General features: G+C 70.7%; 43 protein-coding genes (1 of these 43 cut by a window edge). 28 read left to right on the top strand and 15 right to left on the bottom strand.

Translation table 11 applies throughout. The features are described from left to right. Positions 1-166: 166 nt before the first annotated feature. Positions 167-1,345, bottom strand: a complete 1,179-nt coding sequence (locus ACZ7M3_RS30690) for a PucR family transcriptional regulator (protein ID WP_472067302.1) — start codon at positions 1,343-1,345, stop codon at positions 167-169. 268 nt (positions 1,346-1,613) lie between these two features. Here ACZ7M3_RS30690 and ACZ7M3_RS30685 point away from each other — a divergent pair, with 268 nt between their 5' ends. The 3 genes from ACZ7M3_RS30685 (at position 1,614) to ACZ7M3_RS30675 (ending at position 5,268) form a co-directional block, all read left to right on the top strand. Next, entirely contained in the window at positions 1,614-2,540 is a 927-nt protein-coding gene (locus tag ACZ7M3_RS30685; RefSeq protein ID WP_355430418.1) for a proline dehydrogenase family protein, read from the top strand. A gap of 139 nt (positions 2,541-2,679) precedes the next feature. Beyond that, positions 2,680-4,311, top strand: coding sequence for an L-glutamate gamma-semialdehyde dehydrogenase (gene pruA / locus ACZ7M3_RS30680; protein ID WP_472067283.1), 1,632 nt, complete (start codon positions 2,680-2,682; stop codon positions 4,309-4,311). A 93-nt stretch (positions 4,312-4,404) separates the two neighbouring features. Beyond that, on the top strand, positions 4,405-5,268 hold the full coding sequence (locus tag ACZ7M3_RS30675; RefSeq protein ID WP_472067281.1) for an alpha/beta fold hydrolase: 864 nt from the start codon (positions 4,405-4,407) through the stop codon (positions 5,266-5,268). 31 nt (positions 5,269-5,299) lie between these two features. Here the strand turns inward: ACZ7M3_RS30675 and ACZ7M3_RS30670 are convergent, their stop codons facing one another. The 3 genes from ACZ7M3_RS30670 to ACZ7M3_RS30660 form a co-directional block, all read right to left on the bottom strand. Continuing rightward, complete coding sequence (locus tag ACZ7M3_RS30670; protein WP_054234564.1) at positions 5,300-5,506, bottom strand: DUF5988 family protein; 207 nt, start codon at positions 5,504-5,506, stop codon at positions 5,300-5,302. 157 nt (positions 5,507-5,663) lie between these two features. Next, entirely contained in the window at positions 5,664-7,598 is a 1,935-nt protein-coding gene (locus tag ACZ7M3_RS30665) for a glycoside hydrolase family 97 protein (protein WP_472067279.1), read from the bottom strand. A gap of 105 nt (positions 7,599-7,703) precedes the next feature. Then, positions 7,704-8,660 (bottom strand): LysR family transcriptional regulator, encoded by a 957-nt coding sequence (locus tag ACZ7M3_RS30660; RefSeq protein WP_472067277.1) that lies wholly within the window; start codon positions 8,658-8,660, stop codon positions 7,704-7,706. A 66-nt stretch (positions 8,661-8,726) separates the two neighbouring features. Here ACZ7M3_RS30660 and ACZ7M3_RS30655 point away from each other — a divergent pair, with 66 nt between their 5' ends. Then, positions 8,727-10,169, top strand: a complete 1,443-nt coding sequence (locus tag ACZ7M3_RS30655; protein ID WP_472067275.1) for a DHA2 family efflux MFS transporter permease subunit — start codon at positions 8,727-8,729, stop codon at positions 10,167-10,169. 206 nt (positions 10,170-10,375) lie between these two features. Beyond that, complete coding sequence (locus tag ACZ7M3_RS30650; RefSeq protein WP_095852449.1) at positions 10,376-10,504, top strand: hypothetical protein; 129 nt, start codon at positions 10,376-10,378, stop codon at positions 10,502-10,504. A gap of 108 nt (positions 10,505-10,612) precedes the next feature. On the opposite strand, the gene ACZ7M3_RS30645 is transcribed toward ACZ7M3_RS30650, so the two are convergent. Beyond that, positions 10,613-12,181: a purple acid phosphatase family protein gene (locus ACZ7M3_RS30645; RefSeq protein WP_472067273.1), complete on the bottom strand. Its 1,569-nt coding sequence runs from the start codon at positions 12,179-12,181 to the stop codon at positions 10,613-10,615. A 142-nt stretch (positions 12,182-12,323) separates the two neighbouring features. Between ACZ7M3_RS30645 and ACZ7M3_RS30640 the strand changes: the two genes are divergently transcribed. The 4 genes from ACZ7M3_RS30640 to ACZ7M3_RS30625 all read left to right on the top strand — a co-directional run bounded on the left by ACZ7M3_RS30640 (position 12,324) and on the right by ACZ7M3_RS30625 (position 17,407). Then, positions 12,324-13,367, top strand: a complete 1,044-nt coding sequence (locus ACZ7M3_RS30640) for a 3-isopropylmalate dehydrogenase (RefSeq protein ID WP_054234560.1) — start codon at positions 12,324-12,326, stop codon at positions 13,365-13,367. A gap of 297 nt (positions 13,368-13,664) precedes the next feature. Beyond that, entirely contained in the window at positions 13,665-14,753 is a 1,089-nt protein-coding gene (locus ACZ7M3_RS30635; RefSeq protein WP_472067271.1) for a branched-chain amino acid aminotransferase, read from the top strand. 186 nt (positions 14,754-14,939) lie between these two features. Next, a complete protein-coding gene (locus tag ACZ7M3_RS30630) occupies positions 14,940-16,010 on the top strand; it encodes a hypothetical protein (protein ID WP_472067269.1) in 1,071 nt (356 codons plus the stop codon). Positions 16,011-16,174: 164 nt separating this feature from the next. Beyond that, entirely contained in the window at positions 16,175-17,407 is a 1,233-nt protein-coding gene (locus ACZ7M3_RS30625) for a KamA family radical SAM protein (RefSeq protein WP_472067267.1), read from the top strand. Here ACZ7M3_RS30625 and ACZ7M3_RS30620 read toward each other — a convergent pair. After that, positions 17,354-18,787, bottom strand: coding sequence for a cytosine permease (locus ACZ7M3_RS30620; protein WP_472067265.1), 1,434 nt, complete (start codon positions 18,785-18,787; stop codon positions 17,354-17,356). The genes ACZ7M3_RS30625 and ACZ7M3_RS30620 overlap by 54 nt on opposite strands. A gap of 143 nt (positions 18,788-18,930) precedes the next feature. On the opposite strand from ACZ7M3_RS30620, the gene ureA reads away from it, so the two are divergent. The 6 genes from ureA (at position 18,931) to cimA (ending at position 26,388) form a co-directional block, all read left to right on the top strand. Then, entirely contained in the window at positions 18,931-19,695 is a 765-nt protein-coding gene (gene ureA / locus ACZ7M3_RS30615) for an urease subunit gamma (RefSeq protein ID WP_472067263.1), read from the top strand. Continuing rightward, positions 19,692-21,368: an urease subunit alpha gene (locus ACZ7M3_RS30610; protein ID WP_472067261.1), complete on the top strand. Its 1,677-nt coding sequence runs from the start codon at positions 19,692-19,694 to the stop codon at positions 21,366-21,368. Before ureA ends, ACZ7M3_RS30610 begins: the two co-directional genes overlap by 4 nt. Before the next feature lie 14 nt (positions 21,369-21,382). Next, positions 21,383-22,420: an agmatine deiminase family protein gene (locus ACZ7M3_RS30605; RefSeq protein WP_472067259.1), complete on the top strand. Its 1,038-nt coding sequence runs from the start codon at positions 21,383-21,385 to the stop codon at positions 22,418-22,420. An 80-nt stretch (positions 22,421-22,500) separates the two neighbouring features. Next, positions 22,501-23,037 carry a TetR/AcrR family transcriptional regulator gene (locus tag ACZ7M3_RS30600; protein ID WP_097227439.1) on the top strand — a complete coding sequence of 179 codons (537 nt, stop codon included), beginning with the start codon at positions 22,501-22,503 and terminating at the stop codon, positions 23,035-23,037. Positions 23,038-23,179: 142 nt separating this feature from the next. Further along, a complete protein-coding gene (locus ACZ7M3_RS30595; protein ID WP_472067257.1) occupies positions 23,180-24,499 on the top strand; it encodes an MFS transporter in 1,320 nt (439 codons plus the stop codon). 284 nt (positions 24,500-24,783) lie between these two features. Next, positions 24,784-26,388, top strand: coding sequence for a citramalate synthase (gene cimA, locus ACZ7M3_RS30590; RefSeq protein WP_472067255.1), 1,605 nt, complete (start codon positions 24,784-24,786; stop codon positions 26,386-26,388). A gap of 405 nt (positions 26,389-26,793) precedes the next feature. On the opposite strand, the gene ACZ7M3_RS30585 is transcribed toward cimA, so the two are convergent. Continuing rightward, a complete protein-coding gene (locus ACZ7M3_RS30585; protein ID WP_472067253.1) occupies positions 26,794-28,662 on the bottom strand; it encodes a ricin-type beta-trefoil lectin domain protein in 1,869 nt (622 codons plus the stop codon). 327 nt (positions 28,663-28,989) lie between these two features. Here ACZ7M3_RS30585 and ACZ7M3_RS30580 point away from each other — a divergent pair, with 327 nt between their 5' ends. Continuing rightward, positions 28,990-32,007 carry a glycoside hydrolase family 3 protein gene (locus tag ACZ7M3_RS30580; RefSeq protein ID WP_472067251.1) on the top strand — a complete coding sequence of 1,006 codons (3,018 nt, stop codon included), beginning with the start codon at positions 28,990-28,992 and terminating at the stop codon, positions 32,005-32,007. 185 nt (positions 32,008-32,192) lie between these two features. Further along, a complete protein-coding gene (locus ACZ7M3_RS30575; protein WP_472067249.1) occupies positions 32,193-33,539 on the top strand; it encodes a hypothetical protein in 1,347 nt (448 codons plus the stop codon). A 92-nt stretch (positions 33,540-33,631) separates the two neighbouring features. On the opposite strand, the gene ACZ7M3_RS30570 is transcribed toward ACZ7M3_RS30575, so the two are convergent. Beyond that, the gene (locus ACZ7M3_RS30570; RefSeq protein WP_217568403.1) at positions 33,632-34,087 is read right to left on the bottom strand and encodes a MarR family winged helix-turn-helix transcriptional regulator; all 456 of its coding nucleotides are present in this window, start codon (positions 34,085-34,087) and stop codon (positions 33,632-33,634) included. A 60-nt stretch (positions 34,088-34,147) separates the two neighbouring features. Here ACZ7M3_RS30570 and ACZ7M3_RS30565 point away from each other — a divergent pair, with 60 nt between their 5' ends. Then, a complete protein-coding gene (locus ACZ7M3_RS30565) occupies positions 34,148-35,194 on the top strand; it encodes an FUSC family protein (protein ID WP_472067247.1) in 1,047 nt (348 codons plus the stop codon). A 44-nt stretch (positions 35,195-35,238) separates the two neighbouring features. Here ACZ7M3_RS30565 and ACZ7M3_RS30560 read toward each other — a convergent pair whose 3' ends face one another. Next, positions 35,239-35,997 carry a response regulator gene (locus tag ACZ7M3_RS30560; RefSeq protein ID WP_472067245.1) on the bottom strand — a complete coding sequence of 253 codons (759 nt, stop codon included), beginning with the start codon at positions 35,995-35,997 and terminating at the stop codon, positions 35,239-35,241. After that, positions 35,994-37,184 (bottom strand): sensor histidine kinase, encoded by a 1,191-nt coding sequence (locus ACZ7M3_RS30555; RefSeq protein WP_472067243.1) that lies wholly within the window; start codon positions 37,182-37,184, stop codon positions 35,994-35,996. Before ACZ7M3_RS30555 ends, ACZ7M3_RS30560 begins: the two co-directional genes overlap by 4 nt. Positions 37,185-37,342: 158 nt before the next feature. Between ACZ7M3_RS30555 and ACZ7M3_RS30550 the strand changes: the two genes are divergently transcribed. Genes ACZ7M3_RS30550 through ACZ7M3_RS30535 form a run of 4 tightly spaced genes read left to right on the top strand, consistent with a single transcriptional unit; the run spans position 37,343 to position 41,128 of the window. After that, positions 37,343-38,287, top strand: a complete 945-nt coding sequence (locus tag ACZ7M3_RS30550) for an ABC transporter ATP-binding protein (RefSeq protein WP_452963038.1) — start codon at positions 37,343-37,345, stop codon at positions 38,285-38,287. Further along, the gene (locus ACZ7M3_RS30545; RefSeq protein ID WP_472067241.1) at positions 38,284-39,834 is read left to right on the top strand and encodes a DUF1349 domain-containing protein; all 1,551 of its coding nucleotides are present in this window, start codon (positions 38,284-38,286) and stop codon (positions 39,832-39,834) included. Before ACZ7M3_RS30550 ends, ACZ7M3_RS30545 begins: the two co-directional genes overlap by 4 nt. Then, positions 39,831-40,715 carry an ABC transporter permease gene (locus ACZ7M3_RS30540; protein ID WP_472067239.1) on the top strand — a complete coding sequence of 295 codons (885 nt, stop codon included), beginning with the start codon at positions 39,831-39,833 and terminating at the stop codon, positions 40,713-40,715. Before ACZ7M3_RS30545 ends, ACZ7M3_RS30540 begins: the two co-directional genes overlap by 4 nt. A 50-nt stretch (positions 40,716-40,765) precedes the next feature. After that, a complete protein-coding gene (locus ACZ7M3_RS30535) occupies positions 40,766-41,128 on the top strand; it encodes a DUF4180 domain-containing protein (protein ID WP_472067237.1) in 363 nt (120 codons plus the stop codon). Positions 41,129-41,225: 97 nt separating this feature from the next. Here the strand turns inward: ACZ7M3_RS30535 and ACZ7M3_RS30530 are convergent, their stop codons facing one another. Next, positions 41,226-41,882, bottom strand: coding sequence for a class I SAM-dependent methyltransferase (locus ACZ7M3_RS30530; RefSeq protein WP_472067235.1), 657 nt, complete (start codon positions 41,880-41,882; stop codon positions 41,226-41,228). A 214-nt stretch (positions 41,883-42,096) separates the two neighbouring features. Here ACZ7M3_RS30530 and ACZ7M3_RS30525 point away from each other — a divergent pair, with 214 nt between their 5' ends. The 4 genes from ACZ7M3_RS30525 to ACZ7M3_RS30510 all read left to right on the top strand — a co-directional run bounded on the left by ACZ7M3_RS30525 (position 42,097) and on the right by ACZ7M3_RS30510 (position 46,055). Beyond that, complete coding sequence (locus tag ACZ7M3_RS30525) at positions 42,097-43,026, top strand: ABC transporter ATP-binding protein (RefSeq protein ID WP_472067233.1); 930 nt, start codon at positions 42,097-42,099, stop codon at positions 43,024-43,026. Then, positions 43,023-43,871: an ABC transporter permease gene (locus ACZ7M3_RS30520; RefSeq protein WP_351304210.1), complete on the top strand. Its 849-nt coding sequence runs from the start codon at positions 43,023-43,025 to the stop codon at positions 43,869-43,871. Before ACZ7M3_RS30525 ends, ACZ7M3_RS30520 begins: the two co-directional genes overlap by 4 nt. A 97-nt stretch (positions 43,872-43,968) precedes the next feature. Then, positions 43,969-45,363 (top strand): sensor histidine kinase, encoded by a 1,395-nt coding sequence (locus tag ACZ7M3_RS30515; RefSeq protein ID WP_472067231.1) that lies wholly within the window; start codon positions 43,969-43,971, stop codon positions 45,361-45,363. Next, positions 45,360-46,055: a response regulator transcription factor gene (locus ACZ7M3_RS30510; RefSeq protein ID WP_351304217.1), complete on the top strand. Its 696-nt coding sequence runs from the start codon at positions 45,360-45,362 to the stop codon at positions 46,053-46,055. The genes ACZ7M3_RS30515 and ACZ7M3_RS30510 overlap by 4 nt, the downstream gene beginning before the upstream one ends. A 101-nt stretch (positions 46,056-46,156) precedes the next feature. Here ACZ7M3_RS30510 and ACZ7M3_RS30505 read toward each other — a convergent pair whose 3' ends face one another. Next, on the bottom strand, positions 46,157-46,759 hold the full coding sequence (locus tag ACZ7M3_RS30505) for a YceI family protein (RefSeq protein WP_472067229.1): 603 nt from the start codon (positions 46,757-46,759) through the stop codon (positions 46,157-46,159). A gap of 495 nt (positions 46,760-47,254) precedes the next feature. Between ACZ7M3_RS30505 and ACZ7M3_RS30500 the strand changes: the two genes are divergently transcribed. Both ACZ7M3_RS30500 and ACZ7M3_RS30495 read left to right on the top strand, forming a co-directional pair. Continuing rightward, positions 47,255-48,844: an acyl-CoA carboxylase subunit beta gene (locus ACZ7M3_RS30500; RefSeq protein WP_099920491.1), complete on the top strand. Its 1,590-nt coding sequence runs from the start codon at positions 47,255-47,257 to the stop codon at positions 48,842-48,844. 57 nt (positions 48,845-48,901) lie between these two features. After that, on the top strand, positions 48,902-49,096 hold the full coding sequence (locus tag ACZ7M3_RS30495; RefSeq protein WP_067370986.1) for an acyl-CoA carboxylase subunit epsilon: 195 nt from the start codon (positions 48,902-48,904) through the stop codon (positions 49,094-49,096). Positions 49,097-49,270: 174 nt separating this feature from the next. Here ACZ7M3_RS30495 and ACZ7M3_RS30490 read toward each other — a convergent pair whose 3' ends face one another. The 3 genes from ACZ7M3_RS30490 to ACZ7M3_RS30480 all read right to left on the bottom strand — a co-directional run. After that, the gene (locus tag ACZ7M3_RS30490; protein ID WP_026248371.1) at positions 49,271-49,852 is read right to left on the bottom strand and encodes a GTP-binding protein; all 582 of its coding nucleotides are present in this window, start codon (positions 49,850-49,852) and stop codon (positions 49,271-49,273) included. Continuing rightward, a complete protein-coding gene (locus ACZ7M3_RS30485) occupies positions 49,833-50,423 on the bottom strand; it encodes a DUF742 domain-containing protein (RefSeq protein ID WP_067370988.1) in 591 nt (196 codons plus the stop codon). The genes ACZ7M3_RS30490 and ACZ7M3_RS30485 overlap by 20 nt, the downstream gene beginning before the upstream one ends. 94 nt (positions 50,424-50,517) lie before the next feature. Continuing rightward, positions 50,518-50,533: the final stretch of a roadblock/LC7 domain-containing protein gene (locus tag ACZ7M3_RS30480; RefSeq protein ID WP_030948713.1), read on the bottom strand. Its footprint extends 398 nt past the window's final position; 16 of the gene's 414 nt are visible here — the last part of the coding sequence; its start codon lies beyond the right edge, outside the window; its stop codon occupies positions 50,518-50,520.

Raw genomic sequence — 50,533 nt, 5'->3', positions numbered from 1 at the left:
GACCAGGTACGACAAGCTCGCCGTCCGCTACGAGTCGACCGTCCAGCTCACCCTCATACGGCAGGCGCTGTGACCACATCTCAAACACGTCCTAGGACCACCGTCGTCCGAGCCCGCGACGAGCGTTTCGGCGGCACACCCTACGGCTGATCGCCGTGCGCGGGCATCACAGTCGCGCCCCCTTCAACGCCATGTGCAGCAGCAGGCGGTCCTCGCCGTCGTCCAGGTCGAGGCCGGTCAGCTGCTCGACGCGGGACAGCCGGTAGTAGAGGGTCTGCCGGTGGATGCCCAACTCCGCCGCCGTACGCCCCGCCTGGCCCGCGCAGTCCAGGAACACCTCGGCGGTGCGGGCGAGTTCGCGGTGCGCGGGGGAGAGGAGGGTGCGAACGGCGGGGTCGTGGGCCGCCTCCGGGGGGAGGGCCGTGAGGAGACGGAACGGGCCGATGGAGGCCCACTCGGCGACCGGGCCGAGGCGGGGTTCCGCGAGGACCGCACGGGCGGCGGCGGACGCCTCCTGCCAGGCCGCCCCCAGCTCGGCGAGGCCCACCCGGGCGCCGGCGACTCCGGCGGCCACGGTCGTCCCGGCACCCTTCGCCGTTCCCTGCCCGGCCCCGCGCTCCCCGTCCGCCTCCCGTACGAAGCGGGTCGCCGCCGTGCGTGCCGGAGTCAGTACGTCCGCCGAGCGCAGCCGTACGAGAAGGGCCAGGCTCTGGCCGGTGGCCCCCCACGGCACCGTGCACAGCGCGGTCGCGCCCGGCACCGTACGGACCGAAGGGGCGTCGTCCGGGTCGGCGGAGGGCCAGGGGGCGACGCACACCACCGCGTGCAGGCCGTCGCCGCGCGGGCCGAGGGCGGTGCGCAGCTCGGCCACCGCCATGTCCCGCTGCCAGCCGCGCTCGGCGGTGAGGACCGCCCGCAGCTCGCGAGTGAGGTCCGCGCCCGCCTGTGCCTCGTCCGCGAGCAGGTCGCCGATGCGGGCGGCGACCTCCATCGCCGCGGAGAGCTGTGCCCCGGACGGGCCGGGGTCGTCCTCCAGCAGCCAGACGTAGCCGAGGACGACACCCCGATGGCGTACCGGCAGACAGATCCGGCCCCGGTACACGCCCGCCTCCGGGGTGGGCGGGATGTGCACGGGGGCCGTCGCGCGCGTGATGCCGAAGCCCTCGAACCAGGTGCGGACCGCCGCCGTGGAGCGACGGGTGAGGATCGAGCGGGTCCGTACGGGGTCCAGGGCCGACGGGTCGAGCTCGCCCTCGCTGTCGTAGGCGCCGAAGGCGATCAGCTCGAAGTCCCGGTTCTCCAGCGTCGCGGGCACGCCGAGGAGCGCCGAGATCTCGTCGACCAGCTCCTGATAGCCGCGGTGGTCGCCACGGTGATCTCGGTGCTCCCGGTGTTCCCGGGGCTCTTTGTGATCCCTGTGTTCGTCGCTCACCCGGGCATTCTCCCGCAATTCCGCAGCCCTTCATACATCTGTCTGAGATCCAGGGCACGGATGCGTGACAGCTGTCGATGGCTCAGGATCGGAGGGATCCTTAGGTTTCACGGTGGTTCTCCGTGCCGTACCCGAATGGTCGGGATACGGCCTTCTGCTCGCCTTGTTGTGGAGGTGCCCCGTGCTGGGTCCCGTGATTCTCGCCGCGTCGCGCAGCGACCGGATGCGTCGCTTCGTGTCGGCGGCCCCCGGCACCAAGCAGGTCGTCGCCCGCTTCATCGCCGGTGAGAGCGTCGACCAGGTCGTTCCGGTCGTCCAGGACGCCGTCGCCAAGGGCCTGGAGGTCACCCTCGACGTCGTCGGCGAGGACATCACCACCCGCGAGCAGGCCTTCGCCGCCCGGGACGCGTACCTGGAGCTCATCGAGCATCTGAAGGTGCTGGACCTCGGCACCAAGGCCGAGATGTCGATCAAGCTGTCGATGTTCGGGCAGGCCCTGGAGGGCGGCCACGAGCTGGCCCTCGCCAACGTGCGCCCGGTCGTCGAGGCCGCCGCCGCCATCGGCACCACCGTCACCCTGGACGCCGAGGACCACACCACCCTCGACTCGATGTTCGCCATCCACGAGGAGCTGCGGAAGGACTTCCCGCAGACCGGCTGCGTCATCCAGGCCTACCTGTACCGCACCGAGGCCGACGCCCGCCGCCTCGCCGCGAGCGGCAGCCGCGTCCGCCTGGTGAAGGGCGCCTACAAGGAGCCCGCCGAGGTCGCGTACCAGGACAAGGCCGAGACCGACAAGGCGTACGTCCGCGTCCTGCGCGTCCTGATGGAGGGCGAGGGGTACCCGATGATCGGGTCCCACGACCCGCGCCTCATCTCCATCGCGCAGGAGCTGGCGCGCAAGGCCGGGCGCAAGCTGGACGAGTACGAGTTCCAGATGCTGTACGGCATCCGGAGCGAGGAGCACCTGCGGCTCGCCGCCGAAGGCCACCGCATGCGGGTGTACACCGCGTACGGCACCGACTGGTACGGCTACTTCATGCGCCGCCTCGCCGAGAAGCCGGCCAACCTGCTGTTTTTCGCCCGCAGCATTCTGACCCGAGGTTGAGAGATGGCTGTCACTGGCATTTTCTGCCGGGGGTCCGGGGGTTGTCCCCCGGGAAAGCACAGCGCCCGCTCGATTCTGACCAAGGGCTGATCCACGGGCCGAGCCCGAACCACCCGCTCATAAAGGAGTTACGGACACCATGGACGCTGTGACCCAGGTCCCCACCCCCGTCAACGAGCCGGTGCACGGCTACGCTCCCGGTTCGCCCGAGCGCGCCCGCCTGGAGGCCAAGCTCAAGGAGCTGGCGGAGAACCCGATCGAGCTGTCGATGACCATCGGCGGCGAGAAGCGGCTCGGCGGCGGTGAGCGCTTCGAGGTCGTGCAGCCGCACAACCACAGGGCCGTCATCGGCACCGGCACGCACGCCACCCAGCAGGACGCGCAGGACGCCATCGACGCGGCCCTCGCCGCCGCCCCCGCCTGGCGCGCGATGTCCTTCGACGACCGCGCCGCGATCATCCTGCGCGCCGCCGAGCTGCTGGCCGGCCCCTGGCGCGAGACGCTGGCCGCCTCCACCATGCTCGGCCAGTCGAAGACCGCCCAGCAGGCCGAGATCGACTGCCCCTGCGAGCTCGTCGACTTCTGGCGCTTCAACGTCCACTACGCCCGCCAGATCCTCGCCGAGCAGCCGCCGGCGAACTCCCCGGGCGTGTGGAACCGCATGGACCACCGTCCGCTGGAGGGCTTCGTCTACGCGATCACGCCCTTCAACTTCACGGCGATCGCGGGCAACCTGCCCACCGCTCCGGCGCTCATGGGCAACGTCGTCGTGTGGAAGCCGTCCCCGACGCAGACCCACGCCGCCGTGCTGCTGATGCAGCTCCTGGAGGAGGCCGGCCTGCCCAAGGGCGTCATCAACCTCGTCACCGGTGACGGCATCGAGGTCTCCAAGGTCGCCCTGGAGCACCGCGACCTCGCCGGCATCCACTTCACCGGCTCGACCAAGACCTTCCAGTACCTGTGGAAGACGGTCGGCAACAACATCGAGAAGTACCGCTCCTACCCGCGTCTGGTCGGCGAGACCGGCGGCAAGGACTTCGTGGTCGCCCACCCGTCGGCGGACCGCGCGGTCCTCAAGACCGCCCTGACCCGCGGTTCCTTCGAGTACCAGGGCCAGAAGTGCTCGGCGAGCTCCCGCGCCTACGTCCCGGCCTCCATCTGGAACTCCGGTTTCAAGGAGGAGTTCGCGGCCGAGGTCGACCACCTGACCATGGGTGACGTCACCGACCTGTCGAACTTCATCGGCGCGGTCATCGACGAGCGCTCGTTCGCCAAGAACAAGGCGGCCATCGACCGCGCGAAGGCCGACCCGACCTGCACGATCGTCGCGGGCGGCACGTACGACGACTCCGTCGGCTACTTCGTGCGCCCGACCGTCGTCGAGTGCTCGGACCCTTCGAGCGAGGTCTTCACGACCGAGTACTTCGGCCCCTTCCTCGCCGTCCACGTCTACGAGGACGACAAGTACGACGAGATGCTGACCCAGATGGAGTCGGCGTCCGACTACGCGCTCACCGGCGCGGTCATCTCCGGCGACCGCGCGGCGGCCGCGTACACGATGGAGAAGCTCCGCTACGCCGCGGGCAACTTCTACATCAACGACAAGTCGACCGGCGCCGTCGTCGGCCAGCAGCCCTTCGGCGGCGGCCGTGCCTCCGGCACCAACGACAAGGCGGGCGCCCCGCAGAACCTGATGCGCTGGACGCTGACCCGCGCCATCAAGGAGACCCTGGTCCCGCCGACCGACTACACGTACCCGCACATGGGCTGATCAGCCCTTTTGAACCCGGGCCGGGAAGCCCGACCTCCGAGCGGGCTTCCCGGCCCGTCTCCATGTCCGGGCGCCCGCGGGCAGAATTTCCCCATGGCCCGGACGCGGAGTGAGACGGTCGAGACCGACGACGGCGTACGTCTGTGGGCGCAGCGGTCGGGTGAAGGCCCCCCGCTCGTGCTGTGCCACGGCGGCCCCGGCCTGTGGGACATGTTCGAGGACGTGGCCGGATCACTGGCGGGCCGGGCCGCCGTGCACCGCTGGGACCAGCGCGGTTGCGGACGGTCGGGGCCGTGCGCCGGGCCTTGGACGAGCGAGCGGTTCGTCGCCGACCTGGAGGCCGTACGGCGGCACTTCGGGCTGGAGCGGATGACGCTGCTCGGCCATTCGTGGGGCGCGCAGCTGGCGCTGAGCCATGCGCTGGCCCATCCCGAGCGGGTGAACGCGCTGGTCTATGTGAGCGGTACGGGGATCGGACCCGACTCCGACTGGTTCGACGGCTTCAAGGCGAACCTCGTCGCCCGGCTCGGCGAGCGCCCCGAACGCCTGGCCCGCTGGCGCGAGTTGACGGACCGTCCGGTGCGCTCCGAGGCGGCGGAACGGGAGCGTGCGGTGCTGCAGTGGTCCGCCGAGTTCGTGGACCGCGAGCGGGACCTGGAGCAGGCCGGGCGGATGGCCGAGCGCTGGTTCGACATCAACACCGAGTGCAACAAGGCCTTCAACGCCGAGCGGAGAAGGTCCTGGGGCACCCCGGAGCTGTACGCCGCCTGCCAACAGCTCGACCTGCCCGTGGTCGTCGTCGACGGGGCGCTCGACATCCGGCCGCGCTCGGCGGTCGACTCACTGGAGAGGGCGCTGCCCCGGGTGCGCCGGGTGATCCTGCCGGAGGCCGGGCACCTGCCGTGGGTCGAGGACCCGAGGGGCTTTCGGGAGGCGGTGACGGCGGCGTTGCGGTGATCCGCCGTCCCTCGCCGTGGCGGAGGTGGCGTTACCCGGCGAACTCCGTCCGCTCCCACCACTCGTACACGGGCAGCCTGCCCTCCGGCGTGTCCGCCTGTCGTGGGGTCGCCCTGAAGTGTTCGTATCCACCGCGCAACTCGATCTTCACGTCCGTTCCAGGAGGCGGGACCGGGACGATCCGCTCGGGCAGATCGTCCGGGCCGCCCTCGAGCAGTGCTTTGGTCGTGTCGCTCATGACGTCACCGTTCCCCCTGCCGGAGCCCGATGTCGCATGCCGCGCGGAGGATCAGTCGTGTGGGCGATCCACTGCTCGGCCGTCGGCGGTCGCCGGGCACGGACGGCTCCCCCGACCCCGTTCGGGGCCAGGGGAGCGATGGGGCGCTTCGGGGGGGTCAGTTCTCGCAGGTCGTCCGGCCTTCGCGCGCGCGACAGGCGAGCGCCGCGAAGCCGCCGTCCGCCACGACGGGTACGGCCAGCGTGCCGCCGCCCCGGAGGAGGTGCGTCTCGCGCACCAGGCCCGACGGACCGTCCGTCAGGGTCTCCACCAGCCAGCGGCCCGCGCCCAGCCGCAGCGGTACGTCGACCGTGCGGGCCGTGCCCGTGAACGTGCCGCCGATGAACCACCGGCCGTCGGCGGCGCGCCGGGCGAGGACCGCCGAGCGGCCCGGATCGCCGGTCAGCAGCCGGGTCTCCTCCCAGCGGGCGGGAAGCTGCTCCAGATAGCGGCGGGCCTCGGGCCGCGCGTCGTACGACTCCGGGGTGCCGGAGAGGTTCTGGATCCCGGACTCGTACAGGACGCTCAGGCCCAGCTCACCCGCGTCCGAGGCGACGTTCGGGCGGTACGGGCGATGGAAGGCGCCCGGAGTGAAGTCCATGGAGCCGATGACATTGCGGGTGAAGGGGAGTGAGGCCAACTGCTCCGCCGTGTTGTTGCGCTTCTCCTCGCCGCCGACCCCCTCCATCGACATGACCTGCGGCCAGGTGCGCTGGATGCCCTTGGGGATCGTCGAGCCGTGGAAGTTCACCATGAGGTGGTGGCGGGCCGTGGACTCCAGCACGTCGTCGTACCAGCGCATCCGCTCCTGGGACTCGGAGTCCATGAAGTCGATCTTCACGCCCTTGACGCCCCAACGCGCCAGCGTGGAAAGCCACTTCTCGCGCTCGACGGGATCGGTCAGCAGGCTGTAGTGCAGCCAGACGTGGATGCCCACGCCCTTGGCCGCCGCGTGGCGCACCAGCTCAGGCATCCAGCTGTCCGTCTGCCACTGGGGATCGATCACGTCCCAGGCGTCCGCCTTGAAGTACCAGCCCGCGTCCACCACTTCGTAGGGCCAACCGCGCTCGGCCGCGTAGTCCACGTACTTCTCCTGTGCGGCCAGGCTCTGCCCCGCCTCCTTGCCGCCCGCCAGCCAGGTCCACAGCGCCGGGCCCGGCTTGATCCAGGACGTGTCGGGGACCCGGGACGCCGGGGCGAGGTCGTCCACGAAGGTCGACTCGGTGACGGTCGCGAGATCACCGGTGACGATCGCGCGCCAGGGGGTGGTGAGCGGGCCGGTCGTCAGGATCGGCTCGTCGTTCCAGAGGCTCAGCCCGTACGTCGACGAGTCCGCGGTGTGCGTCAGGTGGGCCCCCGCGTAGGTGCCGGTGACGTCCGACTCGGCGATCAGGGCGTAGTCGCCGTCGGCGGCGGCGCCGTTGCCCCCGTCCGTCCTGAACAGGCCCTGCATCATGTACGCGCCCGTCGGCGCCGCCGCCGCGGAGTCGTAGCGGGCGAAGCGGAGCTCGTTGTCGGCGCGGTAGCCGCCGAGGAGGGCGTTGGCACCGGTGGGGAGGGTGAAGGCGGAGGCCTCGCGCAGTATGTTGCCGTGGCTTCGCGGCAGGACGTAGCGGTAGGCGACGCCGTCACGGGCGACCCGTGTCACCAGGTCGAGCCGGGCGCCGTCGGCGGTGCGGAAGCGGAAGCGGGCCTCGGTCATGCGGGCCACGCGGTCGCGGGACTTGCCGGCCGGGCTCGTGTAGTGCTCGGTGACCGTGCGCTCGGAGCGTCCGGTGAGGGTCAACCCCCGGGAGAAGTCGGTCTGTTCGGTGACCAGGCCGAGGGGGGAGGGCTCCAGGACCGTTCTGCCCTCGCGTCTCACGGCGAGCGTGGGATGTCCGTCGGTCCGATCGAGCGCGACGACCACCGTGGGTGAGCCGTGCGGCCCCTTCACCTCCCAGGCGGCCCGCGCCGTTGCCTCGGCGCGGGCGGGGAGCGCCGCCACCGCCGTGGCGAGCAGGGTGGAACAGAGCGTCAACACGATGGTGCGGGCCCGTAACTGGACCGACATCAGGAACCCTCCTTCTCGCAGTCATCACCTGTAGTCATCCGATGATTGTGAGAGTGAAGGTGCGCAATGGGCCTGTCAAGGCGTCCGACCGCATCAGAGATAGGATCAATTTTCGACGGGGCCCCTGACCTCTTCCGCCACCCGCGCCAGCGCCCCCCGCAGCCACCGGTGCGCCGGATCCGTGTCCAGTCGTACGTGCCATGCCTGGCCCGACGAGAACCCCGGCAGGTCCAGCGGAACCTCCAGCACCGTCAGCGGCATCCAGCGCGCCGCCTCCCTCGCGACCTCCGCCGGGACGAGCGCCAGGGCGTCGGTGCGCAGGACGAAGAAGCAGGCCGCGCCGTAGGTGGGCGCCGTCGCCAGAACGTCGCGGCGCAGGCCGAGCCCGGCGAGGTGTTCGTCCACCACGCTGTGCGCCCGGCCGCGCCGGGTCACCGTGATGTGCGGCAGCGCGGCGAACCGCTCCGGCGCCAGCGGCTCGCCCGCGAACTCCGCGCCGGCCCGCGCCACCGCCACCATCCGGTGTTCCTGCAGCGTCGAGGCGCGCACGTCGTGCGGCAGCGGGTCCGGCAACTCGCCCACGTCCAGGTCGACATGGGTGCGCAGATCCGCCGGGTCCTCCTCGCCCTCGGGCAGCAGCCGCAGCCGTACGCCGGGTGCCTCCCGGGCCACCAGTTCCAGCAGCGGGGCGCCGAGGGACAGAGCGGCCCCGTCGTTGGTGCGAATTCTGAACTCCCTTCGCAGCGAGGAGAGTTCGACATCGGCCGGTGGTCGCAGCGCCGCCACCGCGCCCGCCAGCGCGGCCTGCACCCGAGGCTGCATCTCCCGCGCGCGGGGTGTCAGGGTCAGCCCCCGCCCCGACGGGACGAGGAGCGGGTCGCCGACCACCCGGCGCAGCCGGCCCAGGGTGCGGCTCATCGCCGAGGGGGAGACGCTCAGTTCGGCCGCCGCGCCCGCCACGCTGCCCGCGCGCAGCAGGGCGTCGAGGGCGGGCAGGAGGTTCATGTCGGGGAGGGGGGCGGTCAGCCCGGACCCGGACGACGCATGCGCTGAATGCTGCATGGGGCGCAAGGCTACGTGAAGCAATCGGACCTTGTGTGCAGCAATGGTCGCCCCGAACCTGGACCCATGACGGATTCTCACCCGCGCGGCACCGCCACCGCGCTCCTCGTCGCGGGCTGCTTCTTCATGGAGATGCTCGACGGCACGATCGTGTCGACCGCTGCTCCGCAGATAGCCCGGGACCTGCACACCGCCCCCACGTCCGTGGGCCTGGTCATCACCGCCTACCTCGTCACCCTCGCCGTGCTCATCCCCCTCTCCGGCTGGCTCACCGCCCGCTTCGGCCCACGCCGTGTCTTCCTCACCGCGATCACGGTCTTCACCCTCGCCTCCCTGGCCTGCGCGTTCGCCCCGAACCTCGGCGTGCTCGTCGGGACCCGTGTGCTGCAGGGCGTCGGCGGCGCCATGATGGTGCCGGTCGGCCGGCTGGTCGTCCTGACCGGCACCGCCAAGCGGGAACTGCCGCGCATGGTCGCGTACATCGTGTGGCCCGGCCTCGTCGCCCCGGTCCTCGCGCCCCTGCTCGGGGGCCTGATCACCACGTACGCCTCCTGGCACTGGATCTTCCTGCTGAACGTGCCCCTCGGCGTGGTCGCCCTGCTCGTCGCGCACCGCCTGATCGCACCGGCCCCGCGGGACGAGACGCCCCCGCTGGACCTCGTCGGCACCCTGCTCACCTGTACCGGTCTCGCCGCCCTGACCTGGACCGCGCACCTGCTCTCCGCCCCGATGGGAGGTGCTCCGGCGCGGACGGTGGCGGCCGGCGTGATCGCCGCCGTGGCGCTCACCGCGGCCGTACGGCATCTGCTGCGCACCCCGCACCCGCTGGTCAACCTGCGCACCCTGGACGTCCAGTCCTTCCGCGCGTCGGCGCTCGACGGCTCGCTCTACATGGCGGTCGTCGCCGCCCTGCCCTTCCTCCTCCCGCTGCTCTTCCAGGAGGTGTTCGGCTGGAGCGCGGTGAAGTCGGGCGCGGTGGTGCTGTTCGTCTTCGTCGGGAACATCGGGGTCAAGCCAGCGACCACGTATCTGATCAACCGCTTCGGCTTCCGTCCGCTGCTGATCGTCTCCACGCTCGGGCTCGCGGTCACCACCGCGGCCTGCGCGCTGTTCACGCGGGGGACGCCGGTCGCGGTGATCGCGGTCGTCGCGGTGCTCTCCGGCGTCGCCCGTTCGGTCGGCCTCAGCGGCTACGCGACCATCGCCTTCAGCGAGACCCCGCCGGAGCGGCTGCGCGACGCCAACGCCCTCTTCGCGACCTCCCACCAACTGGCCGCCGGGCTGGGCGTGGCCGTCACCGCCGTCGCGCTGCGCGGGGGCGCGGCGCTGACGGACGGGACGCGCTCGGCGTACGCCGTCGCGTTCGTGGTGCTCGGCGTGCTGTGTCTCGTTGCGACGGCGGGCGCCCTGCGGTTGCACCCGGCGGCGGGCGATGCCGCGCGCACTGTTGTCCCAGCTCAGGGCCGTGTGACCCAATCCACCGTCTCAGATAGTAGGAAGTCCGACTAACTGTGGAGACAGATGCCTCTTCCTCGCTTAGTTTTGTAGGAGCCGAACGTCTCGCTAGACCAAGCGAATGGCGGTCGTGAGCCGGAGCCCCTGGCAGGCAACCCCTGCGGCACCGCTCCCCGCCCCCGGCGTCTCGTATCCCTCCCTCATCGCACTTCCGGTGGTCCGTTCCGGGCCGCTTTCCGGAGGCAAGGAGTCGATTCATCATGGCCGAGACGACCGTCCGCCGAGTCCGCCACGTGTCCCGCAGCAGCGAGTCCGACCGCAAGAACGCGGCCGCCGCCCTCCAGCGCGCCCTCGACCGCAGGGACAACGGCGGCGAGACGGGTCACTGACCCGCCCGCACCACACCACCCTCATACCGGGAGCCGCACCCGCACGGGGTGCGGCGCGGGGTCCACGCCCCGCGCCGCACCTCGGAGTGCTCGGCCGCCGCCGTGTGCTCAGTGACCGCGCCGCACCTCGAAGTGGTCGATGCGCTTGCCGCTCTCCGCGAGCGCCGACACCTTGAGCCGGGGCGTCGTGCCCGCCTCCGCCTCCACCGAGAGGAAGGAGAAGCCGGTGTACCGCACCCGGGACCACTCCACCGTCTCCCGCTGCTGGTCCTGCGACTTGGTCCAGTGGAAGCTGCTCACGGACTCGTGGCGGCCGACGTGCCCCTCGTAGCTGTCCTTCACGCCCGACGGGAAGCCGTACAGATCCTTGCCGCCGCCGCCCGCGGTGACGTAGACGATCCCGTCCCGCGTCGGGTCCGTCGAGCCGCCCACCGGCACCGCACGGCCCACCGCACCCTTCTTGACGGCGTCCGTCCGCTCATACACGTGGTTGTGCCCGTTGATCACCAGGTCCACCTGGTGCTTGGCGAACAGCGGCAGCCACGCCGCGCGCACCCCGCCGTCGGAGGCGTGCGCGGACGTCGAATAGGCGCAGTGGTGGAAGAAGACCACGATGAAGTCCACCGCCGCCGAGGAGCGCAGCTCGGCCAGCTTCCTGTCCAGCCACTGCGTCTGCTTCCCGCCCGTGTAGCCCTGGTTGGCGGGAATCTCGTACGACACGTCGTTCGCGTCCAGTGCCACGACGCCGACGTTGCCGTAGGTGAAGGAGTAGACGCCCGGTGCCGTCCGCGGGTCGAAGCCGCTGTCCGGGAGGGAGAAGCGGGCCGCCTGGCCGCCGTAGCCGTCCGGCGAGTACCAGGCCTCCATGTCGTGGTTGCCGGTCGTCACCATCCACGGCACCGACTTCGCCACCGGCTCGGTCTGCTTGAGGAACAGGTCCCAGTACCCGGGGTCGAACCCGTCCGACTTCTTGCCGCGCCCGGTCCCGTCCGCGTAGCAGATGTCACCCGCGTGGAGGTGGAAGGCGGGCTTCTGGCGCAGCAGCACCTTGTCGTTGGCGAGCGCGGCCGAGCTGACGCCCTGGTCGCCGAAGGCGGTGAACACGAACTTCTCCGGGTTCGCGGGCGCCGTACGGAAGGAGCCGACGGTCGGCCTGTGCGCCGGTGAGGCCGGGTCGAAGCCGTCGTGGCCGACGCCGTAGTAGTACGTCGTGCCGGGCCGCAGACCGTCCAGGGCCGCGTGCACGTAGTACTGGTCCAGGGCCAGCCGCACGCCCGTGACCCCCGGCGTGTGCAGGGCGCGGACCTCGGCCCCGACCTTCCGGCTCAGCTGTCCGGGATGCGTGCCCACCCGCAGATACGGCTTCCGGACCGCGAGCGGCACCTGCCAGGAGACCCGCATCTGGGTCTTCGGGTCGGCGCCGAAGGCGAGGTGGCGGCCGAAGGGGGTGACGACGGAACCGTGCACCTGCCCGGTGACGCTCGTGCTCGGGGCGGAGCCGCGCGTCACCGTCCCCGACGGGGACGAGCAGCCGGCCAGCAGCCCGCCGCCCGCGAACGCACCCGCCGACACCAGGGCGCGGCGCCGTGTGAGCTTCGTACGCAGGTACTCGTACTGCTCCGCCATGCTCATCCGGCTCGCGAGCTGCTGCGGAATGCCGAAGTCGGGAATGTCCATGCTGGTGAACTTCCCAGCACGCCCCAACGCCCGCCATACGTACGGGTGAACGCACGTCGACGAAACGGTTCGCGACACCCCGAGGATGTCCGGATGGCGGACAGCTCGTGTCATTCCATGGGACACGGAGTACGGTGCCTTCATGTCTCGCAGCATCAATCTCGCAGTGATCCCCGGTGACGGCATCGGCCAGGAGGTCGTGGCCCAGGGGCTGAAGGTGCTCTCCGCCGTCCTTCCGCAGGATGTGAAGCTGGAGACCAAGGAGTTCGACTTCGGGGCCAAGCGCTACCACGCCACCGGTGAGACCCTCACCGAGGCCGACCTCGACGCCCTCAAGCAGCATGACGCGATCCTGCTCGGCGCGATCGGCGACCCCTCGGTCCCGTCGGGCGTCCTGGAGCGCGGCTTCCTGCTCAAGCTCCGCTTCGCCTTCGATCACCACGTCAACCTGCGTCCGTCGAAGCTCCTTCCGGGTGTCGCCACCCCGCTGGCCGGGCAGCCGGAGATCGACTTCGTCGTGGTCCGCGAGGGCACCGAGGGCCCGTACACGGGCAACGGCGGCACGATCCGCAAGGGCACCGAGCACGAGGTCGCCACCGAGGTCTCCGTCAACACGGCCTTCGGTGTCGAGCGTGTCGTCCGTGACGCCTTCGCCCGCGCCCAGGCCCGCCCGCGCAAGAAGCTGACGCTGGTGCACAAGAACAACGTGCTGACCTTCGCGGGTCACCTCTGGACGAACGTCTTCAACAAGGTGGCCGAGGAGTTCCCCGAGGTCACCACGGACTACATCCACGTGGACGCCGCGACGATCTACCTCGTCACGGACCCCGCGCGCTTCGACGTGATCGTCACCGACAACCTCTTCGGCGACATCATCACCGACCTCGCCGCGGCCGTCTCCGGCGGCATCGGCGTGGCCGCGAGCGGGAACATCAACCCCTCCGGCGAGTTCCCCTCGATGTTCGAGCCCGTGCACGGCTCGGCGCCCGACATCGCGGGCCAGGGCAAGGCCGACCCCAGCGCCACCGTCCTGTCCGTCGCCCTCCTGCTGCGCCACCTCGGCTACGAGGCCGAGGCCGCCCGCATCGAGGACGCCGTCTCGGCCGACCTCGCCGAGCGCGTGGGCAAGCCCGCCCGCAGCACCGAGGAAATCGGCGACGCGCTCGCCGTACGAGTAGCCGGCTGACCCTCCCTCACTGCCTTAAGGGCGTGGGGGGACCCCCACCGCCACTTACCTTTCGTAGGAGCCGCCGGGTCGCATCCGCACCCGGCGGCTTTTCCTATGCCCTCGCCGGGTGTCACCATCAACAACCCCTGGGCAACCCCTGGGCCGTGTTCACCCCGTTTCGTCCAAGGCTTCGCGCGCGCGATAATCGAACGCGGAGCCGCGGGAATGAGGGAATGCTCGGACGTCCTAGTACTGGCCACTGGCAGTACAGGCGTGAGCGCGGCCCGTCACACACAACCGGTGAAGGACAACCACATGACGACGCCCACGATCGAGCTCAAGCCCTCTTCGCAGCCCCGCTCCGCGGCGGAGCGCGAGGCGATCCTCGCCAACCCCGGGTTCGGCCGCCACTTCACCGACCACATGGTGACGATCAAGTGGACCGAAGGCCGCGGCTGGCACGACGGCCAGCTCGTTCCGTACGGCCCGCTCTCCCTCGACCCCGCGAACATGACCCTGCACTACGCGCAGGAGATCTTCGAGGGCCTCAAGGCCTACCGCCAGCCCGACGGCTCCGTCGCCACCTTCCGCCCGGACAAGAACGCCCGGCGCTTCCAGGCCTCCGCCCGTCGGCTCGGCATGCCGGAGCTGCCCGTGGAGACGTTCATCGAGGCCTGTGACGTGCTGGTCCAGCAGGACTGCGCCTGGGTCCCGGCGCACGGCGGCGAAGAATCCCTCTACCTGCGCCCGTTCATGATCGCGACCGAGGTCGGCTTGGGTGTGAAGCCCGCCAACGAGTACCTGTTCCTGGTCATCGCCTCCCCGGCCGGCGCCTACTTCCCCGGCGGCGTCAAGCCCGTCTCCATCTGGGTCTCCGAGGACCACGTCCGCGCCGTCCCCGGTGGCATGGGCGACGCCAAGACCGGCGGCAACTACGCGGCCTCCCTCCTCGCCCAGGCCGAGGCCGCCGAGCAGGGCTGCGCCCAGGTCTGCTACCTCGACGCGGTCGAGCACAAGTGGATCGAGGAGCTCGGCGGCATGAACCTGTACTTCGTGTACGGGGACAGGATCATCACCCCCTCCCTCACCGGCTCCATCCTGGAGGGCGTCACCCGCGACTCCCTCCTCACCGTCGCCCGCGACCTCGGCTACACCTCCGAGGAGGGCCGCGTCTCCATCGACCAGTGGCAGCGCGACGCGGAGAACGGCACCCTGACGGAGGTCTTCGCCTGCGGCACGGCCGCGGTCATCACCCCCGTCGGCACGGTCAAGCGCACCGGCACCGAGTGGCAGCAGTCCGGCGGCGAGCCCGGCGACGTCACCGTGAAGCTGCGCGAGGCGCTCCTCGACATCCAGCGCGGCACCAGCGAGGACAAGCACGACTGGATGCACCCGCTGGGCTAGGGCGCCCCTCGCGCCCTTCGGTCCACGACAACCCACGCCTCCCGCCGGTCCCTCTCTCCCCAACAGGAGTGCGGGGACCGGCGGTTCGTTCGACGCGTAGCGGCTCCGTGACACGGGTATCCACAGATTCCACGGGGGGAGCGTGCCGCCCTCCCGTGTGCCCGCACGGCCACGGAGGGAGCGCAGGTGAGCGCAGGGTCGCCGATACCACGACTGCGCTGGCTGCTGCGCACCTTACGCACCCCACGCCGCCCCCAGAGCCTCACCGTCCTCGTCCTGCTCGCCACCGTCGCAGCCCTCCTCCTGTGGAGCAGCTCGCGGATGGACAACTACGAGGAGAACCTCACCCTCAACCTCGGCACCGACATCGTCGGCGTCGTCGTCACCGTCTTCGTGATCGGCCCGCTGATCAGCCGCGCCCAGGAGGGCCGGGTCCGCGAACACACCCGGCTGGACTATGAGTGGTTCAGCGCCCAGGTCTACGGCTCGACCTCGAACGTGAAGGTCCTCGACACCTTCTCCCACGTGTTCGGCCCGCAGTTCTCCGAGCGCCTCTTCCGCGGCGTCAAGGCGGCCACCGGGCACGGCGCCCGCGTGCAGATCCTCCTCCTCGACCCCGACTCCCTCGCGGTCATCCTGCGCGGCCGTGAACTGGGCGAGCAGAGCGCCGACATCCGCCGCGACATCATGCGCAACCTGCGCACGCTGGACCGGTTCGCGCTCCGGCTCGACGAGAACTCCCGTCAGCTCCTCGAAGTACGCCTCTGCTCCACCTCCCCCGGCGTGACTCTCTACCGCTGGGACGAGCGCTCCCTGGTCTCCTTCCTGACCGTCGGGCGTCTCTCCGGCGAGGGAGTCCAGCTGGAGGTCGCCGTCCACTCCCCGCTCGGCACCTTCGTCGAACAACGCTTCGACGAACTGTGGCAGCAGAGCAAGCCGATGGAGCGATTCACCCATCTGCCGCTGACCCTGGTCGACGCGACCGACGGCCGCCGGGCGTTCAGCTGTCGCTTCGTCTACGTCGACGACTGCCTGTACGTCGCCGGACACGACCTCGTGTCGTACATGGCCCGCCACCGCCTCGACCAACTCTCGGCCTACAGCGAGGCCTTGACCGCCGCCGGCGCGCACGAGCTGATCGTCGTGGACGACGAGAGCGAGCTGCACGGGCTGCTCATGCAGCGCTTCGCGGAGAAGTACGATGCGTCGGCGGGCGCCTTCGTCGAGTTGCGGCCGTTGGTCCTGGTCAGGGAATAGAGGCCGCGGCACACATGAGTTCAGCGCTCCACCCCGCTCAGCCCGCGAGACCCGGCTCCGCGCACCCGAGCCTCCGGTCTCCGGACACCAGCTCCCGGTCTTCGCACCCGAGCCCCCGCTTTCGCGCCTTCACGCCCCGTGACCTGGACGGCCTGCTGCGGCGCGTGTCCCTGCCGCCCGCCGAGCGACTCGCCCTGCGGGCCGTGGCGGCCGTCCTGCCGTTCCGTACGAACGCCTACGTGGTCGACGAGTTGATCGACTGGTCGGCCGTGCCCGACGACCCGATCTTCCGGCTGACGTTCCCACAGGCCGAGATGCTGCCCGAGCCCGACCTCAAGCAGATGGCGGAACTGCTGGCGCAGGACGCCCCGAAGGCCGACGTCCTGCGCGCGGCCCACGAGATCCGGATGAAGCTCAACCCGCATCCCTCCGGCCAGCTCGACGCCAACGTCCCCGAGTACGGGGGGCAGCGTCTCACCGGCCTCCAGCACAAATACCCGGAGACGGTGCTGATCTTCCCGCGCCAGGGCCAGACCTGCCACGCCTACTGCACGTACTGCTTCCGCTGGCCCCAGTTCGTCGGCGAGTCCGACCTGCGCATCGCCACCGACGACATCGCCACCACATCCGCCTATCTGCGCGCCCACCCGGAGGTCACCAGCGCGCTCATCACGGGCGGCGACCCGATGGTGATGAGCACCGAGGTGCTGCGCCGCTACGTCGAACCGCTCCTGGAGATCGAGTCGGTCCAGTCGATCCGCATCGGCACCAAGTCGCTCGCCTTCTGGCCGTACCGTTTCCTCACCGACCGCGACGCCGACGACGTGCTGCGCCTGTTCGAGAAGGTCGTCGCGAGCGGCCGCCACCTCGCCCTGATGGCCCACTTCACCCATCCCCAGGAGCTGCGGCCCCCGGTGGTGCGGGAGGCGATGCGCCGGGTGCGTGACACGGGTGCCGTGATCCGCTGCCAGGGGCCACTGGTCAGGGGCATCAACGACAGTGCCGAGGCGTGGGCCGCGCTGTGGAACGAGACGACCGCGCTGGGGGCGGTGCCGTACTACCAGTTCGTGGAGCGGGACACCGGCCCGCAGGGCTACTTCGGGGTGCCGCTCGCCCGCGGCCACCAGATCTTCCGTGACGCCTACGCCCAGGTGTCCGGACTCGCGCGGACCGTGCGCGGCCCGGTCATGTCGGCGATGCCGGGCAAGGTGTGCGTGGACGGGATCACGGAGGTGGCCGGTGAGAAGGTCTTCGTGCTCCACCTCATCCAGGCCCGTGACCCGGAGCTGGTGGGCCGCCCGTTCTTCGCCGCGTACGACGAGAACGCCACCTGGTTCAGCGACCTAAAGCCCGCTTTCGGCGCGAGCCGGTTCCTGCCCGGCCTCGACCCGGTGTGACGCCCGCTTCGGCGAGAGGGCCACGTAGACGAGACCGCCGACCAGGCCCGACAGGACGAAGCTGCAGTCCACTCCACCGGTGAGGGACAGCAGCGGTCCCTGGTACGACGGGAGGGAGACGGCGAGGAGGCCGGCGAACGCGCCCAGCACCCAGGAGACCGTCGCCTGGACGTTCCAGCCGGCGCGGTACCAGTAGATCCCGCCCCGGGAGCGGCGGTTGAAGACCTGGAGGGCGTCCGGGTCGTAGATTCCGCGGCAGCGGGCGAAGCCGATGAGGGTGATGACCGCCCACGGGGTGCCGATGGCGGTCAGGAGAAGGACGAAGGACGTCATCGCGGACTGCGCGTTCCAGGCGTAGTGGCCGACGAAGACACAGACGGTGGCGACGACGGCGACCGTGAGGGTGGCCCGGGCGCGCGAGGCCTTCGGCAGGATCGCGTCCAGGTCCAGGCCCATGGAGTACAGCATCAGGCCCGCGTTGCCGACGGACCCCGCGGAGGCGGCGAGCAGCAGCGGGACCAGGTACCAGGTGGGGGAGGCGGAGACCAGCGGCCCCGCGTAGTCGAGGGCCGCGCGGGCGGCGTACGCCGTGAAGGTGCCGAAGAGCTGCGGGACCAGCAGCCCGGCGATCAGGCCCAGCCAGGTGGCGTGCAGAACCGTACGGGAGGAGTGCCGGGACGGGGAGATGTAGCGCGTGTAGTCGCCGAGCAGGGTGATGAACGCGATCGGTCCGGACAGGCCCGCCGCGACCGCCGCCAGCAGCCAGGTCGGCCAGAACGAGCCCAGCAGATAGCCGCCGGTCTCCGGGAGCGCGGCGGTGGTGAAGTGCGGCGCGTAGGCGAGCACACCGAGTGCGAGGAGCGCGGTCATGCCGACCGCGAGGACCCGGGACATCGCGAGCAGCACGCGGTAGCCGTACACCGCGCCCGCGACGGTGGCGGCGGCGAGGACGGCGTACACGACGGCGTACGACAGTCCGTTCGCCGGCAGCCCGAACAGGCGGCCGAGCACGCTCACCATCACGTCGCCGCCGATCCAGACGGTCAGCGCGGTGTAGCCGAGGGCGAGCAGCAGCCCGACGACCGAGCCGACCAGCCGTCCGCGCACGCCGAACTGGGCGCCGGAGGAGGTGGAGAGGTTCGTCGCCGTGCGCAGCGACACCAGCGCGAGCGGCGCGGTGAGCGCCGTGCCGATCACCGTGCCCGCCACGATCGCGCTCACCGACGACCACCAGTCGAGCCCGAAGGAGGGGGGCAGCCAGCCGAAGATGATCACGCCGAGGCAGAGGTTCGACCCCAGCAGGATCGAGACGAGGTCCCCCGGCCCGCTGGTCCGTTCCTCGTCGGGGATGGTGTCGACTCCGCGCTGTTCGATCGGCATGGCTGGTCTCCTTCGACGGCCGCCCGAGAGTTAGAGCGACGTTCAATGTCTGTGACCAGATTCTGGATGTCAATGTTTCCGTTCCATGAATCTCGCGTTTAGAGTGGTGCTCTAAATCGAGGAAGGCAAGGAGGTGCCCGGACATGAGACTGACCCCCACGGAACGTGACCGGCTGCTGCTCTTCGGGGCCGCCGAGCTGGCCCGTGCCCGCCGGGCCCGGGGCCTCAGGCTGAACGTTCCCGAGGCGACCGCACTCATCGCGGACACCGTGTGCGAGGCGGCCCGGGACGGGCGTCGGCTCGCCGAGGCGATCGCGGCGGCCCGGGCGGTGCTCGGCCCGGACGACGTCCTGCCGGGCGTCGCCGACGTCGTCACCGAGGTGCACGTCGAGGCCGTCTTCGACGACGGGTCCCGGCTCGCGGTCGTCAGCGACCCCCTCGGGGGCGGGCTGGGGGAGCGGGCACCGGGTGCGCTGCTGCCGGGGCCGGCGCACGCCGAGCCCGCCGCGGTCGTCCGGCTGACGGTCACCAACACCGCGACCGTGCCCGTCTCCGTCACCTCGCACTTCCACTTCTTCGAGACCAACCCGCGGCTCGACTTCCCGCGGGCGGCGGCCTACGGGATGCGGCTCGCGGTCCCCGCCGGGTCCTCCGTGCGCTTCGGACCGGGGGAGAGCATCGAGGTCGGGCTGCTGCCCATCGGCGGTGAGCGGATCGCCATCGGCTTCGCGGGACTGGTCGACGGGCCCCTGGACGCGCCCGGGGCCAGGGAAGAGGCCCTGCGCAGGGCCGCCGCCTGCGGATACCTCGGAGCCGGGGGCGCAGGGGACGCGGGGGATGCCGGGGGTGCCGGCAACGGCGGGGACTCCGGGGAGACCGGGGAAATCCAGGGAGCTGAGCCGCGATGAATCCTTACGAGTACGCAGCCACCCACGGCCCCCGCGCCGGCGACCGCGTCCGCCTCGGTGATTCCGGGCTGACCATCCGCGTCGAGTCCGACGCCCAGCGCTACGGCGACGAGTTCCTCGCCGGCTTCGGCAAGACCGCCCGCGACGGACTGCACCTCAAGGCCGCCGCCGTCCGCGACACCTGCGACGTCGTCATCAGCAACGTCGTGGTGATCGACGCGGCCCAGGGGATCCGCAAGGTCTCCATCGGCATCCGCGAGGGGCGGATCTGCTCGATCGGGCGGGCCGGGAACCCCGACACCCTCGACGGGGTCGACGTGGTGGTCGGTACGGGGACGTCGATCGTCTCGGGCGAGGGACTGATCGCCACCGCCGGAGCCGTCGACACCCATGTGCACCTGCTGTCGCCGCGCATCATGGAGGCCTCGCTCGCCTCCGGGGTCACCACGATCATCGGCCAGGAGTTCGGGCCGGTGTGGGGCGTCGGCGTCAACTCGCCCTGGGCGCTGCGCCACGCCTTCAACGCCTTCGACGCCTGGCCGGTCAACATCGGCTTTCTGGGCCGAGGTTCGTCCTCCGACGCCGCCCCCCTCGTCGAGGCCCTGGCCGAGGGCGGCGCGAGCGGCTTCAAGGTGCACGAGGACATGGGCGCCCACACCCGCGCCCTCGACACCGCGCTGCGCGTCGCCGAGGAGCACGACGTCCAGGTCGCCCTGCACAGCGACGGGCTGAACGAATGCCTGTCGGTCGAGGACACCCTGCGCGTCCTCGAAGGCCGGACCATCCACGCCTTCCACATCGAGGGCTGCGGCGGCGGTCACGTGCCGAACGTCCTGAAGATGGCGGGGGTCCCGAACGTCATCGGCTCGTCCACCAACCCCACCCTGCCCTTCGGCCGGGACGCGGTCGCCGAGCACTACGGCATGATCGTCTCCGTCCACGACCTGAAGACCGACCTGCCCGGCGACGCGGCCATGGCCCGCGACCGGATCCGCGCCGGGACCATGGGCGCCGAGGACGTGCTGCACGACCTGGGCGCGATCGGGATCACCTCCTCGGACGCGCAGGGAATGGGACGCGCGGGCGAGACCGTACGCCGCACCTTCGCGATGGCCGGAAAGATGAAGGCCGAGCGCGGCGCCCCGGCGGACGTGGACCACGACAACGAGCGCGTCCTGCGCTACATGGCCAAGCTCACCATCAACCCGGCCATCGCGCACGGGCTCGCCCACGAGGTCGGCTCGATCGAGGTCGGCAAGCTCGCCGACATCGTCCTGTGGCGCCCGGAGTTCTTCGGCGCCAAGCCGCAGCTCGTCCTCAAGTCCGGCTTCCCGGCGTACGGCGTCGTCGGCGACCCGAATGCCGCCACCGACACCTGCGAACCCCTCGTCCTGGGACCGCAGTTCGGGGCGCACGGCGCGACGCCCGCCGAGATCTCGGTCGCCTTCGTCGCCCAGGCCGCGCTCGACCAGGGCAACGACCTCATGCCGACGCGCCGGCGCCGGGTCGCCGTGCGCGGCACCCGCGGGATCGGCCCCGCCGACCTGCGCCTCAACTCCCGTACCGGATCCGTCGACGTCGACCAGCGCACCGGCCTGGTCACCCTCGACGGCGACCCGCTGAGCTCCGAGCCCGCCGACTCGGTCTCCCTCAACCGCCTCTACTTCCTGTGATGAAGGTGCACGTCATGACCCCTGCCGTCGATGGTTTCCGGATGCCCGCCGAGTGGACCCCGCACGAGCGCACCTGGATGGCGTGGCCGGGCCCCAACCCCACCTTCGACAACCCCGACGACCTCGCCGAGGCACGTGCGGCCTGGGCGGCGGTGGCGCGCGCGATCCGCCGGTTCGAACCGGTGACGGTCGTGTGCGGGCCGGGCCAGTCGCAGGCGGCCCGGGCGCTGCTCGGCCCGGACGTCGACACCGTCGAACGCGAACTCGACGACGCCTGGATGCGTGACATCGGCCCCACCTTCCTCACCAACGGGAAGGGCGAACTGGCGGCCGTGGACTGGACGTTCAACGGCTGGGGCGCGCAGGGCTGGGCCCGCTGGGAGCACGACGCCAAGATCGGCGCGTATGTCGCGGACCTCGCGGGGGCGAAGACGTACGCCTCGAAGCTGGTCAACGAGGGCGGTGCGATCCACGTCGACGGCGAGGGAACCGTGCTCCTGACCGAGACCGTGCAGCTCGGCGCCGAGCGCAACCCCGACTGGACGCGCGCGCAGGTGGAGACGGAGATCCACGCCCACCTCGGCACCCGCAAGGCGATCTGGCTGCCGCGCGGGCTGGCCGGCGACTACCCCCCGTACGGCTTCGGCACGCTCGGCCATGTCGACATCGTGGCCGCCTTCGCCCGCCCCGGAGTCGTGGTCGCGCACTCCCAGCCGGACCCGGCGCACCCCGACCACGAGGTGACCAAGGAGGTCATCGGCCTGCTCAAGGCCGCGACCGACGCCCGCGGGCGCCGCCTGGAGGTCGTCGAGGTCCAGGCCCCGACGATCCTGGAGGCCGACGGCCACTGGGCCGACTACTCCTATATCAACCACTACCTCTGCAACGGCGGCGTGGTCCTGTGCGGCTTCGACGACCCGCGCGACGAGCTCGCGGCCGGCATCTTCCGACGGCTCTTCCCCGAGCGGACGGTGACACTGGTGGACGCACGTACGATCTTTGCCGGAGGCGGTGGCATCCACTGCATCACCCAGCAGCAGCCGAGGATCTGAACCAGGAGTCGCACGTGGCAGGGGACAGCACGCCGCGGAGGAAGAACGCGCCTCCGCGCGAGGACGTGCTGGCCGCCGCCATGGACATGATCGCCGAGCGCGGTCTGGAGAAGCTCACCATGGCGGCGCTCGGCCGCGAGGTCGGCATGAGCAGCGGTCATCTCCTCTACTACTTCCACTCCAAGGACGAGCTGCTCCTGCAGACCCTGGAGTGGAGCGAGGGGCGGCTCGGCGCCGAGCGCGGCCGGTTGCTCGCCGCCCGGGGCACCGCCCGTGAGCGGCTCGACGCGTACGTCGACCTGTACGTCCCCGACGGCCACCGCGACCCGCACTGGACGCTCTGGCTGGAGGTCTGGAACCGCTCGCAGAACGCCGACGACGCCGCCCGCGAGCGGCAGGTCGCCATCGAGGGCGCCTGGCACCGGGACCTGGTCGCGCTGATCGCCGAGGGTGTCTCGCGCGGCGAGTTCCGGCCGGTCGACCCGGACCGCTGCGCCGCCCGGCTGCGGGCCCTGCTCGACGGCTTCTCCATCCATGTGGCGATCGGACTGCGCGGCACGGACCGAGAGCGGATCCTGCGCCACGTAAGGGAGTTTCTGGACGAATCCCTCAGCTGACCGTCACCCGGCCTGCTCACGCTCACCGGCGCGGCCGTACCGTCCGACGCGGCGTCCGACGCGGGGGTGAACGTCATGAACGCAATGAACAAAACGTGAGGCGCCCTTGTCGCGGCAGTGATCAGCGGGCACGTTACGGCTCATGGCACTCACGGGACGAGAGCACTGGAAGAAGATCTGGGTCGGCTCGGCGGGCAACATGGTGGAGTGGTTCGACTGGTTCGTGTACGCGAGCTTCGCCACCTACTTCGCCGGAGCCTTCTTCCCCGACGACAACCCCACCGCCCAGCTCATGAACACCGCGGGCATCTTCGCGGTCGGCTTCTTCATGCGCCCGGTCGGCGGCTGGCTGCTCGGCCGGATCGCCGACCGCAGAGGCCGCAAGACCGCCCTGACGCTGACCGTCACCCTGATGTCGCTGTCGGCGCTCCTCATCGCCTTCGCACCGACCTACGCGGTGGCGGGCTACGGCGGCGCGGCCGTCCTGCTCGTCGCCCGCCTGCTGCAAGGGCTCTCGGTGGGCGGCGAGTACGCGGCCAGCGCCACCTACCTCACCGAGGCCTCCGCCCCCGACCGGCGCGGCTTCGCCTCCAGCTTCCAGTACGTGTCGATGACCGCGGGCCAGATCCTCGGCCTCGGCCTGCAGATCATCCTCCAGCGCACCCTGTCCGACGACGCGCTGCACAACTGGGGCTGGCGCATCCCCTTCATCGTGGGCGCGCTCGGCGCCGCCGTCGTCTTCTATCTGCGGCGCACGATGCTGGAGACCGAGGTGTACGAGGAGGCCGCGTCCGGCGAGGAGCGCGGCACGATGCGCGCGCTGTGGCAGCACCGGAGGGAGGCCTTCCTGGTCATCGCGCTCACGATGGGCGGCACCGTCGCCTACTACACGTACACCACTTACCTGACGAAGTACCTCTCCAACTCGGCGGGCCTGCCCAAGGAGACCGCGACCCTCGTCTCCTTCACCGCGCTGATCGTCTTCGCCTGTCTCCAGCCGCTCGCGGGACGCCTCTCCGACCGTGTCGGCCGCCGGCCGCTGCTCATCACCTTCGCGGTGGGCTCGACGTTCCTGACGGTCCCGATCATGACGATGCTGGGGCACGTGGGCAGCTTCTGGCCCGCCCTCGGCCTGGCCCTGCTGGCCCTGGTGGTGGTCACCGGCTACACCTCCATCAACGCCTGTGTGAAGGCGGAGCTGTTCCCGACCGGCGTCCGCGCGCTGGGTGTCGCCCTCCCGTACGCCATCGCCAACGCCCTCTTCGGCGGTACGGCCGAATACGTCGCCCTGTGGTTCAAGGACGCGGGCATCGAGTCCGGCTTCTCCTGGTACGTGGCGGGGTGCGCGGCGGTGTCGCTGGTGGTCTACGTCACCATGCGGGAGACCCGCGACCTGGATCTCAACCGGGTCGGCCGCGGCCAGGAACCCTCCTCGGAGCCCAAGGCGCGGCTCGCATCCTGAGACAACCCGTGAGCACGGGGGCGGTATGTGCCAGACTGCCCCCGTGCTCTCGTTCGCCATGATTATTGGCAGCAGGCGCGCCGGTCCGCAGTGACCGCCACGTACCACCACGTACGGGCGGACATCGTCGTCCTCGACCCGCGCGCAGACCTCTCGCACCCGCGAGAGGTTTTTCGTTTTCCTGGCCCACCTCAAGCCGGGAAGGGAGCGCGAGGGATCATTGGAGGACGGTGGAGCCGGTCATTCCGGTACAGACCGAGATCCGACATCAGGAGCCGAACACCATGACCGAAACCAGCGAGCTCGACGATTCTTTCCACGTCTTCGACACGACCCTGCGCGACGGCGCGCAGCGTGAGGGCATCAACCTCACCGTGGCGGACAAGCTGGCCATCGCACGGCACCTGGACGACTTCGGCGTGGGCTTCATCGAGGGCGGCTGGCCCGGCGCCAACCCGCGGGACACCGAGTTCTTCGCCCGCGCCCAGCAGGAGATCGACTTCAAGCACGCTCAGCTGGTCGCGTTCGGCGCCACCCGCCGCGCGGGCGGCAAGGCGAGCGAGGACCCGCAGGTCAAGGCCCTTCTCGACTCCGGCGCCCAGGTGATCACCCTGGTCGCCAAGTCCCACGACCGCCACGTCGAACTCGCACTGCGCACCACCCTCGACGAAAACCTGGAGATGGTCCGCGACACGGTCTCCCACCTGTGCTCGCAGGGCCGCCGGGTCTTCGTCGACTGCGAGCACTTCTTCGACGGCTACCGCGCGAACTCCGAGTACGCGAAGGCGGTCGTCCGCGCGGCCTGGGAGGCGGGCGCCGACGTCGTCATCCTCTGCGACACCAACGGCGGCATGCTCCCCGCCCAGGTCCAGGCGGTCGTCGCCACGGTCCTCGCCGACACCGGCGCCCGGCTCGGCATGCACGCCCAGGACGACACGGGTTGCGCGGTCGCCAACACCCTGGCCGCCGTCGACGCGGGCGCGACCCACGTCCAGTGCACCGCGAACGGCTACGGCGAACGGGTCGGCAACTCGAACCTGTTCCCGGTCGTGGCCGCCCTGGAACTGAAGTACGGCAAGAAGGTCCTCCCGGACGGCGCCCTGCGCGAGATGACCCGCATCTCGCACGCGATCGCCGAGGTCGTCAACCTCACGCCCTCCACGCACCAGCCGTACGTCGGCGTCTCGGCCTTCGCCCACAAGGCGGGCCTGCACGCTTCCGCGATCAAGGTCGACCCGGACCTCTACCAGCACATCGACCCCGAACAGGTCGGCAACACCATGCGGATGCTGGTCTCCGACATGGCGGGCCGCGCGTCGATCGAGCTCAAGGGCAAGGAACTCGGCGTCGACCTCGGCGGCGACCGCGAGCTGGTGGGCCGCGTCGTGGAACGCGTCAAGGAACGCGAGCTCAAGGGCTACACGTACGAGGCGGCGGACGCCTCCTTCGAACTCCTGCTCCGCGAGGAGGCGGAGGGACGGGCCCGCACGTACTTCCAGGTCGAGTCCTGGCGCGCGATCGTCGAGGACCGCCCCGACGGCACCCACGCCAACGAAGCCACCGTCAAACTCTTCGCCAAGGGCGAGCGCATCGTCGCCACGGCGGAGGGCAACGGTCCGGTGAACGCCCTCGACCGTGCCCTGCGGGTCGCCCTCGAAAAGATCTACCCCCAGCTCGCCAAGCTGGAGCTCGTGGACTACAAGGTCCGCATCCTCGAAGGCAAGCACGGCACCCAGTCCACCACCCGCGTCCTCATCTCCACGTCCGACGGCGCGGGGGAGTGGTCCACGGTGGGCGTGGCGGAGAACGTGATCGCGGCGTCCTGGCAAGCGCTGGAGGACGCGTACACGTACGGCCTGCTGCGCGCGGGCGTAGAACCGGCGGAGTAGCCGCCCGAGCCCGCTCAGCTCCCCGCCCACCCGATTCGTTTGTCTGCGGGTGGGCGGGGGCTGGTCGCGGAGTTCCCCGCGCCCCTGGGGCGGGGCTTCGCCCCGCGTCCCCCGCCCGCCCGGATTCGTTCGGCCGTCGGCCGGTGGGGGCTCGGCGCGCAGTTCCCCGCGCCCCTGACGGGGCGCCGCGCGCATCTTTCAGCCCGTCCGGCATTTGAGGACGAGGTCGGGGGCCGATGCCCCACCCACCTCGGCCCGTATCACTCAGCCCGTCCGGCGTTTGAGGACGAGCCCTTTGGGCGATGCGGGGGTCCAGGGGGCGCAGCGCCCCTGGCGGGGTTGAAGGGGCGGAGCCCCTGGGGGACGGGTAGGGGCGGCGGGGGCGAGAAAAGCGGGCGAGCCCCGTCAGCGCAGCGCCCACTTCTGGTTGGCCGCCCCCGTGCAGGACCAGATCTGCGCCCGAGCCCCATTCACCGCCGAATTACCCGTCACATCCAGACACTTGCCCGCCGCCGAATTGACCACGTCACCCGTCGCCCCGTTGTACGACCACCGCTGCGCCCCAGTCCCATTGCAGTCGTAGAGCTGCACCTTCGCTCCATCAGCCGTGGACGCCGACGTGACGTCGAGACACTTGCCCAGCGCCTGGACCGACCCGTCCCCCGCCACAGTCCACCGCTGCGCGTTCGAGCCATTGCAGTCGTACAACTGAACCGCCGTACCGTTCGCCGACGACCCCCCGGCCACATCAAGACACTTGCCCGCGAGCCCCACGAACGCCCCCGTCTGCCCACCCCCACCGACCTGCTCCCCAGCCCAGGTGAACGTCGCGGACGTCTTCCCCGGCAGCGAGTACGTCGCGTGCTGCGAGCCCCAGTTGATGGTCACGGTCTTCGCGGACGAGGAGTCGTTGTAGGCGATCAGCGCCTTGGAACCGTCAGGATTGCGCCACGCCACGTTCGACACGGACGTACTCGCCGTAGAGGCCACCCGCTGCGCCCCCGGCCGCACGAACTTCGTCAACTGCCCCATCGTGTAGTACTCGATCGTGTAGTCGACCTGTCCACTCGCCCCGTCCCCGTTGTGGACGGTGATCAGCCCGGAGCACGTCCCGCACCCCCCGTTGTGCGGCCCCCGGTTCTGATCGACGGCCAGCGACCACTTCGTCACCGACTTCGCCCAGTTCCGCGTGTAGTCGACGATGTTGAGCATGTCCTCGCGCTGCTGGTTGGCGATCCAGGTGCCACCGGAGTGCTCGGTCCCGAAGGCGTCCACCCCCGGGTACTGGTTGTGCACGCTCGTCTGTTTGCCCACGTCCCCGCCGTACCCGTGCCAGGCGATCCCCCCGAAGTTCGGATGCGCGCGCACGGCCGCGTCGTCGACGGTCTGGGCGGCGTACGAGTCGTACACGTCCCAGTTCCAGTCGTGCGCCAGCACCTTCGTGGACAGCCCCGCGGCCTGCAGCTTCGGCAGCAGTTCACTCTTCGTGAAGTACGCGAGCCCCGACGCGTTCCAGCTCATCGACGGATACCCCGAGCAGCACGTCGGCTCGTTCTGCGCCGTGACGTAGGAGACCGGCACCCCCTGGTCCCGGTACGCCTGGAGGTACTTGACGAAGTACGAGGCGTACGCCCCGTAGTCCTCCGACTTCAGCCAGCCCCCGTTGAGCTGCCCGCTGTCCTTCATCCAGGCGGGCGCCGTCCACGGCGAGGCCATCACGGTGAGCGAGGGGTTCAGCTGAAGCGCCTGCCTGGTCAGCGGCACCACGTCGGCCAGATCGTGCGCGATCGAGAACGACGAGAGGGACGGATCGCTCTGCCCGGCCGGCACGTCGTCGTACGTGTACCCGTACCGGGCGAGATCGGACGCGCCCATAGGATTCCGCAGGAACGAGAGCCCGATGCCCTCGGTCGGCGAGAACAGCTTGCGCATCGTCGCGTCCCGCGTGGCCGCCGACAGCGCCCCGCTGCTGTTCATCAGCCAGGCCGCGGTGTCGGTGAAGGACGCGCCGCCGCCCGTGAAGGTCTGGTAGCGGGTGTTCTCGTCGACGGTGATGTTCTCGCCGCTGCCACCGGTACCGGCCTGGAAGGCGAACGGCGTCTGGGCCTGCAGCCCGCGGACGACATGGCGTCCGCCGTCGTCGTCCGTCGTGGTCAGCCAGGCCGTGACGGGTTCGCCCGCGGCGTGCGCGGGCGCCGCCGTCACGGCGGTCAGTCCGGCGGTGGTGAGCAGTCCGGCGAGAAGAAAACGGACCGCCCGAGTGGATCTCCTCATGACGCGTCGCCCTTCTGGGTGTGGGGGAGGGGGCGTGCGAGCCGTGAGTAAATGACGGCTTCGGGTCCACGTCAAGGGGTCGCGCGTTCAGGGCGTGAAAGAACAACTGCCCTGATCCGGCCGCTCATTGCCCGTGTACCGGTTCTGACGTGAAGTCTTGACGGCCTCCCGGGACGCCAGTTAACTCACGCCGTGATCTAAGTCGTAAGAGACCAACCGGAAGAGACGCCGCCAGGCATCCAGCCCGGCATCCGGTCAGGCATTCAGTCAGGGATCACCAGGGATCACCAGGTATTACAGGGACTACGTAGAGTCGAGGGAAGGTCCATGCGAAGAACCGCCCTGCTCGCCTCCGCCGCTTTGCTCACGGGGCTGCTGCCGCTCCTGTCGGCCGGAGCGGCCACGGCCGACGAACCGGCCCCCGTCCCCGTCGACCGCTTCGAGGGCGAGGTCCCCTTCGCCAATCCCCCCGCCGGGGGCCTGTTCACCTGGGGCGGTGACGCGGACGACCCGCCCGCGCTCGCCCTGACCACCCGCACCGACGCCCCCGAGGGCACCAAGGCCCTCACCGGCACCTACGACATCAGCGGCTACGGCGGCTTCACCCACGACTTCGCCTTCGACCAGCCGGCCCACGACTGGTCGGCCCACAAGGGCATCCGCTTCTGGTGGGACGGCCAGAACAACGCCAAGAAGGTCGCCTTCGAGATCAAGGACGGCGGTGCCAACGGCGAGGCCTCCGAGCTGTGGACGACGTCCTTCACCGACGACTTCACCGGCTGGAAGCAGATCGAGATCCCCTTCACCGACTTCACCTATCGCACGGACTACCAGCCTGTCGGCGGCATCGATCAGGTCCTCGGCCTCACCCAGATGTGGGGGTACGCCCTCACGCTCCCGGTCGGCGTCAACGGCCGGTTCGCCATGGACGACGTCGAGTTGTACGGCAAGGCCGACCAGTCCCTTCGGGCCTCCGTCACCACCGACTCCGCCGTCCACCCGGTGAAGGAGGGCGCGACGGCGACGGTGAAGCTCTCCGTCGCCACCACCGGAGCCGCCCCGATCGACGAGCCCGTGACCGTCGCCTACGAGAGCGCGGGCGGCACCGCCCAGCCCGGCAAGGACTACACACCGGTCAAGGGCGAGATCACCTTCCCGGCGGGCACCACCTCCGGCACCACCCGCGCCATCCAGGTCCCGACGCTGCGCGACAAGTCCGCCGAACCCGCCGAGACGATCCCCCTGAAGCTCACGGTCACCGGCGCGAAGGCTCCCGCCGAGACCCCGCAGATCGTCATCGACGCCCACGGCCTGCCGTACCTGGACCCGAAACAGCCCGTGAAGAAACGGGTCGCCGACCTCGTGTCCCGCATGTCCCTGGAGGAGAAGGCCGGGCAGATGACCCAGGCCGAACGAGGCGCGATCGGCGCGGGCGGCGACATCGCCTCGTACGACCTCGGGTCGCTGCTCTCCGGCGGCGGCTCCACGCCGACGCCCAACACCCCCGCGGCCTGGGCGAAGATGATCGACGGCTACCAGCTCCGGGCGCAGGCCACGCGGTTCCAGATCCCGCTGATCTACGGCGTGGACGCGGTGCACGGCCACAACAACCTCACCGGCGCGACGATCATGCCGCACAACATCGGCATCGGCGCGACCCGTGACCCGGGCTTGGCGGAGAAGGCGGGCGCGGTGACGGCCGCCGAGGTCCGTGCCACCGGCATCCCGTGGGACTTCGCCCCCTGCCTGTGCGTGACCCGCGACGAACGGTGGGGCCGCTCGTACGAGTCCTTCGGTGAGGACCCGGCCCTCGTGAAGTCCATGGAGACGGTCATCCAGGGCCTCCAGGGCGCCCGCGACGGCAAGGACCTGAAGGACGACGACAAGGTACTGGCCACGGCCAAGCACTTCGTCGGCGACGGCGGCACGGAGTACGGCTCGTCCACGACGGGCTCGTACACCATCGACCAGGGCGTCACGAAGGTCACCCGGCAGCAGTTGGAGGCTGTCCACCTGGCGCCGTACCAGACGGCGGTCGACCGTGGCATCGGCTCGGTCATGCCGTCCTACTCCTCCCTCGACATCCTCGGCGACGGCCAGGGCCCGGTGAAGATGCACGCCCGCGCGGACATGATCAACGGCGTGCTCAAGGGCCGGATGGGCTTCGACGGCTTCGTGATCAGTGACTGGAACGCCATCGACCAGCTCCCCGGCGACTACGCCTCCCACGTCCGCACCTCGGTCAACGCGGGCGTCGACATGATGATGGTGCCGTACTCGTACAAGGACTTCCGTACGACGCTGATCGACGAGACCACCGCGGGCCGCGTCAGCGCGAAGCGGATCGACGACGCCGTGTCCCGCATCCTCACCCAGAAGTTCAAACTCGGCCTCTTCGAGAAGCCGTACGCGGACACGAGCGGCGCGGCACAGATCGGCTCCGCCGGCCACCGGGCGGTCGCCCGCGAGGCGGCGGCCAAGTCCCAGGTCCTCCTGAAGAACGCGGCCGGCGTCCTGCCCCTGAAGAAGTCCCAGAAGGTGTACGTGGCCGGTTCGAACGCCGACGACCTCGGCAACCAGACCGGCGGCTGGACGATCACCTGGCAGGGCGCGTCCGGGAAGCACACGGACGGTACGACGATCCTGCAGGGCATGCGGAACGCCGGCGGTGACGTCACCTACTCGAAGGACGCCTCGGCACCGACGTCCGGCTACGACGTGGGTGTGGTCGTCGTGGGCGAGACCCCCTACGCGGAGGGCGTCGGCGATGTGGGCAACGGCAACGACCTCGCTCTGACCCCCGCCGACCAGGCCGCCGTGGACAAGGTGTGCGCGGCCATGAAGTGCGCGGTCCTGATCGTCTCGGGCCGCCCGCAGCTCATCGGCGACCGTCTGGGTGAGATCGACGCCCTGGTGGCCTCGTGGCTGCCCGGCACGGAGGGCGACGGCGTGGCGGACGTGCTGTACGGCAAGCGCGCCTTCACCGGCCAGCTTCCCGTCACCTGGCCCAAGTCGCAGACCCAACTCCCGATCAACGTCGGCGACGCGTCCTACGATCCCCAGTTCCCCTACGGCTGGGGCCTGACCACACTCACGAAGGTCTCCGGGGGCGGCGAGGCCACCCTCAAGGCCCTCACCCTCCTCGCCCGGACAGCGGACCGGACCGGCTCGGCGCGACTGGGCCGCGCCGCGGTCACCAAGGCCCGTCTCCTGGTCCAGCAGAGCACAGGCTCAACCATCACCCCAGCCCTCGCCAAGCCCTTCGCAGATGCCGACCACCTACTCCTGACCGCCCATTACACCCAGGCACTGACAAAACTCCTGGAGGCCTACCGAGCCAGGTGACGACCAGAGGCTGATGCGGCGGGGCCGGGGGGCAAAGCCTCTCCCGCCCCGCCGCCCCTCCGGCTGAGGATGCGCGCAGCGCCCCTTCAGGGGCGCGGGGAACGGCGCGACCAGCCCCCTAGGACCACCCCAGCCCCACCAGCCCCAATGCCCAATTTTGCGCACGTTCAGGTAGCTTCGGAGATATGAAGGCCGCACTGATCCGAGGACTCCCCGGACTGCTGATCGCGCTGATACTCGCCGCCCTCACGGTGCTCACTCTCACCGCACCCCCCGCCCGCGCGACCACAGACGTGGGAACAGTGGCGGCAGCCCTCCGCGAGAGCCCCGTCTACGTGGACCCGGCAGCCTCCGCACAGCTCTCCAAGGCGGACGCCGACACCCTGGCCAAGAAGATCAAGAACGCGAACAAGCCCGTCTTCGTGGCCGTCCTCCCCGCGGACTTCCCCACCCAGAACCTCTTCCAGAACCTCCGCACCGACACCGGCATCACAGGCCTGTACGCCATCAGACTGGGCACCCGCTTCGACGCCCGCGCCGACACCGCCGTCATGCCCCGCACCGCCGTCCAGAACCTCGTCACCAGCGTCAAGGGCGAACCCACCAAGACCCAGCTGAACAACTTCACGGACCGCGCCCTGGCCAACATCAACGGCTCGGCCCCCAAGAGCTGGGGCTCGACCGACGGGAACGGCGTCTCCACCGGCGCCCTCATCGCGGTGGCCGCGGTAGTCGTGGCCGGCGGCGCGGGCGCCTACACCCTGGTACGCCGCAACCGCCGCCGCAAAGAGCAGGAACAGCAGGAAGCACTGGACAAACTCCGCGTGGTCGTCGACGAGGACATCACCGCGTTCGGCGAGGAACTCGACCGGCTCGACTTCCACCCCGCCGAGGCCGGCGCCGACGACGCGATGCGCGCCGACTACGAACGCGCGCTCGACGCCTACGAACAGGCGAAGTCGTCCATGGCAGCGGCCCGCCGCCCGGAGGACGTACGCGCCGTCACCCAGTCCCTGGAGGACGGCCGCTTCTCCCTCGCGCTCCTGTCCGCCCGCCGCGAGGGCAGGCCCCTGCCCGAACGCCGCGCCCCCTGCTTCTTCGACCCCCGACACGGCCCGTCGGTCGCCGACGCGACCTGGACCCCGGCAGACGGTGCTCCCCGCGAGGTCCCGGTCTGCGCGGCGGACCAAGCCCGTCTGGCGGACGGCCGCGCCCCGGCGGTCCGCGAGGTCGACACCGACTACGGCCGCCGCCCGTACTGGGACGCCGGCCCGGCCTACGGCCCCTGGGCGGGCGGCTACTTCGGCGGCGGCCTGCTCCCCGGCCTCCTCGTCGGCACCCTGCTCGGCAGCGTGATGGCCACCCCCTCCTACGCATCCGACTACGGCTCCGGTTACGGGGACTTCGGTGGTTACGGCGGCGGTGACGTCTCCGGCTCCGACTTCGACCCCGGCGACTTCGGCGGCGGTTTCGGGGACGGCGGTGGCGGCGACTTCGGCGGCGGAGGAGGAGACTTCGGCAGTGGCTTCTGAAGCGAAGGTCTCTGAAACGCAGCAGTCGACAGATCTGATGCGCAGCTGTCCCCGACAGATCTGAAGCGCACAGCAGTCCCGGCCAAGGCCTTCTACAGCGCGGCCGTTCCGGACGAAGTCCCCCGAGGCTCGGTATCCGCAAGGCGGTCCATCAGCGCGCCCGCCAGTCGCAACACCTCACGTTCGGTCTCGTTCAATGTGCCGAGGGCCGCCGCCAGCCAGGCATCCCGCTCAGCCATGTCCCGCTCCAGCGCCCGCAGCCCCTCCGCGGTGAGCGTCAGCACGGACTGGCGCCGGTCCGCGCTGTCGGCCGTCCGCGCGATCAGCCCGTCCGACTCCAGCTCGGCGAAGACCCGCGTCAACGACTGCGGCCGCTGCCGCTCGGCCGCCGCGACCTCGCCGGGCGTCGCCGCCCCGTGCCGACGCAAGTGCCCCAGCACCCCCAGCTGATTCGGACTGAGGCTGCCCTCGCCCCGCTCCTGCCGCAGCCGCCGGTTGAGCCTGACGACACCACGCCGGACCTGGGCCGCGTAGGAGAGATGATCCATCCACATATCGTAAGCGAAAACTTACTAATCACCATCCCGAATCCCCCTACCATCACCACTATGCCCGTCAAACACATACGCAATGCTTACGAAGCAGCGCTGACCATGACGGCCGTGCTGCTCTCCTACTCCCTCGCCCTGTGGCTGGAGGACGCCGCCGCACTGCACACGGACGTCCTCGTCCTCGCGGTCGCGCTGACCCTCACCCTGGCCCGCACCCAACGGACCGCCGACGCCCGCGGTCGCCTCCTGGCCTGCGTCCTGCTGCCCGCCACGGCCGGCGCGGCGACCCTGCTCGGCCACCTGATCGCCGACCACTACGCACTCGGCGCCGGAGTGTTCACCCTCGCCATCTCCCTGCCGATCTGGATCCGCCGCTTCGGCCCGGCCGCGACGAAGGCAGGCACGCTGATGACGTTGCCGCTGGTCGCCCTGCTCGTCGTCCCCGGCCCCGCGCTGCCGCCCGGGGCCCAGAGCGCGCTGGTGAGCTGGGGCTGGTCGGCGGTGATCGGGCTGCTGGCCTGCGGCTGCGTCTGGCTGGTCCAGATGTCCGCCGACCGCCTCGGCCCCTGGCAGCCCGACCCGGAACCGGACCGCCCCCGACGAGCCTCCCGACTGCGCCCCGTCCCCAGCACCCGCATGGCGTGGCAGATGGCCGCCGCCGTCGCCGCCGCCTTCACCCTCGGACGGATCCTCTTCGACCACCACTGGCCGTGGATGGTCCTGACCGTGTATGTGGTCGCGAGTGGCAACCGCGGCCGCGCCGACGTCATACGCAAGGGAGTCGAGCGCCTGGTCGGCGCCTGCGCCGGCACACTGCTCGCCACCGCGGTGGCCGCCGCCGGCGTCACCGGCCGGACCTCCGTCGTCCTGATCTTCGCCGTACTGGCCGTCGCCCTGTGGCTACGTCCGCTGAACCATGCCTACTGGGCCGCCGGCATGACCACCGCCCTCTCCCTCCTCCTCGGCTATTTCGACCAGGACGCGCAGGACCTGCTGCCCACCCGTCTCGGGGCGATCGCGGTCGGCGCGGTCCTGGCGGTCGCGTCGGCCTGCTGTGTTCTGCCGATCCCACGCCGCCGCACACCGGCCCCCAGCCCCGCCTGACCAACCCCGCGACCCCTCTCCACGCAGTCCCTCCCCGCTCGGTCTCATCCCGCGCCCGCCCTCCCCCGCGGATCCTGCCGCCCGAACGCTTCCGGAGCCGCCGCACGCGGCACGACCAGTCCCGTCTCGTACGCCGTCACGACCGCCTGCGTCCGGTCGCGCAGCCCCAGCTTGGACAGCACCCGGCTGACATGGGTCTTCACCGTCTCCTCGCCCACCTGGAGCCGCGCGGCGATCTCCGGGTTGGACAGCCCTTCCGCCAGCAGCCGCAACACCTCCGTCTCGCGCGGGGTGAGCACGCCGAGCGCCGTCCCCGTCGGCGCCCTGGGCTTGAGCCGGGCGAACTCGGCGATCAGCCGCCGGGTGATGACGGGCGCGAGCAGCGCCTCCCCGGCGGCCACGACCCGTACCGCCTCGAACAGCCGCTCCGCCGTCACGTCCTTCAGCAGGAACCCGCTCGCCCCGGCCGCGAGCGCGTCATACACATGCTCATCCAGATCGAAGGTGGTGAGGATGAGTACCCGCGGTGCGTCCCCGGCCTCCGGCCCCATCAGCTCGGCGGTGGCCTGGATCCCGTCCATGACCGGCATCCGTACGTCCATGAGGATCACGTCGGGACGCTGCTCCCGGCAGACCCGCACCGCCTCGGCGCCGTCGCGCGCCGTGCCGACGACGGTGAAGTCCGCCTGGGTGGCGAGAAGTCCGGCGTACCCGGCGCGCACCACCTCGTGGTCGTCGGCCACCACGATCCGCACGGCAGGGACCCGTCCTTCGGCTTCCGAGGCCTCTACGGCGGTCGTCATACGAGAGCCTCCGCCCGCACCGGCAGCCGCGCCTCGACCAGGAAGCCACCGCCGCGCGCCGGACCGGTGCGCAGGGTGCCGCCGACCGTGGCGGCCCGCTCGCGCATGCCGAGCAGACCGTGCCCGGCGGTCGGGGACGCGGGCCCCGGCCCGTTGTCGCGCACACGGATCGCCAAGTCGTCCTCCGTGTACCGAAGTTCGACATCTACGGCGGCACCCGGAGCATGCCGGCGGGCGTTGGTCAGGGCCTCCTGCACGATCCGGTACGCGGTGACCTCGATGCCCGGGTCGAGCGGGGCGACCGGCCCGCTGACGATCAGCCGCGTACGGGAGCCGGAGGCGTCCCGGGACTCGTCGACGAGCTCCAGGAGCTGGCGCAGCCCCGGCTGCGGACGCCGGTTGACCCCCGTGTCGGCGTCCTCCCGCAGCACCCCCAGCAGGCGCCGCATCTCCGTCAGCGCGGTCCGCGCGGTGTCCCCGATGGCGAGCAGCCGGGTGGCGCCGTCGGCCGGGAGCCCTGCCGTGGTCAGCCGGGCCGTCTCGGCCTGCACGGCGATCATCGAGATGTGGTGCGCGACCACGTCGTGCAACTCTCTCGCGATGCGCGCCCGTTCACCCCGTGCCGCGTGGGCGAGGAGCGTGTCCGCGAAGGCTCGCTCCGTCGCGCTGTGGGCCAGCGTGGCGCTGCGGACGTGGTGCGTGATGCCCGTCGCGGCCGCCGCCGAGGCGAGTGTGGCCACCAGCACGGCCATCACCCGGGTGGTGAGGTCGCCCTGACTGACGAGGGCCAGCACGACGTACGGCACGACGAGTACTCCGCTGAACCGGGGCGCCCCCGCCCGTCCCAGCCAGTACACCGAGGCCAGCTGGGCCGCCACCCCCGCCAGCGTGAGGGTGCGGAACGGCGCAAGCGCCAGCACGCCCGCCGAGGTCACGGCCACGGCGGCCCCGGCCCGCGCCGGCAGGACCCGGTCGGTGCCGAGCACGAAGGTGAGCGGCAGGGTGGTGCAGACCCCGAGCAGCAGGGCGAGCGACAGGTTCTCGCGCAGGCCCCCGAGTCGGATCAGGACCTCGGCGCAGGCGAGGAGCGCGAGGGCAACCGGGTAGGTCACGGAGGCGGGGAAGTGCCGCAGCAACTTCCGCACCCCCGCGATTCCTTCGCCGCGTCGCGCCGTGTCCTCGCCCATGCCGCCATTGTGCCGTCGGACGCGCCGCGGCGCGTCACCCTGGGGTTTCTCCCTCACACGGGGGACCCGGTCGACGATCCGTCCCTCGTGACAGGGGCGCCGAAGACGGCTCCGTGGCGGGACGACGTCGAGGCCCGCCCGTCCCTAATCTCGCTGGCATGAGCGATGCAACGATCGAAGTCCAGGACCTGCGCAAGCGGTTCGGGCGGACCGTCGCGGTCGACGGACTCACCTTCACCGTCCGGCCGGGACAGGTCACCGGTTTCGTGGGTCCGAACGGGGCGGGCAAGTCCACCACCATGCGGGCTGTGCTCGGCCTGGACACTCCCGACGAGGGGCGCGCGCTCATCGGCGGCCGTCCCTACCACGCCCTGCGGTCACCGCTGTTGGAGGTCGGCGCGCTCCTCGACGCGGCCGCCCTGCACCCCAGCCGGCGCGGACGCGACCATCTGCGCTGGCTGGCGCACTCGCACGGGCTGTCCCCGCGCCGGGTCGACGAGGTGCTCGAACAGGTGGGCATGGATCAGGCCGCCCGCCGCCGCGCGGGCGGCTACTCACTCGGTATGCGCCAACGCCTGGGCATAGCGGCCGCGTTGCTCGGAGACCCTCCGGTGCTCCTGCTCGACGAACCGGTCAACGGCCTTGATCCCGAGGGCATCCAGTGGATCCGCGGCCTGCTGCGCCGACTGGCCGGGGAGGGCCGCGCCGTCCTGGTCTCCAGCCACCTCATGAGCGAGCTGGAGGACACCGCTCACCACCTGCTGGTCGTCGGCCGCGGCCGCCTCATCGCGGACACCTCCGTCGCCACACTGCTCGCCGCCGCGTCCGGCGACCGCGTGGCCCTGCGCACGGGCGCCCGCACGGAGGCGATGGAGCTGCTCACCCGGGAGGGCGGCACGGTCGCGGTCACCAGCGCCGACACCCTCACGGTCACCGGTCTGCCCGCGGAGCGGATCGTCGCGCTGCTCGCCGCGGCCGGCGTCCCCTTCGCCGAGGTCGGCGCGCACCGGGCCTCGTTGGAGGAGGCGTACATGGAGCTCACCAGGGACGCGGCGGAGTTCACGTCGACTCCGAACCTGACGGACGGCGAGGTGACCCGATGACCTCGACCTTCACTCCCTACCGATCCCCGCTCAAGCCCGCCCGCGAGGGATTCGGGCGCCTTTTGCGCGCGGAATGGACCAAGTTCTGGACGGTACGCGTGTGGGTGCTGGCGCTCGTCGTGGCGGCCGCGGTCACGGTTGCCATCTCCCAGCTCGCCGCGAGCGGCTCCGTCGACGATTCCAACGAGCACCCGCTCACCGTCGGGCCCGACGGCACCCGCGTCAACGACAGCTTCCACTACGTCCACCAGGCCCTCCCGGCGGAGGGCGCCGTGACGGTCCGCGTGTCCGACCTGAAGGGCGGCGGCGGCCGGGACCCGGAGCCGTGGGCGAAGGCCGGCGTGCTGGTCAAGGCGAGCACGAAGGCCGGCAGCCCGTACGCGGCCCTGATGCTCACCCCCGACCACGGAGTCCGCCTCCAGTGGAACTTCACGCATGACAAGGCGGGCAGTGCCGCCTCCGGCACGACCCCGCACTGGCTGCGCATGACCCGCTCGGGCACCCGCCTGACCGGATACGAGTCCTCCGACGGCGCCCACTGGACGAAGGTCGGCTCGGTCACCCTGCCGGAGCTGCCGAACACGGCACAGGCGGGCCTGTTCGTCGCCTCACCGCTGCACAACAATCTGCGCCGCTCGTTCGGCGGCACGTCGGAGACGGCCGGTAGCGCGACCGCCGGGGCGATCTTCGACCACCTGGCCGTGAGCGGTGCCACCGCGACGGGCTCGGCCGCCTGGACGAGCACGGACGTGGGCGCCCCCGATCCGAACGACCCGGACACCCCGCAATCCGGCCCCGCCCGCGTCGAGCCGGGCACCACCACCGTCTCCGCGACCGGTGTCTACACCCTCACCGGCCAGGGCGACATCGCCCCCGACGAGACCGGCGCCGACAACGTCCAGATGAGCTTCCAGGGCGTCTTCGTGGCCGTCCTCTTCATGGTCGCCCTGGGGGCCCTGTTCATCACGACCGAGTACAAGCGCGGCATGATCCGTACGACGTTCACGGCGACCCCGCGCCGGGCGCGGGTCCTCGTCGCGAAGGCCCTGGTGATCGGAAGCGTCACCTTCGCCGTCAGCCTGCCGGCCACGGCGATTGCCTTCCTCCTGGCCCAAAGCACGATGCGTTCCCACGGCTTCGCGCCACCCGCCTACCCCGACCTGTCACTCCTCGACTCACCCGCCCTGCGAGCGGTGGTGGGCAGCGCGGCACTGCTGTCCCTGGTGGCGGTCCTCGCCCTCGCCCTGGGAGCGATACTCCGCAACAGCGCGGGCGCGATCACGGCCGTCGTGGTCCTCGTGATCCTGCCGCAGATCCTCGCCTTCGCCCTCCCGCTCCCAGTCGCGCACTGGCTGCTGCGCGCGACCCCGGCGGCTGCCTTCGCGGTCCAGCAGGGCAGGACGTACTACCCCCAGGTGCAGCACAGCTGCCTCCCGGAGAGCGGCTGTTACCCCATGGCCCCGTGGAACGGCTTCGCCGTGCTGTGTGCGTACGCGGCCGTGGCGCTCGCCCTCGCGGCCTGGCGCCTGCGCAGGAGGGACGTATGAGGCGCGCGAGGCCGGCGCTCCGCGCCCACCCCGCACCCCACCCCACAGGACCCTCACCCCGAGCCCGCCCTCCACTCCGCAGCACACAGCCCGCACTTCGCGCACTCCACGCCGAGTGGACCAAACTCCGCACGCTGCCCAGCAACTGGCTGCTGCTGGCCGCGACCGTGGTCCTGACCTTCGCGGTGGGCACGGCCGCGGTGTCCTCGGTCAGCACCCGGGAGTGCGCGAGCGCCGCGGCCTGCCACGAGGACACGGTGAAGCTCGCCCTGACGGGTGTGTGGCTCGGTCAGGCGACCGTCCTCGTCCTGGGCGCCCTGTCGATGGGGGCGGAGTACGGCACGGGCACGGTACGGACGACGCTGACGGCGATCCCGCGCCGGGCGACGGTCCTGGCGTCGAAGGCGGCGGTGCTGGCCGCGGCGACGGGCATCGCGGCCGGCACGGCGATCCTCGCCTCCCTCGTCACGGCCCGCTGGATCCTCCCGATCAACGGCTTCACCCCCGAGGCGGGCTACCCCCTCCTCTCCCTCACCGACACCCCCACCCTCCGGGCCGCCCTCGGCTCCACCCTCTGCCTGATCCTCATAGCCCTCCTGGGCCTGGGGCTGGCGGTCCTGCTCCGGGGCAGCGCGGCGGCGATCACCACGGGCCTGGGAGTCCTCTACGTGGTCCCGCTCCTGTCGGACCTCCTGGGCTCACCCACCTGGAAGGACCGCATCGAGCGCTGGGCGCCCATACCGGCGGGTCTCGCCATCCGCGCGACGAAGGACCTCGCCCGCCTGCCGATCGGCCCCTGGCCGGGGCTGGGGGTGCTGGCGGCATACGCGCTGGGGGTGCTGCTGGTGGGCGGCGCGATATTCACATGCCGGGACGCGTAGCCGGGAAATCCGTGGCCCACAGGACGCCTACATGCCTAACCTCGATGCTCATGAGCACCCTGCAGACGATCCACGACGTACCCGTGATGATGTGCGCCGCCGAGGGCGAAGTCATCGGAGGTGAGGGCGACGTCCTGGATCTCATCGGCAACGCCTCCTACCAGGGTGCCCAGTGGGTGGTCATTCCCGTCGAGCGGTTCGACGAGGCGTTCTTTCAGCTGCGTACCCGCGTGGCCGGTGGCATCGTCCAGAAGTTCGCCAACTACCGGATGGCACTCGTCGTCCTCGGCGACATCTCCCGTCACACGGAGACCAGTTCGGCGCTGCGGGACTTCGTCCGTGAGTGCAACCGGGGGCGGCAGACCTGGTTCCTCACCGATGTCGAGGAACTGCGGGAACGGCTGAAGGGATGACGCTTGAAGGGCTGACGGCTGAAGGGTCAGTGGCTGGGGGCACTGGCTGAAAGGCTGGGCGTGTTTTGGGCCGTGGCGTTGTCGGCGTGCGAGCTCATTAACGCTCCGGCTTTCGCGCGAGGAACGTGGCGACCGTCCTCTTGGCCCCCTCGCCGGGCTCCTGCACCAGCCGCGCGGTGACGACAAGCCCGGTCTGCTCCAACAGCTCGGCAACCCGGTCCGGCGGCAACAGGTAGGACTCGAAGGACACCGGATGGCCGCCGTACGCCTGCGTCGGACGCAGACGTTCTCCGGCTCCCACATAACCGGCGATCATCAGACGGCCGCCGGGCGCGAGCGTGCGACGGAACTCGGCGAACACGACGGGCAACAACTCCGGTGGCGTGTGGTGGACGGAGTAGTAGGCGAGGATGCCGCCGAGTTCGTCGTCATCGAGGGGCAGCTCGGTCATCGACCCGACGGTGAAACGCAGACCCGGGTGGGCCCGACGGGCCAGCTCGACCATCGCGGGCGAGAGGTCGATACCGAAGACGGACACCCCCAGGTCGGCGAGATGAGCCGTCACCCGGCCGGGCCCGCACCCCAGGTCCGCGAGGGCGCCGACGTCGGCCGTCCGCACCGTCTCGGCGAACGCGACGAGCATCGCGCGCGACAGTGGATCCAGCTGCGCCGGGGTCTTGACCTGTTCGGCGTAGTCGGCGGCGACCCTGTCGTACGACTCCCGGACGGCGGCGAGGTAGGCGAGATCAGTCACGCGGGCGACTGTAGGGGAGGGCCCTCGACCTCCGTAACCACCAGCGCGTATGCGGGAGGTGACGTCATCCCCCACGCATGGCCCCGTCGTACCTCGGTACTACGGGCCGCACCTCATTGAGCTCCCGGGTACCACGGATCCCGGTCCGTGGGCCCCTAGCGTGGCGAGTGAGCAGTCTGGCGGGGTCAGGCCCCCCGAGCGTGAGGGAAGAGCGATGATCGAGGCACATCAGCTGACGAAGCGGTACGGGGAGAAGACGGCGGTCGACCGGCTCGACTTCGTCGTCAGACCCGGCACGGTCACCGGCTTCCTGGGCCCGAACGGCGCGGGCAAGTCCACCACCATGCGCATGATCGTCGGACTGGACGCGCCGTCCGGCGGCAGCGTGACGGTCAACGGCAAGCACTACGCCGAGCACACCGCGCCGCTCCAGGAGGTCGGGGCGCTGCTGGAGGCCAAGTCGATCCACCCCGGCCGCTCCGCGTTCGACCACCTGATGGCGCAGGCCTACACCCACGGGATTCCGCGCCGCCGGGTGGCGGAGGTCATCGAGCTGACCGGTCTGCAGTCCGTGGCCAAGAAGCGCGCGGGCGCCTTCTCCCTCGGCATGGGCCAGCGGCTGGGTATCGCCGCCGCGCTCCTCGGCGACCCGGCCACCATCATGCTCGACGAGCCGGTCAACGGACTGGACCCCGAGGGCGTGCTGTGGATCCGCAACCTGCTGACCGGACTCGCGGCGGACGGCCGTACGGTCTTCGTCTCCTCGCACCTGATGAGCGAGATGGCGCTGGTCGCCGACCACCTGATCGTCGTCGGCCGCGGTCGCCTGCTCGCCGACACCACCGTGCAGGAACTGGTCCAGCAGGCCGGCGGCGACACCGTGACCGTGGCCTCCGACCAGTCGGCCCGCCTGCGCGAGGTGCTGGCCGGCCCCGGCGTCGAGATCACCGGCGCGGTCGGCTCCGAGGAGCTGCACGTGACGGGCCTGTCCGCACGGGCCATCGGTCTCAAGGCCGCCGAGCACGGCATCCCCCTGTTCGAGCTCAGCTCCCGGACCGTCTCGCTGGAACAGGCCTTCATGGACCTGACCCGTGACGCCGTCGAGTACCACGCCACCGTCGAGACCCCCGGGAGGGCGGCATGAGCACCATCACCGTCACCGACAGCTCCGCGCCCGCACCGGCGCGGACCGCACGTCCCGAGTACAAGGTCACCGGTCGGCGCGTGCTGCGCTCGGAATGGGCCAAGCTGTGGTCCCTGCGCTCCACCTGGATCACCCTCGGTCTGGGCCTGTTGTTCCTGGTCGCGTTCGGCGTGATCGCCGCCGCGCACTACAAGTCCCAGATCAACTCCGGTGGGCGGCTGCGCCCGGACGACGCCACGGCCACCGCGCTCAGCCTCTCCGTGTTCGGCACGAACTTCGCCCAGCTGGCGCTCGGCGTCCTGGGCGTGCTGGTCACCGCCGGCGAGTACTCCACCGGCATGATCCGCTCCACGCTGGCCGCTGTCCCGCGTCGCCTGCCGGTGCTGTGGTCCAAGTCGGCGGTGTTCGGCCTGGTCGCCCTCGTCGTCTCCACCATCGGCGTCTTCGTCGCGTTCATGATCGCCAGCGGGATCGTCTCCGGCACCCCGGCGGCCCTCACGATCTCCCACTCCGGTGTCGTGCGCAGCCTGCTGGGCGCGGGTCTCTACCTCGGCCTGGTCGGCGTGATCGGCACCGCCCTGGGCGCCCTGCTGCGCTCGGTCGCCGGCGGCATATCGGTCCTGGTCGCCTCGTTGATGCTGATCCCCGGCCTGATCTCGCTGCTGCCCACCTCGTGGCAGGACAACATCAGCCCGTACCTGCCCAGCAACGCGGGTGAGTCGATGTTCGCGCTCACCCACGACTCGACGACCCTCGCGCCCACGGCCGGGCTCCTGGTCTTCCTCGGCTGGACCGTGCTCGCCCTGGCGGGCGCCGCCTACCGCCTCCTGCGCACCGACGCCTGACGCCTGAGGGAGAGACACCCCAAGAGACACGCGGACGGGGAGGCGGCCGGACACACAATGGACAGGTGACACCCATGAACGCGGACCAGTGACCCCCATGAGCATCGACGACACCGTCCACCCAGGTACGCCCTCCGACCTGCCCCTCGCGGAGGCGGAGCTCCCGTGGAACCACCCCCTGGCCCGTGGGCTGTCCCGGCTCGGCCGACGTCTCAAGCAGGGCGACCGGAACCATCCGTGGGTCCTGGACACGGGTGTGATCGTGGTCGTGGCGCTGATGTTCTGCGTGCCGGACCTGGTGCACGACGACGACGGCCGACGACACGCCTTCGACACCCAGGTCACCCACCTGCCCTGGCCGGTGACCGTCGCCCTGCAGGCCGGACTGCTCCTGCCGCTGTTGTGGCGGCGGCGAAGGCCGTCACTCGCCTTCGCCGTGATCGCCGCGGTGCTCTTGCTCCAGGTGGCGCTGGGAGTCTGGCTGCGCGCCGACGTCGCCCTGCTGATCGCCCTCTACAGCCTGGTGCTGCACGGACAGCTCCGGCGGCTGCCCGTCGCCTGCGCGGTCACCGCGGCCGCCCTCGGCCTGGTCGCCCTGCGGCTGCCGTCCGCGGTGTCCGTCCTGGACGCGCTGTTCGTCCTGTTCAGCACGATCACCGCGGCGGTCGCACTCGGTCTGGCCGTACGGATCCGGCGCGCCCAGCTCGCCGTCCTGCGCGATCGTGCGACCCGCCTGGAGATCGAACGCGACCAGCGCAGCAAGCTCGCCGCCGCCGCCGAACGCACCCGGGTGGCCCGCGAGATGCACGACATCGTCGGCCACAACCTCTCCGTCATCATCACGCTCGCCGACGGTGGCGCGTACGCGACCGACATCGCACCGGAACGCGGCAAGCAGGCCCTGCTGCTCATCGGTGACACCGGGCGTCAGGCGCTGGGCGAACTGCGCCGCATGCTCGGCGTGCTGCGCGAGCAGACCCAGACCCCCGCCGCGCCCCAGCTCAGCCCCCAGCCGGGCATCGCGGACATCGACGCCCTGTGCGCCCGGATCCGCGCCGCCGGTCCCCAGGTCGTCTACCGTACGGGCGGCGAGCTGGACACCCTGGACCGCGGGGTCCAGCTGACGGTGTACCGCATCGTGCAGGAAGCACTCACCAACGCCCTCAAGCACGCGGGTCACGACACCCGCGTCGAGCTCGCGGTCGGTGTCAAGGACACGCGGCTGCACATCGACGTCCACGACACCGGCCGGGGTGGCGGTACGGTCCGTCCGGGGCCGCCCCAGGAGGAAGGACACGGACTCGCCGGCATGAGAGAACGCGCAGCCCTCTACGGCGGGACCGTCAGCGCGGGACCCGCCCCCGGCGGAGGATGGACGGTGCGGGCCACCCTCGACCTCACCCCCCTGGCCGAGACCCCGGCCGAGACCTTGGTCGACATCCCGGCCGAGACCGATGTCACCCCGCCGGCCACCGCAGGCGGTGCGGTGTGACCACCGTGCTCATCGTGGACGACCAGCCACTGCAACGCCTCGGCTTCCGGATGCTCCTGGAGAGCACCCCCGACACCGAAGTCGTCGGCGAGGCGGCCCACGGCGCCGACGCCGTCCGCAGGGCCGCCGAACTGCGCCCGGACGTGATCCTCATGGACGTACGGATGCCCGGCATGGACGGCATCGAGGCCACCCGTCGCGTGGTCGCCTCCGGTGACCGCTCCCGCGTCCTCATCCTGACCACGTTCGATCTGGACGAATACGCCCACGCGGCGCTGCGCGCGGGAGCCAGCGGATTCCTTCTCAAGGACGCCCACCCCGAGGAACTGCTGGCCGGTATCCGCGCGGTCGCGGCGGGCGACGCGGTGATCGCCCCCGCACTGACCCGCCGCCTCCTGGACGCCTACGCCAAGCACCTGCCCCGGGATTCGTCCGGTCGGCCGGGTGCGTCGGGTCCAAGGACGGCGGACGACCCCCGGGTGCGCGCTCTCACCGAACGGGAGTACGAGATCTTCGTCGCCATCGGCCAGGGCTGGAGCAACAGCGAGATCGCCGAGCGCCTGGTCGTCGCGGAATCCACCGTGAAGACCCATGTCGGCCGGGTCCTGGCGAAGGTGGGAGCCCGCGACCGCGTCCAGGCGGTCATCCTCGCCTACGACCTCGGCCTCGCCCACCCGAACCCACCCGACTAGCCAGGCGGCGGGGCGGCGGGCGCGGGCATGCCGAGCGCCCGCCCTCCCGCTGGGGGAGTCAGAGGGCGGGCGCGCTCAGGGCACCGGCGTGAGTCGAGGGCTCAGGCGCTCTTGATCGCCGAGATGTCGAAGGTCAGCTTGATCTTGTCGGAGACGAGGACGCCACCGGTCTCCAGGGCCGCGTTCCAGGTGAGGCCCCACTCGGAGCGCAGGATCTCCGCCTTGCCCTCGAAGCCGACGCGCTCGTTGCCGAAGGGGTCCTTCGCGGAGCCGTTGAACTCCAGGTCGATGGAGAGCGGCTTGGTGACGCCGAGGATCGACAGGTCGCCGGTGATCCGGTAGTCGTCGCCGCCGAGGGCCTCCGCCTTGGTGGAGCGGAAGGTCATGGTCGGGAACTCGTCGATCTTGAAGAAGTCGGAGCTCTTCAGGTGGCCGTCACGGTCCGCGGAGCCCGTCTCGATGCTTTCCATCTTGACGTCGATCGTGGCGGTGGACTTGGACGGGTCCGTGCCGTCCAGGTGCAGGGTGCCGTCGAAGTCCTTGAAGTAGCCCTTGACGTTCGTCACCATGGCGTGACGGGCGACGAAACCGATCTCCGAGTGGGACGGGTCGATCGTGTATTCGCCGGTGAGCGCGGCGAGTTCGGGGCTCACAGCGGCGGGGGCGGCGGGGGTGTCGGTGGTCTTGCGGCCGAAGATGCCCATGACGTGCTCCTAGGGGGACGGGTCGCGGTTTCGTCGGGAAGCCGAAAGCCGCGGCAGAGAGGTTGTTGAAGATTCAACGAGGCCAACAAGGGAGACAGTAGACCTATTCCGTTCAAGTTTCAACATCATCCGCCATGTGTTTACGACGTTACGTCGCGCTTCGGCGACCCGCTTCCCGGCGGTTACTCTCCGCTCGCCCGCGGCAGCCCGCGTATCCTCGCTCCACCTGGACGGGGGTCGGGCCGACGGTGCGGTGTACGCCGAACGGGTCCCGTCCAAGGCCCCGTGTCACTCTAGGGATGGCATGGGCCCCTCAGGAATGTGAGCGGACTCTCAGCCCGCGACTTTGTGTGACCTCTACAAGCCAGATGCCCTCTGAGCAGTCAGATCGCCTGCATCCCGTCGCGGTTCTGTTCAGGGGTACCAGGAAAACGGGCCGGAGACTGTACGGAGTCGACGGCCCGCTTTTCTTGTTCGACTTCGTATGGTCGCTACATGACCGTTTTGGATGAGGCCGCACCCTCAGGCGAACCCACGGACGCACGCGGGCGCGTGGCCGAACTGCACGCGATTCGTGCGGCGGCGCTGCGAGGACCCAGCGAGAAGGCGACCGAGGCGCAGCACGCCAAGGGCAAGCTGACCGCCCGGGAGCGCATCGAGCTGCTTCTCGACCCCGGGTCCTTCCAGGAGGTCGAGCAGCTGCGCCGGCACCGGGCGACCGGGTTCGGCCTGGAGGCCAAGAAGCCGTACACCGACGGTGTCGTCACCGGCTGGGGCACGGTGGAGGGCCGTACGGTCTTCGTCTACGCGCACGACTTCCGTATCTTCGGCGGCGCGCTGGGCGAGGCGCACGCCACGAAGATCCACAAGATCATGGACATGGCCATCGCGGCCGGCGCGCCGCTGGTCTCCCTCAACGACGGTGCGGGCGCCCGCATCCAGGAGGGCGTCTCCGCGCTCGCCGGCTACGGCGGCATCTTCCAGCGCAACACGAAGGCGTCCGGTGTCATCCCGCAGATCTCGGTGATGCTCGGCCCGTGCGCGGGCGGCGCCGCCTACAGCCCCGCGCTGACGGACTTCGTGTTCATGGTCCGTGAGACCTCGCAGATGTTCATCACCGGCCCCGACGTCGTCAAGGCGGTCACCGGCGAGGAGATCACCCAGAACGGGCTCGGCGGCGCCGACGTCCACGCGGAGACCTCCGGAGTCTGTCACTTCGCGTACGACGACGAGGAGACCTGCATCGCGGAGGTGCGCTACCTCCTGTCGATGCTTCCGCAGAACAACCGCGAGAACCCGCCGCACGCGACCTCGCAGGACCCCGCGGACCGCCGCTCGGACGTCCTCCTGGACCTGGTCCCGGCGGACGGCAACCGGCCGTACGACATGACGAAGGTCATCGAGGAACTCGTCGACGACGGCGACTACCTGGAGGTCCACGAGCGCTGGGCCCGCAACATCATCTGCGCGCTGGCCCGCCTGGACGGCCAGGTGGTGGGCATCGTCGCCAACCAGCCGCAGTCCCTCGCGGGCGTGCTGGACATCGAGGCATCCGAAAAAGCTGCGCGCTTTGTCCAGATGTGTGACGCTTTTAATATTCCGATCGTCACCCTCCTGGACGTTCCCGGATTCCTGCCCGGGGTCGACCAGGAGCACGGCGGGATCATCCGGCACGGCGCCAAGCTGTTGTACGCGTACTGCAACGCGACGGTGCCGCGGATCTCGCTCATCCTGCGCAAGGCGTACGGCGGCGCCTACATCGTCATGGACAGCCAGTCCATCGGGGCCGACCTCACGTACGCCTGGCCCACCAACGAGATCGCCGTGATGGGTGCGGAAGGTGCGGCCAACGTCATCTTCCGCCGGCAGATCGCCGAGGCCGCCGACCCCGAGGCCATGCGCGTACGCATGGTCAAGGAGTACAAGGCCGAACTCATGCACCCCTACTACGCGGCCGAGCGGGGCCTGGTCGACGACGTCATCGACCCGGCGGAGACCCGCGAGGTGCTGATCCGCTCCCTGGCCATGCTGCAGTCCAAGCACGCGGACCTGCCCTCCCGCAAGCACGGCAACCCCCCGCAGTAACCCTGCGGATCCTCCGCGGTTCCGCCGCGGAAACCTCTCTCACGGAGACTGAATCCTATGGACACCCCTGACATCCGCGTCGAGAAGGGCCACGCCGAGCCCGAGGAAGTCGCCGCCATCACGGCCATCCTCCTGGCCCGCGCCGCCGCCCAGCCGGACACCACCCCCACCCACCGTGGCCGTGCGAAGGCCGGCTGGCGCCGCCTGGAGCGCGAGCCCGGCTTCCGCGCCCCGCACAGCTGGCACGGCTAGCCTCCGGCGCCTCAGCAAAAGGGAAGGGCCCGCTCTGTGAAGAGCGGGCCCTTCCCTTTGGTCCTTGTCCCGGGGCTGCCTTTAGCCCCAGGGCAGAAGTTCCCAGGGCACAAGTAGGGGCCCTCTCCAGCGAGTGGAGAGGGCCCCTACTTGTTGCTTCGCCGCGCGGAAGCGCTACCGCAGACGTGCCATCAGGGCGTGCTCGACCAGCGTGATCAGCGCCGACTTCGCGTCGGCGCGGTGCCGGGCGTCCGTCGTGATGATCGGCGTGTCCGGGCCGATCTGAAGGGCTTCACGGACCTCGTCCGGGTTGTAGGGCTGGTTGCCGTCGAAGCCGTTGAGGGCGATGACGAACGGCAGGCCGCTGTTCTCGAAGTAGTCGACCGCGGGGAAGCAGTCGGCGAGACGGCGGGTGTCGACCAGGACGATCGCGCCGATGGCGCCGCGGACCAGGTCGTCCCACATGAACCAGAAGCGGTCCTGACCGGGGGTGCCGAACAGGTACAGGATCAGGTCCTGGTCCAGGGTGATGCGGCCGAAGTCCATGGCGACGGTCGTCGTCGTCTTGTCTCCGGTGTGCGTGAGGTCGTCGATGCCCGCGGACGCGGACGTCATGACGGCCTCGGTACGCAGCGGGTTGATCTCCGAGACGGCCCCGACGAACGTGGTCTTGCCCACGCCGAAGCCGCCCGCCACCACGATCTTCGCGGACGTGGTGGAGCGGGAAGGCCCTCCGCTAGAGCTTGCGAAGTCCACTGAGCACCCTTTCGAGCAATGTCACGGCTGGCTGGCCGCCGGCGCTCTCGTCGCCGCCGGGCTGATGAATGGCGACCAGGCCCGCCTCCGCCAAGTCGGCGACGAGAATCCTGGCCACGCCGAGAGGGATCGTCAGCAGCGCCGAGATTTCGGCCACCGACTTGATCTCCCGGCAGAGGTTGCAGATCCGCTGATGTTCGGGCAACTGGCCCTGCATCTGGTGCGGTTGTGCGGTGGTGTGCACCAGTGCCTCGATGGCGAGCTGGTAGCGGGGCCTGGTGCGGCCGCCCGTCATCGCGTACGGGCGCACCAGAGGGTTGTTCGACGATCCCGCGGGCGCCGCCTCGGGGGTGCGTCGCTGCGGCTGCACAGGCTGGATGCGCGGCGCCGGCGGCTGGTCGTACGGCGACGGGCCGGGGCCCTGCGGTGCGTACGGCTGCTGGCGCCGGTGGCTCGGCGCGGAGGGGAAGTTGAATCGGTTCGGGTTCTGAGAACCGTCACCCTGGCCCTGCCCCTGGCCGGGGCCGTACGACCAGTTGCCCGAAGACGAACCGCCTGGGGGTGTTGCCACTTTCTCCTCCTCCGACTGTGCCGGGCACCCATCACTGTGGGTCCGCGTCCCGAAACCTTACGGCCCCGGGACGCCAAAACGCACGGTCTGTCTGTTAGTTGAGAAGGCTC

It is taken from the genome of Streptomyces sp. NPDC111656, from assembly GCF_055656965.1.
The sequence above is the reverse complement of the archived record's forward strand: the minus strand, read 5'-3'. Positions and strand labels throughout refer to the sequence as shown.

Excerpts from the sequence above, each read along its gene's own strand:
- ACZ7M3_RS30645 (WP_472067273.1), bottom strand. The coding sequence starts at position 12,181 with ATGGACATTCCCGACTTCGGCATTCCGCAGCAGCTCGCGAGCCGGATG.
- ACZ7M3_RS30650 (WP_095852449.1), top strand. The coding sequence starts at position 10,376 with ATGGCCGAGACGACCGTCCGCCGAGTCCGCCACGTGTCCCGCAGCAGC.
- cimA (WP_472067255.1), top strand. The coding sequence starts at position 24,784 with ATGACCGAAACCAGCGAGCTCGACGATTCTTTCCACGTCTTCGACACG.
- ACZ7M3_RS30610 (WP_472067261.1), top strand. The coding sequence starts at position 19,692 with ATGAATCCTTACGAGTACGCAGCCACCCACGGCCCCCGCGCCGGCGAC.
- ACZ7M3_RS30565 (WP_472067247.1), top strand. The coding sequence starts at position 34,148 with ATGCCCGTCAAACACATACGCAATGCTTACGAAGCAGCGCTGACCATG.
- ACZ7M3_RS30540 (WP_472067239.1), top strand. The coding sequence starts at position 39,831 with ATGAGGCGCGCGAGGCCGGCGCTCCGCGCCCACCCCGCACCCCACCCC.
- ACZ7M3_RS30515 (WP_472067231.1), top strand. The coding sequence starts at position 43,969 with ATGAGCATCGACGACACCGTCCACCCAGGTACGCCCTCCGACCTGCCC.
- ACZ7M3_RS30655 (WP_472067275.1), top strand. The coding sequence starts at position 8,727 with ATGACGGATTCTCACCCGCGCGGCACCGCCACCGCGCTCCTCGTCGCG.
- ACZ7M3_RS30595 (WP_472067257.1), top strand. The coding sequence starts at position 23,180 with ATGGCACTCACGGGACGAGAGCACTGGAAGAAGATCTGGGTCGGCTCG.
- ACZ7M3_RS30575 (WP_472067249.1), top strand. The coding sequence starts at position 32,193 with ATGAAGGCCGCACTGATCCGAGGACTCCCCGGACTGCTGATCGCGCTG.
- ACZ7M3_RS30505 (WP_472067229.1), bottom strand. The coding sequence starts at position 46,759 with ATGGGCATCTTCGGCCGCAAGACCACCGACACCCCCGCCGCCCCCGCC.
- ACZ7M3_RS30500 (WP_099920491.1), top strand. The coding sequence starts at position 47,255 with ATGACCGTTTTGGATGAGGCCGCACCCTCAGGCGAACCCACGGACGCA.
- ACZ7M3_RS30640 (WP_054234560.1), top strand. The coding sequence starts at position 12,324 with ATGTCTCGCAGCATCAATCTCGCAGTGATCCCCGGTGACGGCATCGGC.
- ACZ7M3_RS30580 (WP_472067251.1), top strand. The coding sequence starts at position 28,990 with ATGCGAAGAACCGCCCTGCTCGCCTCCGCCGCTTTGCTCACGGGGCTG.
- ACZ7M3_RS30665 (WP_472067279.1), bottom strand. The coding sequence starts at position 7,598 with ATGTCGGTCCAGTTACGGGCCCGCACCATCGTGTTGACGCTCTGTTCC.
- ACZ7M3_RS30620 (WP_472067265.1), bottom strand. The coding sequence starts at position 18,787 with ATGCCGATCGAACAGCGCGGAGTCGACACCATCCCCGACGAGGAACGG.
- ACZ7M3_RS30555 (WP_472067243.1), bottom strand. The coding sequence starts at position 37,184 with ATGGGCGAGGACACGGCGCGACGCGGCGAAGGAATCGCGGGGGTGCGG.
- ACZ7M3_RS30520 (WP_351304210.1), top strand. The coding sequence starts at position 43,023 with ATGAGCACCATCACCGTCACCGACAGCTCCGCGCCCGCACCGGCGCGG.
- ACZ7M3_RS30570 (WP_217568403.1), bottom strand. The coding sequence starts at position 34,087 with ATGGATCATCTCTCCTACGCGGCCCAGGTCCGGCGTGGTGTCGTCAGG.
- ACZ7M3_RS30550 (WP_452963038.1), top strand. The coding sequence starts at position 37,343 with ATGAGCGATGCAACGATCGAAGTCCAGGACCTGCGCAAGCGGTTCGGG.
- ACZ7M3_RS30660 (WP_472067277.1), bottom strand. The coding sequence starts at position 8,660 with ATGCAGCATTCAGCGCATGCGTCGTCCGGGTCCGGGCTGACCGCCCCC.
- ACZ7M3_RS30525 (WP_472067233.1), top strand. The coding sequence starts at position 42,097 with ATGATCGAGGCACATCAGCTGACGAAGCGGTACGGGGAGAAGACGGCG.
- ACZ7M3_RS30670 (WP_054234564.1), bottom strand. The coding sequence starts at position 5,506 with ATGAGCGACACGACCAAAGCACTGCTCGAGGGCGGCCCGGACGATCTG.
- pruA (WP_472067283.1), top strand. The coding sequence starts at position 2,680 with ATGGACGCTGTGACCCAGGTCCCCACCCCCGTCAACGAGCCGGTGCAC.
- ACZ7M3_RS30560 (WP_472067245.1), bottom strand. The coding sequence starts at position 35,997 with ATGACGACCGCCGTAGAGGCCTCGGAAGCCGAAGGACGGGTCCCTGCC.
- ureA (WP_472067263.1), top strand. The coding sequence starts at position 18,931 with ATGAGACTGACCCCCACGGAACGTGACCGGCTGCTGCTCTTCGGGGCC.
- ACZ7M3_RS30545 (WP_472067241.1), top strand. The coding sequence starts at position 38,284 with ATGACCTCGACCTTCACTCCCTACCGATCCCCGCTCAAGCCCGCCCGC.
- ACZ7M3_RS30535 (WP_472067237.1), top strand. The coding sequence starts at position 40,766 with ATGAGCACCCTGCAGACGATCCACGACGTACCCGTGATGATGTGCGCC.
- ACZ7M3_RS30605 (WP_472067259.1), top strand. The coding sequence starts at position 21,383 with ATGACCCCTGCCGTCGATGGTTTCCGGATGCCCGCCGAGTGGACCCCG.
- ACZ7M3_RS30675 (WP_472067281.1), top strand. The coding sequence starts at position 4,405 with ATGGCCCGGACGCGGAGTGAGACGGTCGAGACCGACGACGGCGTACGT.
- ACZ7M3_RS30585 (WP_472067253.1), bottom strand. The coding sequence starts at position 28,662 with ATGAGGAGATCCACTCGGGCGGTCCGTTTTCTTCTCGCCGGACTGCTC.
- ACZ7M3_RS30600 (WP_097227439.1), top strand. The coding sequence starts at position 22,501 with ATGGACATGATCGCCGAGCGCGGTCTGGAGAAGCTCACCATGGCGGCG.
- ACZ7M3_RS30495 (WP_067370986.1), top strand. The coding sequence starts at position 48,902 with ATGGACACCCCTGACATCCGCGTCGAGAAGGGCCACGCCGAGCCCGAG.
- ACZ7M3_RS30635 (WP_472067271.1), top strand. The coding sequence starts at position 13,665 with ATGACGACGCCCACGATCGAGCTCAAGCCCTCTTCGCAGCCCCGCTCC.